General features: G+C 39.6%; 47 protein-coding genes and 1 pseudogene (2 of these 48 cut by a window edge). 22 read left to right on the top strand and 26 right to left on the bottom strand.

Features of this window, described 5'->3' with window-relative positions; genetic code table 11:
- The 3 genes in view from AAEY55_RS08375 to AAEY55_RS08365 are tightly spaced (at most 24 nt apart) and all read right to left on the bottom strand, a layout consistent with a single transcriptional unit that may run on beyond the window.
- On the bottom strand, window positions 1–350 hold the 5' portion of the coding sequence (locus AAEY55_RS08375; protein ID WP_089369195.1) for a flavin reductase family protein. The gene continues 259 nt to the left of window position 1, outside the view; the window shows 350 of its 609 coding nt (coding positions 1–350); the start codon lies at window positions 348–350; its stop codon lies beyond the left edge, outside the window.
- 24 nt (window positions 351–374) lie between these two features.
- Window positions 375–1,109, bottom strand: coding sequence for an SDR family oxidoreductase (locus AAEY55_RS08370; RefSeq protein WP_089369196.1), 735 nt, complete (start codon window positions 1,107–1,109; stop codon window positions 375–377).
- Complete coding sequence (locus AAEY55_RS08365) at window positions 1,106–1,504, bottom strand: thiol-disulfide oxidoreductase DCC family protein (RefSeq protein ID WP_089369197.1); 399 nt, start codon at window positions 1,502–1,504, stop codon at window positions 1,106–1,108. The genes AAEY55_RS08370 and AAEY55_RS08365 overlap by 4 nt, the downstream gene beginning before the upstream one ends.
- Before the next feature lie 120 nt (window positions 1,505–1,624).
- Here AAEY55_RS08365 and ppc point away from each other — a divergent pair, with 120 nt between their 5' ends.
- Together ppc and cdd are read left to right on the top strand one after the other, a co-directional pair.
- Complete coding sequence (gene ppc, locus AAEY55_RS08360) at window positions 1,625–4,270, top strand: phosphoenolpyruvate carboxylase (RefSeq protein WP_089369198.1); 2,646 nt, start codon at window positions 1,625–1,627, stop codon at window positions 4,268–4,270.
- Window positions 4,271–4,390: 120 nt separating this feature from the next.
- A complete protein-coding gene (cdd, locus tag AAEY55_RS08355; RefSeq protein WP_350550826.1) occupies window positions 4,391–5,320 on the top strand; it encodes a cytidine deaminase in 930 nt (309 codons plus the stop codon).
- A gap of 30 nt (window positions 5,321–5,350) precedes the next feature.
- On the opposite strand, the gene udp is transcribed toward cdd, so the two are convergent.
- Window positions 5,351–6,109 carry a uridine phosphorylase gene (gene udp, locus AAEY55_RS08350; RefSeq protein WP_011329945.1) on the bottom strand — a complete coding sequence of 253 codons (759 nt, stop codon included), beginning with the start codon at window positions 6,107–6,109 and terminating at the stop codon, window positions 5,351–5,353.
- Between the two features lie 417 nt (window positions 6,110–6,526).
- Here udp and AAEY55_RS08345 point away from each other — a divergent pair, with 417 nt between their 5' ends.
- The 6 genes and pseudogenes from AAEY55_RS08345 to AAEY55_RS08320 all read left to right on the top strand — a co-directional run bounded on the left by AAEY55_RS08345 (window position 6,527) and on the right by AAEY55_RS08320 (window position 16,456).
- A complete protein-coding gene (locus AAEY55_RS08345) occupies window positions 6,527–7,636 on the top strand; it encodes an arginase family protein (RefSeq protein ID WP_089369200.1) in 1,110 nt (369 codons plus the stop codon).
- Between the two features lie 142 nt (window positions 7,637–7,778).
- Window positions 7,779–9,080, top strand: a pseudogene (locus tag AAEY55_RS08340) (hemolysin family protein).
- Window positions 9,081–9,949: 869 nt separating this feature from the next.
- A complete protein-coding gene (locus AAEY55_RS08335; RefSeq protein ID WP_350550823.1) occupies window positions 9,950–11,113 on the top strand; it encodes an efflux RND transporter periplasmic adaptor subunit in 1,164 nt (387 codons plus the stop codon).
- 12 nt (window positions 11,114–11,125) lie between these two features.
- On the top strand, window positions 11,126–14,257 hold the full coding sequence (locus AAEY55_RS08330) for an efflux RND transporter permease subunit (protein WP_089369203.1): 3,132 nt from the start codon (window positions 11,126–11,128) through the stop codon (window positions 14,255–14,257).
- A complete protein-coding gene (locus tag AAEY55_RS08325; protein WP_350550820.1) occupies window positions 14,257–15,669 on the top strand; it encodes an efflux transporter outer membrane subunit in 1,413 nt (470 codons plus the stop codon). The genes AAEY55_RS08330 and AAEY55_RS08325 overlap by 1 nt, the downstream gene beginning before the upstream one ends.
- A gap of 151 nt (window positions 15,670–15,820) precedes the next feature.
- Window positions 15,821–16,456 carry a helix-turn-helix domain-containing protein gene (locus AAEY55_RS08320; protein WP_350550818.1) on the top strand — a complete coding sequence of 212 codons (636 nt, stop codon included), beginning with the start codon at window positions 15,821–15,823 and terminating at the stop codon, window positions 16,454–16,456.
- Between the two features lie 70 nt (window positions 16,457–16,526).
- On the opposite strand, the gene AAEY55_RS08315 is transcribed toward AAEY55_RS08320, so the two are convergent.
- From AAEY55_RS08315 to AAEY55_RS08290, 6 genes are all read right to left on the bottom strand, one after another.
- Window positions 16,527–17,630: a HupE/UreJ family protein gene (locus tag AAEY55_RS08315; RefSeq protein ID WP_350550816.1), complete on the bottom strand. Its 1,104-nt coding sequence runs from the start codon at window positions 17,628–17,630 to the stop codon at window positions 16,527–16,529.
- Window positions 17,627–18,652 carry a M48 family metallopeptidase gene (locus AAEY55_RS08310; RefSeq protein WP_089369204.1) on the bottom strand — a complete coding sequence of 342 codons (1,026 nt, stop codon included), beginning with the start codon at window positions 18,650–18,652 and terminating at the stop codon, window positions 17,627–17,629. Before AAEY55_RS08310 ends, AAEY55_RS08315 begins: the two co-directional genes overlap by 4 nt.
- Before the next feature lie 59 nt (window positions 18,653–18,711).
- Window positions 18,712–19,218, bottom strand: coding sequence for an Ig-like domain-containing protein (locus tag AAEY55_RS08305; RefSeq protein ID WP_089369205.1), 507 nt, complete (start codon window positions 19,216–19,218; stop codon window positions 18,712–18,714).
- 11 nt (window positions 19,219–19,229) lie between these two features.
- Window positions 19,230–20,822, bottom strand: coding sequence for a DUF4331 domain-containing protein (locus AAEY55_RS08300; RefSeq protein WP_089369206.1), 1,593 nt, complete (start codon window positions 20,820–20,822; stop codon window positions 19,230–19,232).
- Window positions 20,823–20,992: 170 nt separating this feature from the next.
- Window positions 20,993–21,676 (bottom strand): anti-sigma factor domain-containing protein, encoded by a 684-nt coding sequence (locus tag AAEY55_RS08295; RefSeq protein ID WP_350550811.1) that lies wholly within the window; start codon window positions 21,674–21,676, stop codon window positions 20,993–20,995.
- Complete coding sequence (locus tag AAEY55_RS08290; protein WP_011329961.1) at window positions 21,673–22,197, bottom strand: sigma-70 family RNA polymerase sigma factor; 525 nt, start codon at window positions 22,195–22,197, stop codon at window positions 21,673–21,675. Before AAEY55_RS08290 ends, AAEY55_RS08295 begins: the two co-directional genes overlap by 4 nt.
- A gap of 354 nt (window positions 22,198–22,551) precedes the next feature.
- On the opposite strand from AAEY55_RS08290, the gene AAEY55_RS08285 reads away from it, so the two are divergent.
- Entirely contained in the window at window positions 22,552–24,180 is a 1,629-nt protein-coding gene (locus AAEY55_RS08285) for a diacylglycerol kinase family protein (protein ID WP_350550808.1), read from the top strand.
- A gap of 41 nt (window positions 24,181–24,221) precedes the next feature.
- Here AAEY55_RS08285 and AAEY55_RS08280 read toward each other — a convergent pair whose 3' ends face one another.
- Together AAEY55_RS08280 and AAEY55_RS08275 are read right to left on the bottom strand one after the other, a co-directional pair.
- Window positions 24,222–24,530: a VF530 family DNA-binding protein gene (locus tag AAEY55_RS08280; protein ID WP_011329963.1), complete on the bottom strand. Its 309-nt coding sequence runs from the start codon at window positions 24,528–24,530 to the stop codon at window positions 24,222–24,224.
- Window positions 24,531–24,584: 54 nt separating this feature from the next.
- Entirely contained in the window at window positions 24,585–24,887 is a 303-nt protein-coding gene (locus AAEY55_RS08275) for a YnjH family protein (RefSeq protein WP_011329964.1), read from the bottom strand.
- Between the two features lie 206 nt (window positions 24,888–25,093).
- On the opposite strand from AAEY55_RS08275, the gene AAEY55_RS08270 reads away from it, so the two are divergent.
- The gene (locus AAEY55_RS08270) at window positions 25,094–25,327 is read left to right on the top strand and encodes a TIGR02647 family protein (RefSeq protein WP_011329965.1); all 234 of its coding nucleotides are present in this window, start codon (window positions 25,094–25,096) and stop codon (window positions 25,325–25,327) included.
- 35 nt (window positions 25,328–25,362) lie between these two features.
- Here AAEY55_RS08270 and maiA read toward each other — a convergent pair whose 3' ends face one another.
- Window positions 25,363–25,995: a maleylacetoacetate isomerase gene (gene maiA, locus AAEY55_RS08265; RefSeq protein WP_182683660.1), complete on the bottom strand. Its 633-nt coding sequence runs from the start codon at window positions 25,993–25,995 to the stop codon at window positions 25,363–25,365.
- Between the two features lie 6 nt (window positions 25,996–26,001).
- Window positions 26,002–27,303 carry a homogentisate 1,2-dioxygenase gene (hmgA, locus tag AAEY55_RS08260; RefSeq protein WP_350550805.1) on the bottom strand — a complete coding sequence of 434 codons (1,302 nt, stop codon included), beginning with the start codon at window positions 27,301–27,303 and terminating at the stop codon, window positions 26,002–26,004.
- 128 nt (window positions 27,304–27,431) lie between these two features.
- Between hmgA and AAEY55_RS08255 the strand changes: the two genes are divergently transcribed.
- Complete coding sequence (locus AAEY55_RS08255; protein WP_350550803.1) at window positions 27,432–27,863, top strand: MarR family winged helix-turn-helix transcriptional regulator; 432 nt, start codon at window positions 27,432–27,434, stop codon at window positions 27,861–27,863.
- Between the two features lie 64 nt (window positions 27,864–27,927).
- Here the strand turns inward: AAEY55_RS08255 and AAEY55_RS08250 are convergent, their stop codons facing one another.
- From AAEY55_RS08250 to AAEY55_RS08240, 3 genes are all read right to left on the bottom strand, one after another.
- The gene (locus tag AAEY55_RS08250; protein ID WP_350550800.1) at window positions 27,928–31,050 is read right to left on the bottom strand and encodes a TonB-dependent receptor; all 3,123 of its coding nucleotides are present in this window, start codon (window positions 31,048–31,050) and stop codon (window positions 27,928–27,930) included.
- A 318-nt stretch (window positions 31,051–31,368) separates the two neighbouring features.
- Entirely contained in the window at window positions 31,369–34,575 is a 3,207-nt protein-coding gene (locus AAEY55_RS08245) for a TonB-dependent receptor domain-containing protein (protein ID WP_350550797.1), read from the bottom strand.
- Between the two features lie 28 nt (window positions 34,576–34,603).
- Window positions 34,604–35,470, bottom strand: a complete 867-nt coding sequence (locus AAEY55_RS08240) for a S1/P1 nuclease (RefSeq protein WP_011329971.1) — start codon at window positions 35,468–35,470, stop codon at window positions 34,604–34,606.
- Window positions 35,471–35,682: 212 nt separating this feature from the next.
- On the opposite strand from AAEY55_RS08240, the gene AAEY55_RS08235 reads away from it, so the two are divergent.
- Both AAEY55_RS08235 and AAEY55_RS08230 read left to right on the top strand, forming a co-directional pair.
- The gene (locus AAEY55_RS08235; protein WP_254910731.1) at window positions 35,683–36,573 is read left to right on the top strand and encodes a hypothetical protein; all 891 of its coding nucleotides are present in this window, start codon (window positions 35,683–35,685) and stop codon (window positions 36,571–36,573) included.
- Window positions 36,570–37,517: a hypothetical protein gene (locus tag AAEY55_RS08230; RefSeq protein ID WP_350550794.1), complete on the top strand. Its 948-nt coding sequence runs from the start codon at window positions 36,570–36,572 to the stop codon at window positions 37,515–37,517. The genes AAEY55_RS08235 and AAEY55_RS08230 overlap by 4 nt, the downstream gene beginning before the upstream one ends.
- A 32-nt stretch (window positions 37,518–37,549) precedes the next feature.
- On the opposite strand, the gene ushA is transcribed toward AAEY55_RS08230, so the two are convergent.
- On the bottom strand, window positions 37,550–39,166 hold the full coding sequence (gene ushA, locus AAEY55_RS08225) for a bifunctional UDP-sugar hydrolase/5'-nucleotidase UshA (protein WP_197107590.1): 1,617 nt from the start codon (window positions 39,164–39,166) through the stop codon (window positions 37,550–37,552).
- 82 nt (window positions 39,167–39,248) lie between these two features.
- A complete protein-coding gene (locus AAEY55_RS08220) occupies window positions 39,249–39,428 on the bottom strand; it encodes a hypothetical protein (protein ID WP_041454917.1) in 180 nt (59 codons plus the stop codon).
- Window positions 39,429–39,676: 248 nt separating this feature from the next.
- Here AAEY55_RS08220 and AAEY55_RS08215 point away from each other — a divergent pair, with 248 nt between their 5' ends.
- Complete coding sequence (locus AAEY55_RS08215) at window positions 39,677–40,417, top strand: peptidylprolyl isomerase (protein ID WP_011329976.1); 741 nt, start codon at window positions 39,677–39,679, stop codon at window positions 40,415–40,417.
- A gap of 71 nt (window positions 40,418–40,488) precedes the next feature.
- Here AAEY55_RS08215 and AAEY55_RS08210 read toward each other — a convergent pair whose 3' ends face one another.
- Window positions 40,489–40,908: an MAPEG family protein gene (locus AAEY55_RS08210; protein WP_086995727.1), complete on the bottom strand. Its 420-nt coding sequence runs from the start codon at window positions 40,906–40,908 to the stop codon at window positions 40,489–40,491.
- A gap of 176 nt (window positions 40,909–41,084) precedes the next feature.
- Here AAEY55_RS08210 and AAEY55_RS08205 point away from each other — a divergent pair, with 176 nt between their 5' ends.
- A complete protein-coding gene (locus AAEY55_RS08205; protein WP_350550789.1) occupies window positions 41,085–43,967 on the top strand; it encodes an insulinase family protein in 2,883 nt (960 codons plus the stop codon).
- A 60-nt stretch (window positions 43,968–44,027) separates the two neighbouring features.
- Here AAEY55_RS08205 and AAEY55_RS08200 read toward each other — a convergent pair whose 3' ends face one another.
- A complete protein-coding gene (locus tag AAEY55_RS08200) occupies window positions 44,028–45,410 on the bottom strand; it encodes a Na+/H+ antiporter NhaC family protein (RefSeq protein WP_011329979.1) in 1,383 nt (460 codons plus the stop codon).
- Between the two features lie 334 nt (window positions 45,411–45,744).
- Here AAEY55_RS08200 and AAEY55_RS08195 point away from each other — a divergent pair, with 334 nt between their 5' ends.
- Entirely contained in the window at window positions 45,745–46,251 is a 507-nt protein-coding gene (locus AAEY55_RS08195; RefSeq protein WP_089369217.1) for a GNAT family N-acetyltransferase, read from the top strand.
- A 16-nt stretch (window positions 46,252–46,267) separates the two neighbouring features.
- Here the strand turns inward: AAEY55_RS08195 and AAEY55_RS08190 are convergent, their stop codons facing one another.
- From AAEY55_RS08190 to AAEY55_RS08175, 4 genes are all read right to left on the bottom strand, one after another.
- A complete protein-coding gene (locus tag AAEY55_RS08190; protein WP_350550785.1) occupies window positions 46,268–46,882 on the bottom strand; it encodes a PqiC family protein in 615 nt (204 codons plus the stop codon).
- Window positions 46,882–48,537 carry an intermembrane transport protein PqiB gene (gene pqiB / locus AAEY55_RS08185; protein WP_193038797.1) on the bottom strand — a complete coding sequence of 552 codons (1,656 nt, stop codon included), beginning with the start codon at window positions 48,535–48,537 and terminating at the stop codon, window positions 46,882–46,884. Before pqiB ends, AAEY55_RS08190 begins: the two co-directional genes overlap by 1 nt.
- Window positions 48,534–49,763 (bottom strand): paraquat-inducible protein A, encoded by a 1,230-nt coding sequence (locus AAEY55_RS08180; RefSeq protein ID WP_197182297.1) that lies wholly within the window; start codon window positions 49,761–49,763, stop codon window positions 48,534–48,536. Before AAEY55_RS08180 ends, pqiB begins: the two co-directional genes overlap by 4 nt.
- Before the next feature lie 157 nt (window positions 49,764–49,920).
- Window positions 49,921–50,736 carry a thioesterase family protein gene (locus AAEY55_RS08175; RefSeq protein ID WP_350550781.1) on the bottom strand — a complete coding sequence of 272 codons (816 nt, stop codon included), beginning with the start codon at window positions 50,734–50,736 and terminating at the stop codon, window positions 49,921–49,923.
- Window positions 50,737–50,990: 254 nt separating this feature from the next.
- Between AAEY55_RS08175 and dnaK the strand changes: the two genes are divergently transcribed.
- The 4 genes from dnaK to AAEY55_RS08155 all read left to right on the top strand — a co-directional run bounded on the left by dnaK (window position 50,991) and on the right by AAEY55_RS08155 (window position 55,085).
- Window positions 50,991–52,907 carry a molecular chaperone DnaK gene (dnaK, locus tag AAEY55_RS08170; RefSeq protein WP_011329985.1) on the top strand — a complete coding sequence of 639 codons (1,917 nt, stop codon included), beginning with the start codon at window positions 50,991–50,993 and terminating at the stop codon, window positions 52,905–52,907.
- Between the two features lie 189 nt (window positions 52,908–53,096).
- Entirely contained in the window at window positions 53,097–54,239 is a 1,143-nt protein-coding gene (dnaJ, locus tag AAEY55_RS08165; RefSeq protein ID WP_011329986.1) for a molecular chaperone DnaJ, read from the top strand.
- Window positions 54,240–54,315: 76 nt separating this feature from the next.
- Window positions 54,316–54,777, top strand: a complete 462-nt coding sequence (gene ybaK, locus AAEY55_RS08160; RefSeq protein WP_089369223.1) for a Cys-tRNA(Pro) deacylase — start codon at window positions 54,316–54,318, stop codon at window positions 54,775–54,777.
- A gap of 56 nt (window positions 54,778–54,833) precedes the next feature.
- Window positions 54,834–55,085 (top strand): hypothetical protein, encoded by a 252-nt coding sequence (locus AAEY55_RS08155; protein WP_041454920.1) that lies wholly within the window; start codon window positions 54,834–54,836, stop codon window positions 55,083–55,085.
- A 14-nt stretch (window positions 55,086–55,099) separates the two neighbouring features.
- On the opposite strand, the gene AAEY55_RS08150 is transcribed toward AAEY55_RS08155, so the two are convergent.
- A protein-coding gene (locus AAEY55_RS08150) for an IS3 family transposase (RefSeq protein ID WP_089369332.1) occupies window positions 55,100–56,280 on the bottom strand; the annotation gives its coding sequence in 2 pieces (ribosomal slippage) (window positions 55,100–56,022 and window positions 56,022–56,280; 1,182 coding nt in all).
- Window positions 56,281–56,518: 238 nt separating this feature from the next.
- Between AAEY55_RS08150 and AAEY55_RS08145 the strand changes: the two genes are divergently transcribed.
- The gene (locus tag AAEY55_RS08145) at window positions 56,519–56,782 is read left to right on the top strand and encodes a hypothetical protein (protein WP_041454922.1); all 264 of its coding nucleotides are present in this window, start codon (window positions 56,519–56,521) and stop codon (window positions 56,780–56,782) included.
- A 149-nt stretch (window positions 56,783–56,931) separates the two neighbouring features.
- Window positions 56,932–57,671: the 5' portion of an ATP-binding protein gene (locus tag AAEY55_RS08140; protein WP_011329989.1), read on the top strand. It continues 991 nt past the right edge of the window; only the first 740 of its 1,731 coding nucleotides appear in the window; it begins with the start codon at window positions 56,932–56,934; its stop codon lies beyond the right edge, outside the window.

The raw sequence follows: 57,671 nt of genomic DNA, 5'->3' as shown, positions 1-57,671 counted from the left end.
TCAGCTGTTAAACCAGTGGCAGCAAACTCTGATTCGTTTTTATCATAACGCGCCGAGGTTTGATGTGCTTGCTGATAAATAGCACTATTAACATGATTAATAGTATAAACACCGGTTGCTAAAATATTTTCGAAAGTGTGACGGGGAACGCTATGGGGGCGTATTATCATACCAATTAATGGCGGGTGCGCGCCTAAATGAATAACAGAGCTAACAATCGATAAGTTAGTATTGCCTTGGCTGTCTTGAGTGCCAATTAAGTTAGCGCTTTTAAAGCCTGACAACGAGTTTATAAAGTGGGTACGCGTGTGTTTTTCAAGTGCTGCAATGCGCGCTTTAGTAAAATGCATTAAAAAATCCTTACCATGAAATACCTACCATGAAATAGCAGTGCCTTGCCAATCTAGGTAGGCGGGTTCACCGTTAAGTTCTAAATTAGGGTTGTTGTTAGTCAGTTCAAATAATTGCTGCGCTACAAACGCAGGAGTAAAAAGCGTGTTTGGCGGTACATTTTTTTGAAAAGGCTTAGACAGCTCAGTGTCGGTAGTACCGGGATGAAATAAAATGAGCTTAGTGTTTTTAGCGCGCCTTGCCAGCTCTACGGCAGCAGTTTTAAATAACATATTAAGCGCCGCTTTTGATGCGCGATAGGTATACCAGCCGCCAAGTTTATTGTCGTTTATGCTGCCAACCCGGGCGCTTAATGCGGTAATAGTGCAGTGGGTTTTAGGTGTTAATAATGGTAATACACTTTGCAGGCATAGCAGGGGTGTAAGCGCATTAACTTGCAATAGTTGATTAAAATAATCGCTGTTAATGTCCTCTAGTTTTTTTTCTGGCATGTGTTGCTGATTATGTAAAAGGCCATTAAAAATAATTACCTGATGTAAATCAGCCTGCTGGTTTTGTAGTGTAGTGGTAACATTGTTTAAGCTTTGTTTTGAATAATCGCTTTGCAGTTGCGTTATATTATTTAGGTTATTGTACTGTGCATTGCGCGAGCCCGCGCTTACGCAAACAATATGGTACTGGGTTACTTGGTTATTTAAATGCGCTATATAAGCTTGTGCAATTGCGCTACTTGCGCCAAATAAAACAATAGTTTTCATTTATCACCTGCACTTTTGGTTTTACATTGATTATTTTTACACTGTGAGTTTGGCATTAAAAAACGACTTATAGGCTGGCGATACTTAGCAAAAAAAGTGTATGCGCAATCGGCAAAAAAACGAATTATGGGCAAGCGAATAATCTTCAACCAAGGATATTTATCTACTGTTTTCCATGCTTGGTAGGTTACATCAAGGCCATAGATCATTATTCCAGATGGCATTCTTGCGTGTAATAACGCCATAGCTATACTTTTATCTACATTAGGAAAACGCGTATTAAAGTCAGTGGCATTAAGGTCCTCTAATATTATTTTATTATTAATGTCAGCACGCTTTAAATGTTGCATTTCGGCGTTACACAATGGGCAGTTAGCATCGTAAAAAATGATCATGTTATTGCTTTGTAATTATTTTACATATGCTTTTTTACGACACGCCATTGCAAATGGATCTATTAAATAACCGCGCATAGTGATATTAATAGTGCTCCATGAAACAAAGGAGACTGAGAAATGAGTGAACAATATGCCGCCTTGCGAGGCAATGTAAATTTACTAGGCCAATTATTAGGGCAAACAATTAAAGATGCCCAAGGCCAAGCAATTTTAGATAAAGTAGAAGAAATAAGGGCTTTATCAAAGTCATCTCGCAGTGGCAACGAAAACGACCGTAAAACACTAATAAAAGTATTACATGCGCTCAGCGATGAAGAGCTGTTACCGGTTGCCCGTTCATTTAATCATTTTTTAAACCTTGCCAATGTTGCCGAGCAGTTTCATACCGTTTCGCGTTTTAATGATGTTGGTTTTTGCCAGCTAAATCCTCTCACTCAAACATTAAAAACGTTAGCAACAAAAGCAAATAATGGCCAACTTAATCACAATCATTTGGCCGACACACTCTCAAAACTCCACATAAACTTGGTGCTAACCGCGCACCCTACAGAAGTAACACGCCGCACAATTATTAATAAGCACGTTGAGTTAAGTGATTGCTTAGCTTCATTGGAGCGAACTGATAACTTAGCACAAGAGCGCGAGGCTATTTTAAATCGTATTGCGCAGTTAATTAGCCAAGCATGGCACACCGACGATATTCGTCGCTCGCGACCTACCCCTGTTGATGAAGCAAAGTGGGGCTACGCGGTGATTGAAAATAGCTTGTGGCATGCGGTGCCGCGTTTTTTACGTGAGTTTAGTCAGCATGTAAAAGAGCATTTAAGCTTAGAGTTACCAACAAACTACAGCCCAATAGAGTTTACCTCGTGGATGGGCGGAGATCGTGACGGTAACCCTTATGTAACCGCACAAGTAACCAAAGAGGTGCTTGATCATGGTCGTTGGATGGCACTGGACTTATATGGCCGCGATTTAGAAACGCTAAGTACAGAGCTGTCGATGTCTGATGCTAGTGATGAGCTGATAGCCCTTGCGGGGCAAGAATTTGAACCCTACCGCTGCGTGATTAAAACACTCAAAAACCAAGTGTTAGAAACCGTGATGCATTTAGGGGCAAAAATAAAAAATCAGCGCAGCGAAGCCCAAGACTTAATTACCGATATAAACCAAATAAAACATCCAATTGAGGTGTGCTATCGCTCGCTATTAAAATGCAATATGAAAGTAGTTGCTGATGGCCTATTACTGGATGTATTACATCGTATTAATAGTTTTGGTTTGCGGTTAGCTAAATTAGATGTACGCCAAGATTCATCGCGCCATGGTGATGTGTTTTCAGAGCTTACGCGTTACTTAGGTTTGGGCGATTACAACCAATGGCAAGAGCAAGACAAACAAGCCTTTTTACTCACTGAGCTTAACTCGCGCAGGCCGCTAATACCTAAGCGTTGGCAGCCAAGCCCAGAGGTACAAGAAGTACTCGACACCTTTGACGTGATTGCACAGCAAGACGAGCAAACATTTGGCTTATATATTATTTCGATGGCGCGCACAGCCTCCGATATTTTAGCGGTACAATTGCTGTTAAAAGAAAGTGGTTGTAGCTTTAAACTACCGGTTGCGCCGTTATTTGAAACCTTAGATGATTTAAATGATGGCCACAATGTTATTACTACTTTGTTGGATAATGACTGGTACAGAGGCCAAATTAACAATACCCAAAACGTCATGATAGGTTACTCAGACTCAGCAAAAGACGCCGGTATGATGGCAGCTGGTTGGGCGCAGTACGAAGCAATGGATAAGCTAGTGCAATTGGCCGACAAACGCGGCATAGAGCTGGTGTTATTTCATGGCCGTGGCGGTACGGTAGGGCGAGGTGGCGCACCTGCTGCACAAGCCCTACATTCACAACCACCGGGGTCATTAAAAGGTGGTTTGCGAGTAACTGAGCAAGGCGAGATGATCCGCTTTAAATTTGGTTTACCCGATGTTGCGCTACAAAGCTTAAATATTTACGCCGGCGCTGTACTGCAAAGTAATTTATTACCACCGCCAGAGCCTAAACCACAATGGCGCGAAGTAATGGCTTTGATCAGCGAAGAGTCGTGTGAGCATTATCGTAACGTGGTACGCCACGATGAAAACTTTGTACCTTATTTTAGAATGGCAACCCCAGAGCTTGAGCTTTCTAAACTGCCGCTTGGCTCGCGCCCTGCAAAACGAAACCCTACAGGTGGGGTCGAAAGTTTGCGGGCAATACCATGGATTTTTGCATGGAGCCAAAATCGTTTAATGTTACCTGCGTGGTTAGGCGCATTAACAGGATTACAAGCGGCCTTGGCAAAATACGGCGTTGAAACCTTGCAAGAAATGAGCTTACAATGGCCATTTTTTAGATCGCGCCTAGAAATGCTCGAAATGGTATTTAGTAAGGCCGACAGCTGGTTAAGTGAGCATTACGATAACGCGCTGGTGGAAGATATGTACAAACCACTTGGTGTTACCTTGCGCAAAGAGCTCGCTGAAGCGATTAGTTTAGTACAGTCGCTTAGCCCGCAAAAAAGCTTATTGGCCGATCAGCCATGGATCAAAGAGTCAATTGCGCTGCGTAACCCTTATACCGATCCGCTTAATGTGTTGCAGGTAGAGTTACTTCGCCGTGCGCGCTCAAGCGACAACGGCAGTGAAGGCGATATAGATAACGCGTTAATGATCACCATGACCGGCATAGCAGCAGGTATGCGCAATACTGGTTAATGGCTAAATAAAAATAAGGGGATTGCGCAGCGCCGTAATCCCTTATTTTATGCATATGCGCTGGCATTTTATGCGCTAACCTTTTAAACTACTTAGCCATTGAATAACAAAAATTATATTATGGCTTCTGCAACCTTTTTAGTACAAGCAAACACCGCACTAAGTAATACCCACATCTCTTTAAGCGTAGCGCAAACACAGGCTTTACGTAGCCAATTAAAAACCCAGCGCGGTATTTTAAACGCAAATAATATTAACCAACTATGCGCGCAACTTAATGTAACAAACGACGCCTTATTACAAGGTTTAGTGCCTTTAGCGTCTGAGTTTGCGGTAGCACCCGTATCGAACTTTCATGTAGGTGCAATCGTTAAAGCACTCGATGAAAGCGGCGAGGTTAATTTTTACTTTGGTGCTAATGCCGAGTTTAACCGCCAAGCACTTAGTTTAGTGGTGCACGCAGAGCAGTCTGCAATTAATAATGCTTGGTTAAATGGCGCGAAAAAAATACTAAAAATAGCGATTAGTGACGCACCTTGTGGTTATTGCCGCCAATTTATGAACGAATTAGCTGATGCGCGTGAATTTGATATTTTACTGCCCGATCAGCAATTTAAACTTGCAGACTTGTTACCGCATTCGTTTGGCCCCACCGATTTAGGCAATCAGTACAGCTTATTTAATCCAGCCCCGCAGGCTCGCTCATTTAATAATACAGAAGTAGAGCAACAGCTGGCAGCCTATGCGTTAGCAGCTTATGTACCGTATAGCAAAAACTACAGCGCAGTAAAAATCACTACGTTTAACAACGGTGACTTTTATGGCAGTTACGCAGAAAACGCTGCATACAGCCCTAGCTTATCGCCATTGCAAAGTGCATTAAGTCAGTTGTTTTTAGCTGGTTTGAGTTTTGATCAACATACCGTAAAGGGAATAACACTGTTAGAAACCGCTGGTCATGAAAACCAAGCAGGAGTGGCTCAAGCAGTGTTAGCAAGCTTTGTAAACTTGCCACCACTTGAGCTAATTAGTGCGCCATTAAGTGAGTAACTTGGCAAACTGACACACTAAAAAGTACTGTTACTTAGCGAGCAGTACTTTAGCGGCTTCTAATACTACCGCAACTGATTTTCTTTCAATTTCGCCGTGGTCAACATTAGGAATTTCTTGGCGAGTACGATTAACTAATACACCGGCTACGCACGCTGCTTGTAAACCAAGTGCCGCACACATAGTAAATAAGGTTGCCGATTCCATTTCGTAGTTCATCACCCCCAATTTTTGCCACTCTTCGCAGCTGCCTTGTAACGACTTTGGCACATAACCAGAGTGTGTATCGTAACGCTCTTGCCCTGGGTAAAATGTGTCGCTTGATGCAGTAATACCAATATGAAAATCGATATTAAGGTTTTCACAGGCTTTAACCATAGCTTGGGTAGCAAAAAAGTCAGATACCGCAGGGTAGCTAAGCGGCGCAAAATGCTGGCTTGCACCATCTAAACGCACAGAGGCTTGGCTAATTAAAATATCGCCTTCGTTAATGTGTGGTTGAATTGCGCCAGTAGTACCAATACGCAAAAAGCTGTGCACGCCAAGTTGGGCTAATTCTTCAACGGCAATCGACGTCGATGGACCGCCAATACCGGTAGAGCATATAACCACAGAATGGCCATTAAGCTCACCTAAATAAACATGAAATTCACGCGTTTTAGCCAGGCAAGTTGGGTTATCTAAAAATTGCGAAATACGTGCAGCACGATCCGGATCGCCCGGAACAATAGCCAGTTTTGCACCTTTAAGATCGTCAATACATAACCCTAAGTGAAATACCTTTTCCATAACTAAGCCTTTATAAAATTACTATCAATTTAGCATCATTACTATAATTGTTTGTTTAGTACAGGACGTATGTCCGTGTTGATTTGTTTTGATTTATTCACCCACATTGAATATTCAAGCATATATTAAAATTACCCGTAAAATGAGGCGGTTGACTTGTATAGGCAGACATTATATTGATCGTCTAAAGTAATCAGTAAATTATCATAAACAACAGGCACATTTACACTAAGTTGTTTTTATTCATATGGTTAGTTGTTATTTTTTGGATGGTATATACATTAGTGAAGCAAGGCTAATTTAACGTTAGTTTGCTTTTAGCAAGCAGTACTAATGTTATTGTTAGTATTTAAATATTAGCAATTTTGCATAACTAATCAGTACCACACAAAACATATAGATTTATAAGGGTTTACCATGAGCACCGAATTTCAGGAATTTAAAAGCAAAATTGAGCATTGTTTGTGCGCACCAGGTGATGGTGTATATACAGTTAACACTGCAAAAGAGCGCAAAGCTGCATTAAGAAATAAGCTTTATGGGCAAACCGAAAACATTGGCCCATTATGGCGTGAGTCGCTTAACGAGTTACCCAATTCGCCGCATAAAGCGGTTATGCTAGGTATTAGCTCAGATTGTGGCGGCGGTATTTTACGTGGCGCAAACTGGGGGCCGTTATTTTTACGCTCAGCATTACTTGATCAGCAACCTCAGTGCCGCTCATTCGATTTAGGCGACGTACGCGTTATTCCTCATTTATTACATGATAAATACTTAAACAAAGCCACTATAACCAATTGCCAAAAAGCATTATACGGCAACGAAAATAACGACTATTACGTTAGCCCACTGTCGATCACTGAAGATGTGTGCGACAGCTTTTATGCAACATTTGAAAATAAAGGCATTTTTGGTATTGGCGGCGATCATTCAATTAGTTACCCATTAACAAAAGCGTATTTAAAAGCTAAGCGCACACAAGGCAAGCGTACCGCAATTATTCATTTTGATGCCCATACCGACTTATTGGTTGAGCGCTTAGGCATTGATTTATGTTTTGGCTCTTGGTGTACGCATATTTTAGAGTTTTTACCTGCGCCGCATCATTTAATTCAATTTGGTATTCGTTCAAGCGGTAAACCGAAAGAGCATTGGGAAAGCACTTTTGGTGTTAAACAACACTGGGCGCATGAAATTATAGAGCGCGGTGCAGCAGCCGTTGCCGCAGATGCCATTGCCCAGCTTAAAGCCGACAACGTTGACGAAGTGTATGTTAGCTTTGATATTGACGCCCTTGATGAAAAATTTGCCTCTGCAACAGGCACACCAGAGGCAAACGGCTTAACGCCACAGCACGCACTGGATATTTTATCAGCCATAGCCGATGAATTTCCGATCACCGGTGCCGATATGATGGAAATTGCGCCTTTTACCGACAGCTCGCTAGTAGGGCAGTCAAGTTCAGAAACCACCTTACGAGAAGGCGCTAAAATTTCGGCGTTTTTGATTAGTGCGATGAACAAGTAATCTTAAAGCAGGTCGAAAGGCCTGCTTATTGTATTGATAATAAAAGCCTTTTAATAAATATTAAATTTAAATTGCCCCGTTTAAAAAAGCGACTATAATCCAGCTGCTTTTGCTATAAAAGCGTATTTTATTGGAGCTATAAATGGGTGATTTAGTCGGGATTGGCTTATTAATCTTGATCAGTGCGTTGTTTGCAATGTCGGAAATTGCGATTGCAGCATCGCGTAAAATAAAGTTAAGAGTGATGGCTGATGAGGGCAATGTTCAAGCAGCTGCAGTATTAAAGCTACAAGAACAACCTGGGGCATTTTTTGCCATGATCCAAATAACCCTTAATGCTATTGCTATATTAGGCGGCATTGTGGGTGAGCAAGCACTTTCGCCTTATGTGCAAAATGTTTTGCAGTTTTTTTATCAAGGCCCATTACTGGCACAAATTAGTTTTTTACTGTCGTTTTTAACCATTACTTCACTGTTTATTTTATTTGCAGATTTACTACCTAAACGTTTGGCAATGATTTTGCCAGAGGCCGTTGCTGTGCGCGTGGTAACAATAATGCGCTGGGTTACCTATGCCTTAACGCCCTTGGTATTATTTTTTAATGGTTTAACAAATATTATTTTGCGTATTTTTAAAGTACCAAGCGAGCGCGAAGATATTGTAACCACAGAAGACATTGTTGCCATGATGGATGCAGGTGCAGAATACGGTAGCCTACAGCAACAAGAATACGATTTAATCGGTAACGTATTTGACCTAGAAGCGCGCTTTATATCGAGTGTGATGTCGCCGCGCGACCAAATAGTTTATTTTGATATTAATGAGTCGAGCCATGATATTGCTAACAAAATAATAGAGCATCCACATAATCACTTTTTAGTGTGTAACGATAATTTAGATAAATTAATCGGCTCTGTAGAATCAAAAGATATTTTACGCCAAGTACTTAAAGGCGATGCAGCGAATATTAATAGCGAAATGCTCGAAAAAGATATTTTTTATCTACCCGAAACCCTTAGTTTATCAGAGGCATTAAATGCGTTTAAAACAGCCGTACAGCCTTTTGCTGTAGTAGTTAACGAATACGCATTAGTGGTAGGCATAGTAACAGTAAAAGATTTAATGAAAGGCTTTATGGGCGACTTAATTACTCACAGCGATGATTAGTTAATTGTTGAGCGCGACCAAAACTCCTGGCTAGTTGATGGCTTAACCCCCATAGTTGAGCTGGCTAAAGTACTTGATATTGATGAGTTTCCTCATCAAAGTCATTACGAAACCGTGGCCGGATATTTAATTTATACCATGAAACGCATTCCAAAACGTGCAGAGTATATTCAATACGCCGGCTTTAAATTTGAAGTGGTCGATGTTGAAGGCATTCGGGTTGAGCAGTTACTGGTATCAAAAATAGTACCCACGCCCGAGCCACCGCAAAGCTAAGTACAAACTAAGTTAGCAAGTAAAAAGTAGCAAGTAAACAGTCAAAATCACAAAGTAAAAACACCTTATTTTATTATTTTAAGGTGTTACTACGTAGGTTGGTTTGAGCGCAGAGAAGCCCAACGAAAAAAGGCAGCCTCAATTAACATTAGCGTTTTGTATTATCGATTACCTAAAAGTACCGAATGTAGGTCGGATAAGCAAAGCGCCATCCGACACAGTAAAATACCTTTCCAATTATTATCAGCATTTTATATTGTCAAATTGCTAGAAAATGCCATGAACGGGCCTTCAAGGCGTGAATCTGAAACTTTGTTGGGTGGCGCCTTCGGCTTAACCAACCTACCTTTTGACGTTGATTGAGGTAGGTTGGTTTGAGCGCAGCGAAGCCCAACGAAAAAAGCAGCCTCAATTAACATTAGCGTTTTGTATTATCGATTACCTAAGGAAGCACCGAATGTAGGTCGGATAAGCGAAGCGCCATCCGACACAGTAAAATATCTTGCCAATTATTATTATCATTATGTTATCGAATGGCTTGAAAGAGAATCGAAGGGGTCAAATCTTGACTTCATACATCACAATTCTTGACTGACCGTTTATCGTTCTATGCAGCTCAACTAAATGTCTATACCAATCACCATTCAAAGCATAACCACGCTGAATTCAGCCCTATTTGGGCTTTACCCAATGCCCTCGGGGAGTTTTGACTGTAAGCAAATAGTCGCTTTAGTCAACCAAATTTACATATGTTTACAGTATTAAATCTAGTTAAAAATAATTCTTAATTAGCATTGGAAAGTGCATGTAAATAATTTAGAATGAACGTTCATTCTAAAGTTTAAATTCAAGTTAAAAGGTAATTTAATATGCAGCGTTCCCGCATCGCGCTATTGGTATTTTCGGCCCTCGTTGGTTCTGTCGTTTTAACTGGTTGTGATCAGGCTGCTGAGCAACCTAAAGCTACTGCTTCTCAAGGCACTCCAGTAGGTGTAGTTACGATAAAAAGCCAAACACTTACACTTAAACAAGAATTACCAGGGCGTGTAAGTGCATATCAAATAGCAGAAATTCGTCCTCAAGTTAGCGGTATTGTGCAATCTCGTTTGTTTACAGAAGGTACGCAAGTAGAAAAAGGCCAAGCGCTATATCAAATAAATCCAGCCATTTTTGAAGCTGAGCTTGCAGCAAGTGAAGCAGCTGTAGCCCGTGCTGAGGCGAGTATTGCCAGCAGTAAATCAAAAGCTGCGCGTTATAAAGAGTTATTGGCAATTAAAGCTGTAAGTCAGCAAGACTTTGACGAAGCAGATGCAACTGCTAAGCAGGCAAAGGCTGAGTTACTTACTGCGAAAGCGCAATTACAGGCTGCACAAATTAATTTAGATTACAGCCATGTAGCATCGCCTATTGGTGGTCAAATTAGTAAATCGAGTGTGACTGTTGGTGCTTTGGTAAGTGCTAATCAAGCAATGGCATTGGCAACAGTCACGCAGCTTGATCCAATTTATGTTGATTTAACACAATCGAGTAATGAGTTAACCAAGCTTAAAAAAGCGTTGTCGTCGGGCTCGTTAAGTGTTGATGCAGATATTCAAACCGAGGTTGAACTTTATATGGAAGACGGTTCGGTTTATCCGCATAAGGGCACCTTACAGTTTTCAGAAGTAACGGTTAATCCAAGTACGGGTTCGGTAACATTGCGAGCTAAATTTTCTAACCCTGAGAAACTACTTTTACCGGGTATGTATGCCCGTGCATCTATTGTTGAAGGGGTTCAAGAAAATGCTGTTTTGGTTCCGCAGCGTGGTGTAACGCGTAATTCCAAAGGCCAGCCAACAGCTATGGTGGTAAGTGAAAATAATACAGTAGAGAGCCGAGTACTAGAAGTTGATAGAACAATAGGTTCGAACTGGTTAGTGACTAAAGGTTTATCTGCTGGTGATAAGTTAATTGTTGAAGGCTTACAAAAAATTCGTCCTGGCGCGCCAGTGATTGTCACTGAAGCAACACCTTTAGCCACTCAAGCGCAATAACGGAGAGTTTAAATGTCACGATATTTTATCGATAAACCGATATTTGCTTGGGTACTCGCTATTATTGTTATGTTAGCGGGTATTTTAGCAGTTAAAAGTTTACCTATTGCACAGTATCCTTCTATTGCACCGCCTGCGATTAGTATTACTGCAAATTACCCAGGTGCATCAGCGCAAACCTTAGAAGACTCTGTAACTCAAGTTATTGAGCAAAAAATGAAAGGGCTAGACGGCTTGTTATATATGTCGTCAACGTCAGAGTCGAGTGGCTCAGCAACGCTTACATTAACGTTTAATGCTGATACCGACCCTGATATTGCTCAGGTTCAAGTACAAAACAAATTAGCAACCGCAACGCCGTTGTTACCAGAGGAAGTACAACGCCAAGGTGTTGTAGTAGCCAAAGCGGCGCGTAACTTTTTATTAGTATTAGGTTTTGTGTCTAAAGATGGCAGCATGACTAATATTGATATTGGTGATTATGTAGCCTCAAACGTGCAAGATATTGTTTCTCGTGTTGATGGTGTAGGTGAAGCGCAGTTATTTGGCTCGCAGTACGCTATGCGTATTTGGTTAGATCCAGCAAAATTACAAAACTTTAAGTTAACGCCAAACGATATTGGCGCGGCAATTACTGCACAAAATGCGCAGGTTTCTGCCGGCCAACTCGGTGGTATGCCTGCGATTGCAGGGCAGCAGTTAAATGCGACAATAACGGCACAAAGCCGTTTGCAAACACCTGATCAGTTTGAAAACATTTTAGTTAAAACCAATAGTGATGGCTCAGTAGTACGTCTAAAAGATGTAGCGAGAGTAGAGCTAGGCGGTGAAAACTATGGTGTAGTCGCACGTTTTAATGGAAAACCCGCATCGGGCTTAGGGATAAAACTGGCCAGTGGTGCGAATGCGCTAGATACGGCAAATGGTGTTAAAAAAGCCCTTGAAGAGCTTAAACCGTTTTTCCCTCAGGGCTTAGAAAGTGTTATTCCTTACGACACCACACCATTTGTATCTTTGTCGATAGAAAAAGTAGTACACACGTTAATTGAAGCTGTGATACTTGTGTTTGTTGTAATGTATTTGTTTTTACAAAACTTTCGTGCGACGTTAATTCCGACTATTGCAGTACCTGTTGTATTACTGGGTACGTTTGCAATTTTGTATACCTTTGGTTATTCAATCAATACGTTAACTATGTTTGCTATGGTACTTGCCATTGGCCTGTTGGTTGATGATGCGATTGTTGTAGTAGAAAACGTAGAGCGTTTAATGACTGAAGAAAAACTCTCGGCATTAGATGCAACACGTAAATCAATGGACGAAATTAAAGGCGCATTGGTAGGTATTGCTATGGTGCTGTCGGCAGTATTTATTCCGATGGCGTTTTTTAGTGGCTCTACCGGTGTTATTTACCGTCAGTTCTCTATTACTATTGTGTCGGCAATGGGCTTGTCGGTATTAGTGGCACTTATTTTAACGCCTGCATTATGTGCAACCTTACTTAAGCCAAGCCATGTACACGATAAAACATCATTTATTGGACGTTTTTTCTCTGGCTTTAACCGTGGTTTTGATAAAACAAACCGCGGTGCACAAGGTATTGTTGGGCGTATGATCAGCCAATCAAAGCGCTACTTACTTATTTATGGTGTGCTTGTGGGTGGTATGGTATATGTGTTTTCAAGCTTACCAACTGCTTTTTTACCAGACGAAGACCAAGGTATATTATTTAACCAAGTAATGTTGCCTGCAGGCTCTACCATTGAGCAAACGTTAGGTGTAGTGGAAAAAGTAGAAAACCATTATTTGAATGATCAAGCCGAAGCGGTAAGTTCTATCTTTACGGTAACAGGCTTTAGTTTTGCAGGTTCTGGACAAAACTCAGCAATTGGTTTTGTGAGCTTAAAGCATTGGGATGAGCGCCAACGTGACGACCTATCGGTAAATGCAGTAGCAGGTAAAGGAATGGGGTATTTTTCAACCATAAAAGAAGCGTTTGTATTTGCTTTCCCACCACCGGCAATTGTAGAACTTGGTACAGCTAATGGCTTTAATATGTTTTTACAAGACCGCGTTGGCTTAGGCCATGACGAGCTATTAAATGCACGTAATATGTTGTTGGGTATGGCAAGCAAAAGCCCTGTTTTAGCGGGTGTGCGTCCAAATGGCCAAGAAGACATGCCAGAGCTGCAACTTGATATTGACCTTGCAAAAGCAGAAGCATTGGGTGTTACTCAAACCGATATAAATAGTACTTTGTCTACCGCATGGGGTAGCCGCTATGTTAATGACTTTATTGACCGCGGCCGCGTGAAAAAAGTATACATGCAAGGCGAAGCTGATTCGCGCATGGTGCCAGAGGACTTAAATAAGTGGTACGTGCGTAATAATACTGGCGAGATGGTGCCGTTTGCAGCATTTGCTAGTTCGCACTGGTCTTATGGCTCACCACGCTTGGAGCGCTACAATGGTTTTTCTGCGATGGAAATACAAGGTAGTGCAGCACCTGGCTATAGTACAGGGCAGGCTATGGATGAAATGGAGCGTTTAGTTAAGCAATTACCAAACGGTATTGCCTCTGAGTGGTCGGGTATATCTTATCAAGAACGCTCAAGTGGTGGGCAAGCGCCTTTACTGTATGGTTTATCGCTGCTATTTGTATTTTTATGTTTAGCTGCGTTATACGAAAGCTGGTCGGTACCATTTGCGGTAATGATTATTGTGCCACTGGGTATATTTGGTGCCATTATGGCGGCATTAATTGGTAACTTATCAAACGATATTTACTTACAAGTAGGCTTGTTAACCACCATAGGTTTAGCTTCTAAAAACGCGATATTAATAGTTGAATTTGCTATTCATAAAATGGAAGAAGGCCTGAGCTTAGTGGATGCTGCAATAGCTGCTGTTAAACTGCGTTTACGCCCAGTATTAATGACCTCGCTGGCCTTTATTTGTGGTGTTGTACCTTTGGCTATTGCGTCGAGCGCAGGGTCGGGTGCACAAAATGCGCTGGGTATCTCTATTATTGGTGGTACATTAGCTGCCTCTACCTTAGTGGTGTTATTTGTGCCTTTGTTTTTTGTTTTAGTACGTAAAACATTCTCAAGTAAATCGGCAGTAGCAACGAAGGAGAGCGAATAATGAACTTAAAAACATTAGGTTTAAACGCACTTACTTTAGCTGTATTAACGGGGTGCCAACTTGCCCCAGAGCAACAAGAAATAGCTTTACCTGTGCCTGATGCGTATGCATCGGGTGCAGAGCAAGCGCAAGCTACGCAGCTAAATTGGCAACAGTTTTTTAACGATGAAAAACTGCAAGCGTTAATTGCACAGAGCCTTGAGCATAATAAAGACTTACAAATTGCTGCATTAAATGTGCAGCGCGTGCGTGGCTTATATCAAATAGAAGACTCGGCATTATTTCCATCGCTTGATATAAATGGCTCTGGATCGCGTCAGCGCTTGCCGGGTGATTTATCGAGTACTGGTGAGCCGCGTATTAATTCGCAGTACAGTGCTACCGTAGGTATTACCTCGTATGAGCTTGATATATGGGGCAAGGTGCGCAATCAGTCAGCGCAAGCACTGCAAACCTTATACTCTACGCAGCTGAGCCAATACAGTATGCAAGTGTCGCTTATTGCTGAGCTTGCTAATGCCTGGCTTAACTATGCAACCGACCAGCAGCTATTAGCACTGGCCGAGGAAACCCTAACGTCGCAACAGTCGTCGTTATCACTTACTCAACAAAGTTTTGATTTAGGTGCTGCATCAGCAATTACCCTAGAGCAACTTAAAAGTACGGTTGCTACAGCTAAAGTTGATATAGCAAAGTATAAGCGTTTATTAAAACGCGATAAAAATGCGCTTGATTTACTAGTAGGTAATAGCGTTGCCAGTGATTTACTGCCAAATGCGTCACTTAATCATTTACTCGACTTACCAGAAGTACCAGTTGGTTTACCGTCTGATTTACTCACGCAACGCCCTGATATTAAAGCGGTTGAGCATCAGTTGTTAGCGGCTAATGCAAATATTGGTATTGCGCGTGCTGCGTTTTACCCAAGTATTAGTTTAACCGCTAATGCGGGTACTGCATCAAGCGACTTAAGTGGTTTATTTGATGGTGGCTCGGGTACGTGGAGTTTTGTACCTACTATTAATTTGCCTATTTTTAATATGGGCCGTAACCAAGCTAATTTAGATGTTGCTAAAGCGGCGCAACAAATAGCGCTTACCACCTATCAGCAAAAAATTCAGCAAGCGTTTCGTGAAGTTGCTGACGTACTTGCAGATAGAGAAGGTTATAACGCCCAGCTAAGCGCACTTGAGCAGTTAGTGCAAAGCCGTCAAGCAACCTTTGATATTTCGCAAGCGCGTTACGACAAAGGTGCCGACAGTTACTTGCAAGTTCTTGATTCACAAAGAACTTGGTACAGTGCCCAACAGCAGTTAATTACGGGTAAGCAAGCATTACTTGCCAGTAAAATTAACTTATACAAAGCAGTTGGCGGCGGCTGGCAAATTACCTCACCAGCGGTGCAAGATTAAGTAGTCTATATGGTCTATAGCTTTTGCTATAGGCCATCACTAGAATGTTAAATTTATAATACTTCTAATTTAACAGCGCTTTATTTGCTGTAACTAAATATTTAGATGCAATTGGTTTTTATAATAGACAGGTTAAATAGTGGAGTTGTAAGTGACCCATAAAAGTAAAAGACATGCAGATCCTGCATTAGTCGAAGCACGGCGCACACAAGTACTAGATGCTGCAGCAGACTGCTTTCGTCGCAAAGGCTATCATGGGGCAGGCATGGCTGAAATTGCAAGAACTGCGGGTATGAGTGCCGGCCATATCTATAACTACTTTGAAAGTAAAGAAGCAATAATAGAGAGTATTATTGAGCAAGATATGCAAGAAATGTTTTCTATATTTCAAGAATTTGAAGAGCAGCCTGGCGATTTCCTCACAATACTTTTAGGCAGTTTGCACAAAGGAGTGCAAAGGCATATGGATACCGGGGCGTGTGTAATCGATTTAGACATGATGGCAGAAGCGGCCAGAAACAATAAAGTGGCTACGTTACTACACGAGGCTGATACCCAAGCGCGCGATAGAATGCGACAGTTATTAATTAGCGACAGAAGCTTGTTAAAATCACACTCAGAGCAAGAACTCGATAGCCGTATTAATGTTATTTTTTCGATGATGGCGGGCTTATTTCTTCGAAAAATGCTCTACCCAGAACTCACCGAAGAAACAGTATTAATAGCACTTCGCCCAGCGATGAAAACGCTACTCATGCCTTTTGAAGTGCATGACGAAGTACTGTAAAAAGTACTGTAAAAAGCACTGTAAAAGCACTATAAAAAGTACTCTAAATTGGTATTAGAGCGGTTACAGGTTAAAACCGCTCGATTGACCATTGTAATGCAATCAGTGCTATGGCAAATGAGCCCACCGGCATTAACCATTTTTTATACCACTGATAGCCTCTTATGCTGATTAACACCGGTAATGCTACGAGTAAAATACTGAGCTGACCAATTTCTACCCCTAAGTTAAATGCCACAATACTCAATAGCTGATAATCGCTCGACAACCCCAACTCACCCAATACACTGGCAAACCCCATGCCGTGCAATAAACCAAAGGCAAATGTTACCCAACCTAAACGTAATACCAGTGGCCATACATTATTAAGTGCAGCAAAAAGTACTGACAGGGCAATACCTAGCTCTACCCAGCGGCTATTAGGCGATACTAAATTCATAGCGGTTGCAGTAAGCGTAATTGAATGGGCTAGGGTAAAGGCGGTAACTATCCACGCGGTGTGTTTAATAATTTGTTTTTTTGAGCTAATACCTTGCCATTGTTTTTCGGTGCGGGTAAGTACGCAGGTAAGTAATAAGGCGATTAAAAATAAAATATGATCAATACCAATCCAAATATGCAATATTCCTTGATATACATATTGATTAAAGGTGCTTAAGTAGCTTGATTGGCTAAAATTAAATGTTTGTTTTGCGTTAGCTGCGCTAAACACTCGCGATAAATTATTAATATTTACAATGGCTTTGTGGTTACCATCGGTATTAAAAAAGGCGCTGTAATGTAAGCTAGTTTCAGTTTGATCAGCGCAGCTAAACAGCAGCGGTATTACTAAATAGGGTTGATTAAAGTGACTATCTAATTGATACGCCCCTTGGGTAGAGAGCGTGCATGCCTGTTGTTGCTGAATTAGCTGTAAATTAGCATACACAAAACTATTAATAGAGCTGCGTTTGGCTTTTATTTCAGCCCAGGTTATTTGTTTATCGTTATTAATATCGAACGCCACGACTTGCTCTAAATCGGTTATATTTACTTGCCACTGACCACTATACTGATTTTGGCTAGCAGCGGTATTATTTAAAGTTATATAGCCGGTACTTAACTGATGAGCAAAGCTATTAGTGGCCACTAAACTCGTTGCTAAAGTGAGAATAAATACACAAAATGTTTTCATAGTGTTGCTCGCTGCATGGCTTTGGCTTGTATTAATAATTGCTTATCGGTGCTCATTTTAGCTTGTTGCCAATTTATATTGGCCCAGTACAGAGCTTTATCACTATTTGGCGCTACTGCAATATAATAGTGGGCCAGATCACTGGCATGAAAGGTATCTTGACGCAGCTCGCGCAGCGCCACACGGCTTTTCATCATTGTTTGCCACTTTGTACTAACCGCATTAGTATTTTTTTCAGCAATAGCCAACCTGAGTAGAATAGCATCTTCTAAATTACTGTTATCTGTTAGCAAACCAGCTAAAGTATTGAGCACTTGCTGCGTGTTATTAAGTGCTAATTGAGTATCGGCCCACAGTACAATAAGGCTCACCGGCGCAGACTGTAAATCGACATGGCTAATGTAGCTCAGCGCAGTTTGGTAATTATTTAATCGATAGCTCATTTCACTTAGTACATGGGCAGTGGCTAAGCTAATATTTTTATTATGGGTAATCTTTTTTAATGCATTATAACTTTGTATTAGTTGCTCTTGCTGGCTTTGTACATCTAACACGCAAGTACTTACGGTAATAAGGCTTACTTGCCCAATTAATGCCGTACAATGCCCTTTGGCAGCAGTAAATTCACCTTTGGTCATGTAAATATTAGCCAGTAATAAATGACTATTACTGTGATTTGGCTCAGCAACTAATACTTCAGTGGCAATTTTAATTGCAGCATCAAATCGGTGCTCTTTTTGTAGTACTCGTGCATATAAATAACCAATTAGTGGAGTGGGGTTTTGGTTATACAAAGTTGCTAAATGTGTTTTTAACACACCTTGCAAACGTTCAGTTTGCCCAGCATATTGGCTATTTATAACTAGTTCGTTTATTTCAGCAACAGACAGTTGAGCTACTATATTTGAGTTGCTAGGGGCAATAATTGCATTATCGGCGGGGGTAAAAGCGCTGGCAAATACATTGCTTGAAAATAACATACCCATAAGTAGCAAAATTAATTTAGTGTAAGGTAATTGCATTTTATAGTCCTTTTGAAAAAGCCATCCGTGGCCTGTCAGCTTTGATTATGACTTACTGATTAATTACCTGTTGCAGGGTGGAGGCCACCGACATCTGTTTCGGTGTTGGTAAATACCCGGCCGTTAATAGACAGTGGCTCAGCGTTAGCAGGTTGATTAAATGCATCGGTTGCAAACTGAGCAAAGTCGACTTGCAACGCTTCAATAGTAATACTTATCGTTGCTGTTACTTGGTTGTTAACCCCATCAGACACACCAAACATAAAGCTATCTGACCCTGTTTGTTCTTTATTGGGCGTGTAGGTGTATGTGCCATCGGTATTTACAACTACGCTGCCGAGTGTGGGCTGTGTTGTTATGCTGTAGGCAAGTGTGTCGCCATCGGCATCTGCTGCGTCAAGCATGTCGTTAATAGCCACCTCAGTTTGCGTGGTAACCATGGCATCGCTTGCTGTGGGAGCAACATTAACAGCCACTGTTGGCTCGTTGTCATTATCGCTACCACAGCCGCTCATTGCTAAAACACTTATAAGCAAATATGCCTGTGTATATTTTAAATTACGCATTGTTTTACTCCTTATTTAGAACCCGCAAGTGGGGTAGTAAGGTAGGGAAAGCTTGCATCCATCATAGTGGCATTTATTGGTGCGCCATCGGTAAATTGCACAGTACCTACTTCAGCATCCTCTGGTTTACAAAGCCCTAAATCAGTGTCTACGCCTGCTACAGGGATAGGATGACATAAACGACCCATAACAACTCTTAGTGCTATATCAACAACGTCATCACCTGGGCGACGGCCATTTGGGAATCCGGCTAAATCATTACCTGCTACCCCAAATGTTGATTGTTCAGCTTGTGCTGTTGCTGCAATTTTAGTGTTTAAACGCAGCATTTCTGATGGCGTTACTGTTGTTTGCTGGTTAACACCGGCAAAACCAGTTAAAAATGCGGTTATAAGGTCATTACGTGGAAAGTTTGTAGGTGCAAGCGTTGCAAAATTTGTCCCTAGGGTGGTATTAACCGCATCTTTAAATAAAATATTTAATAGTTCAGGCAGTGAAGGATGCGACACATAATCTAAAAATTGGCCATCATCTTTAGGATGCGCAGTAGAGAAGGTGTCTTTATCTTTAATACCAATTACTAGCTCATTAACCAGTGGGTTACCTAAACGCGAAACTTGCGTTAATGCGCCGCCGTTAACTGCGTTATTTGCAAACTTAGCATTAGGATTTAAAATACGCGCTTGCGGTAAGCTTGCTGTTGTCCACGAACCAATTACGCCATTACTTGAGCCAACCACACAGCTTTTAGGTACTTCAATTGCTATAGAGGTAATGTTTTTATCAGCTAAATCATCGTTATCTGCCGATTGTGTTATGCCACCAGGAAAGCCCGAGCCATCACCAGCACCCGCAGCACTGTCGCCTTCAACGGGTACGTAGTTTACTAAATCAAAGGTTTTGCCTAGGTTAACTACAAAAGGGTCTTTACGTTGACCAACGAACACTTTAGCCATGCCATCACAGTTCGCAATAGCGACTTGATACATAAATTGGTCGGCATACATTTGGTAATCTTGCTTTGAGGTAAAGGTTTTATTACCTACATAATCAAGCGGTTTATTAAAAGTAGTTGAGCTAGTAGTAGTGTTACTAAGCTGTACGCTAGTGCCTGTTTTTTGCGGGCCGCTGATCATTCTTACGGTGTAAGATTCACTAAAGTTAGCAGCACTATCATTACCTGCCGTAATACCGCCGACATTTTTTAGTGGTACAGATACAGTACGCTGATTACCCTCAGGGCCTACGGTTAATTGGACACCTTGATTATTATTAGGCAACATACTTTTAAAGTTAAACGCAAAAGTAATATCTTCAACAGCGTCACCATCGTTATCAATGTGAATGCTGTAAGTAGCATCAGGATCCATGGCAAAGTAATTAGGACCACCGTAGGCATCTTGCAATGGAATGTAATTAGCAATCAAGGTAACAAAGTCACCACGACCTTGCTCATAACTATTAAAAACATAAAAGTCGGTAGAGTCTAATGTTGGAAAGCGACTAATATTAGGCGCTTCTCTGTGGCTTGATGCTTCACTTGGTGCACTTACAAAAGTAGCACATATAACAACTGCGAGTATTGATGGAGTAAAAGCTTTCATGACTTTGTCCTTTAGTTTTTGATTGAAGTCATTAGTAATACGAGGCAGGGTTTAAATTGGACGCAGGGAAGTTAATTTATTTTTAATTAATGTGATTTATTTGTTAATTCACGCTATTTAGCTCTAATACCTTATTACTGAGAAAAGATAAAAGAGCTGTTTTTAGTAATTTATAAAAGTAGTAATTCAGTAGTATAGAGTACTTCGCTTGGCTCGCCGTTTGGCGAGCCGCCAATAGGTTCTAAACTTACAGCCAATAGAGCAACATTACTGGCTTTAAAGCGGCTGTTTTTAGCTAGCGTTTTGCTACCTGTTTTAGGGAGTAAGCCCAGCGATATTGGTGCGTCTTGGTCTTTTAGTATCATCCACAGCTCATAGTCTTTATCTGTTTTAGCCACAAGCTGACTACTTGCCTTAATTGATAAAGCCTGCTCATTAACATCAATAAACCATAACGGTTGCTGCGCTTTATTTTGCACTAATGCAATTTGCTGAATATTGCTAACATTAGTGGCCGGTTGCATTACTAAAAAGGCTAATACAATTGAAGCTGCTGTAGCAACAAGCGACCAAGTGCGCCAAATTGAAGGTTGTGTACGAATTATTGTTTTCGTTGGTTGGGGCTGGTTTTCAATTTGTTGTAATATTTTTGGCCATAAGTCGTCACTTGGTGCTAGTGGCGTAATAGCGCTGGCTAAATTATTTAAATTTTGCTCCCACATTGTTGTGGCCTCACGTGCTTTGCTGGAGTTGAGGAGTAATCGCTGAAAACGCTTACGGGTTGAGCTTGATAGGGTACCAAGTTCATATTGCCCTGCAAGTGCATTTAATACCTCGGGTTTATTATAATTCATAGGGTTAAACACCTTTGTAGCTGAACTAGTCCACGGCGGATCCAACTTTTTACCGTACCTAAAGGCGTGTCGATATGTTCAACTAATTCACTGTGGCTTAAGCCTTTGTAATAGGCCAAGTGAATCGCTTGTTTTTGCTGTGGCTCTAATTGCTCTATACAGCTTACGAGTTTGGTGTTTTCGGCATAACTTACCTCAATATCGTGCTCGTTTATATCGTCGTCGCCTAGTGATTGCTCCTTGCGCACTTTGTTGTAGCGCAGCGCATCAAGGCTTCGGTATCTAACAATGCTGATCATCCAGCTAATAACCGTTCCCTTAGATGAATTATACTCAGATGCGTTATGCCAAATTTTAATAAAAGCTTCTTGCAATACTTCTTCCGCATGCGCTCTGTTTGTTAACATATTTAAAGTTATAGCAAATAATTTTCCGCTGGTTTGCTGATAAAGATTAGCGAATGCGTGTTTATCGCCTTGAGCGGTTGAACACAAAAGGGGGAGTAAATCGTCGTTTTCCATGATTACCTTAATATTTTTATTATTAGTTAAATAAACGTGTGAGAGTTGTTTGTGGATGCAAAAACATGCTTAGATGTGCTTATAGATTAGCTGTAATACAGCTCAATACAAGTAAACAAAGAGTATTGCTGTTACTTTATACCAGTGTGAACAATTGACCTACTATAGTGTAAAAATAGCTACGGTTTATAAGTGGGCTAAAAAAAGGCTTAATAAATAAAAGTTAAAATGTTAATTATCAATAATATAACTAACGAGGAATAAGTGAATGCTGGCGTGAAATTTGCTCTTACAATATCAAGGCATGATTAATAAATATAACAACAACGAGCATATATTATAAAAGGAGAACATATGTGGGCTGCAATTAGTTACTTACTATTGGCATTTATACTCATATTTATTGGCTGGGAAGTTAACTCAATTTACTTTTCAATTGTATTTTATTGGAGTGCATTGTCACTACTTTTAGTGGGGGGCGCTTATATATTCGATATAGCAAAAGTGTTTAGAAAACGAGAAAACGGCGTTATCCCTTTTTATATTCGCTGGGCGTTTATTCCTTTTTTATTTGGCGCACAATTATACAATGCGTGGGCTCGTAAGCACGATAAAGTGCCGCCTATTCAAAAGATTAATGAACATTTGTTTTTGGCATGTCGATTATTCCCCTCTGACATAGATACACTAAAAGAAAACGGTATTACCGCAATACTTGATGTAACGTGCGAGTTTGACGGTTTAGAGTGGAGCTCTACGCAAGAAAACATTAATTATTTAAACATTCCGGTACTCGATCATAGCGTTCCTACGCATTCGCAGTTAAACCAAGCAATTAATTGGATCCATCATCATGTACAAAAAGATCGCCGTGTGGTGGTGCATTGTGCTTTAGGGCGCGGGCGCTCTGTGTTTGTAATGGCGGCCTACTTGCTTAGCCAAAATAAAGATGCCGATGTGCATCAAATACTGGCACAAATAAAAGAAACTCGCGAGACAGCTAATCTTAATAAACGCCAATTACATCACTTAGCTAAGCGTCATAAAAAAGGTGAGTTAGTAATTAAAAACAAAGCATTTTTGATTGCAAATCCGGTGTCGGGCACAAAAATGTGGCAAGACAAACAACACCTAATTATTGCTAGTTTATCGGCTTATTACGACTTAACCGTATTAACAACCTCAAAAGAAGTTAACGGCGTAGCGCTTGCTAAACAGGCAATAAAAGAGCAGCCAGATATTATTATTGCTTGTGGTGGTGACGGCACAGTGACAGAAGTGGCCAGTGTATTAGTGCACACTAAATGCAGGTTGGGTATTATTCCGCTGGGCACGGCTAACGCATTAGCGCATGTGTTAATGGGCATAAAATCAAAAATTATTCCTGTTGAACAAGCCTGTGATTTAATTATTGATGGGCAAACAAGTTTAATCGACACAGCTTATTGTAACGACGAGCTAATGTTACTACTGGCAGGAATTGGCTTTGAACACTCCATGATTGAAAAAGCCGACCGTGAAGCTAAAAACAAATCTGGGCAACTGGCCTATTTAAATGGTTTTTTACAAGCTTTTGGTGAACAAAAAGCACAAGTATTAACGATAAAGCTTGATGATAACGAACCAACGCAAGTAAGTACCAATAGTTTTATTGTTGCTAATGCCGCACCCTTTACTACTTTGCTAGCTCAAGGTGGCGGGCAGCCTGATCATAGTGACGGGCTTCTTGATGTGAATTGGTTAATACCCAATAAAGAAAATGGCACTACAGTACTGAGTATTGCCGAGCTTATGTTTAGCAGCATTACACAAACACATTTAGCTATTAATTCGCATCATACAAATGCTAAAAGAGTGGAAGTAAGTGCAGAGCAAGAGATTAAATACGTAGTAGATGGAGAGGTGAAAACTTCTAACAAATTAGTTATTACAATCTCACCTGGATCATTAAACGTTATTTGCAAAGAACAGCTAGATAAATAATACACGGTATAAAACGGCGTTATTACACGCCGTTTTATTATTTATTTTTTGATCGAAGGCCAAACAAAGCCCGATGTATCAGGTGCTCTATCGGAAGTGGGCCTTGGTGCACTTTTGGGTCTACGAATTGGCTTGTTATTTATGGTATGAATATAAAGCGCTTCTACTTTATCTCGTGCCCATGGGGTTTTACGCAAAAATTTTAAGCTCGATTTAATGCTTGGTGCATCAGTAAAGCATTTAATTTTAACCTGTTCACCCAAAGTTCTCCAGCCAAGTCGCTGCTCTAACTCAACAAGTATTTGTTCTAACGTTACCCCATGTAAAGGGTTTTTAGGTTGATTATCCATAGCTACACTACTTATTTAAACTGCGCATAGTGTAACTTAATTCACTCGTAGAGGCTAATTCACTGTAATTGTAGCGGGCTTAGTAGGGTAAATTGCATTGCCTTGTTTATCGAGTTTAAGCCAAATTAGTTGGCTGTTGTTATGTTGTACAAATTTAGCCCCGCAAATAAGTGTAAATGAGTGTATTTGTATTAACGCTCCTTCGCTGTAGCGTTTATTGTCGTACCAACAACTTGTGTCGGTATTTACAAACTGATTAGCATCGATAACAGAGTGGGTTTTAATTGTATTAGCATGGCTGAGTAGCGAATAGCTTAAGCAGCTAATATAAAAACATAAGATTAATAAATGGCGCATTTTAGTCTCAAATTGTCGAGGGTTTAAAAATAATACACTAAGCTAAAAAACATGCTAGGGTAAGGTATACACAAACACCATAAAAATGCGTAATTGGGTATTTTATAGCACCTTAACATTAGACAGCTGCTTATAAAAAAGGCGCTTTCTTGATTTGGGTATATTTATATTTAGTAAAACACAGAACAATAAATAGGTGAAAATATATGCAATTTAACCAAACAATGATCGATGAATTTACACTATTAGCTAAATTTCCGCGTGAAAGTAAAATGCAGGGAATTAAACTTCATTCAGACGCAGAGCCTAGCTTGTTAAGCGCCGCACAACGTTTATTTGATAAAGGAATTATAGATAGCCCAGATGGCGGTTATTTAACTGATCTGGGCTTAGAATTAATTGACCATGTAACTGTGGTGCACAGTGCCTTACAAGGCTAATTTTCTGGGTTAATTACCTAGGCTAATTATTTAGACTAGGTTGCATCAGGTTGATTTTGTGGTGCGGCATCAATAAATGCATCGAGCTTATTACAACGCTCATAAATGGCTGCTATTTTAGGATATGCGGCCATATTTACATTAAAACGAATAGCATTAAATACCTGCGGTACTAAGCACACATCGGCAAGGCTTGGTTGCTCACCCACACAAAAAGCGTTATTACGATCAAGTAGATGCTCTACTTTTTCAAACCCTACTTCTACCCAGTGGCGATACCAAGTGTTTTTAGCCTCATCGTCTACCCCTAGTTCGTTACTTAAATACTTGAGTACGCGTAAATTATCTAACGGATGAATGTCGCAGGCTATGGCGTAACTTAAATTACGGATTTGTGCTTTTTGCCACGCGTTACCAAATAATAATGGCGTTGTGTTTGGATGGCTTTCTTCAAGATACTCTAAAATAGCCAGAGATTGCCCAAGTACACCGTCAGCTGTTTCAAGTGCAGGGAGTAAGCCTTGTGGATTTTTATCTAAGTAGGCTGCACCTAACTGTTCAGACTTTAGTAAATTAACACCAACCAATTCGTGATCAATGTTTTTTAAGTTAAGCGCAATACGCACCCGATAAGCGGCTGATGAGCGAAAATAACTATAAAGTTTCATGTTTTATTATCCTTGTGATCCAGTAAATTGCTTTTTAATTGTGCGCCAACAATCAGTGTAATTAGCTTGGCGCTCTTTGCCTTCAAGAGCGTATTTAGTAGGGGATATGACATAACGTGATTCAAACATAAATGCTAGCGTATTCTCATAACGTTGCGGCTCAAGCTGGGCATTAGAGGCTTTGTCGAACACGTCGGCTTCAGGTCCATGGGGCGACATACAATTGTGTAGACTCATACCCCCGGGAACAAAGCCATGCTCTTTAGCATCGTAAACGCCTTCTATTAAGCCCATAAATTCACTCATTATATTGCGATGAAAGTAAGGAGGGCGAAAGGTGTTTTCGGCCACCATCCAACGTGGAGGGAAAATAGCAAAATCAATATTAGCTACACCTTCGGTGCCTGATGGCGATGTAAGTACGGTAAAAATAGACGGATCTGGGTGATCAAAGCTCACTGTATTCATTACATTAAAACGTGATAAATCATATTTATACGGCGCACTGTTACCGGTCCAAGCAACTACATCTAGAGGAGAGTGGCCGATATCACAACGAAACATATTGCCGTTAAATTTGGCAACTAATTCAAACTCACCTTCTATATCTTCAAAAGCAGCCACTGGGTATTGAAAGTCACGATCGTTGGCAAAGCCGTTAGAGCCGACCGGGCCACGCTCAGCTAAAACATATTGATGACCATAGTTTTCACAAATATAACCGCGTGCAGTTGCTGTTAATAGCTGTACCTGAAACTTTATACCGCGGGGAATAACCGCTATTTCGCCCGCTTTTATGGTTAAATTACCACACTCAGTTTTAAGTAATAATTCACCTTGCTGCGGTACAAACAACATTTCGCCATCGGCATTATAAAAATAACGCCCGTCCATCGATTTATTAGCAACATAAACATGAATACCAATACCGGTTTGGCCATTTGCACTACCATTAGCGGCCATAGTAATTAAGCCATCAATAAAGTCAGTTGGTTGCTGTGGAATGTCGATAGGGTTCCAGCGTAGCATAGTCGGTGGAGTTACTACTTCGGTAATAGGCGCAGTGCGAATTAAGCCATTATCCATTGCGATATAATCGCCTTGAATAACAGAGGGGCGAATACGGTACAGCCAACTACGACGGTTTTGTGCACGCGGCGCAGTAAACGCGGTTGTACTAAATTGCTCTGCATATAAATCGTACTTTACTTTTTGCGGACTAAATTGTCCGATAGGCAATGCACCTGGCAAGGCTTCAGTTTCAAACTCATTGCCAAATCCTGTCATGTATTGTAATTCGCTGGTCATCACTCGACTCCTTATCGTTTTACTGTAAGATACTCTCAAGTGAGAGTAAATTCAAACATCATGCTTTTTGTCACTGTACATATTTATGAACACTTAAACATGATTGTAAATTAAGAGGACATAGCACAATGGCACTCGATTTAGAGACATTTTTACCTTATCGACTAGCAAATTTAGCCAGTAAAATGAGTGAGGAGTTTGCGCCCGTGTATCAACAACAAAGTGATTTAACTATTCCTCAGTGGCGCATTTTATTTAATTTAGCCCAGTTTGGGCAAAGCCATGCAAAAGCACTGTGTGTGCAAGCAGCAATGGATAAATCCACTGTATCACGGGCAATAAAAGCGCTGAACGATAAGCACTATGTGGTGAGTTTAGTTAACCCAGATGACAAGCGCGCTAGCTTATTAGCGTTGAGTGGGCAAGGGTGGCGCTTGTATCAGCAGTTAGCACCAGCAGCTTTAGCGTGGGAAAAGAATCTATTGGGTATTTTAGCTCAAGCTGAGTATCAAACTTTACTTAGTTGTTTAGATAAGTTAACTAGTAAATTAGATGAATAAAACAAAAAGCCCATCAAAAGATGGGCTTTAAAATTACTTTAATTTGTTAAGTTACCTTAGCAAATTAGAAAGTGTAACGAACACCGATACGCATTTCCCAAAGTGAGGCATCACGTTGTACATAAGTACCAACATTGCCTGAGTTGAAACTTTCGTAAACGTAACGACCTTGATCATCACGAGATGTTTTTACAACCGGGTTACCCACAAAGTTTCCTTTTTCAAGTTTACCCCAATCATCGTTTAGGAGGTTGGTTAAATTATCAATAACAAAGTAGGCTTCACCTTTATGACCTTCCATAAAACCTGGTAGCTCTTGAGTTACTTTGAAGTCGAATTTAATAAACCAAGGCGCGTATTCACTATTACGACCAGTGATACTACCGCGTTTTAAATTTTCATCATTAACAAAGGCATTGAATGCATCAATATCAAAGTCATCTCCATAAACTACATTTGGATCATTGACTTGTGGGACATAAAGTAATTGACGGTTTTTATCAGCAAATGACGGTGACCATAAATTATCTGAGTCAGCAAAGGTATAGCTATATGGCATACCTTTTGATGCTTGGCCAAATAAATTGAAGCGTGTTGCATAGCCATCAAAGAACTCATGCGCGTAACCTAGTTTCAGAGTAAAGCGATGTGGTACTTCATAATCTGATGTTGCGATACCTGGATTGTTAGGATTTACAGTTGCTAAGTTATGATAATTTGAATCCGCTACTGAACTGGTCATTGGATTGATATCTTTAGCATCGGTATATGAATACGCAAGCGTAAAGTCAATACCATTTTCATAACGTTTGCTAAGTGCCGTTGAAAGTACCAATGCATCGCCACCATTATCAGCATTGGTTAGCATAAACTCACCATTACGACCTTCAGGTGCTGTGTAGATTGGGCGTCCATCTACTGGCTCATAGCCATTTTGCGCTACCCCTAAATCAGTTAGTACTGCGGCATCATTTTTACGTGAATAAAGCGCATCAGCAGAAATAACATAATCGTTATCAGTAGTAAATGTAGCACCTAAGGCATATTTCCATTCTGAAGGCATTTTAAAGTTTGGATCAATTACATTTGCAATACTATCACCTAAACGAATGTTAGTATTGGCAACTTCATCGAACATTTCTTGTGGTACATCGTAACCTGGCGTACCACCATCAAAATTAGTCATTGCAGTATTAAATAGATCAACATTATTACGGCGAGTATAGATATTTGTTACACCATCATTTGAGTAAGCATTAGATACCCACACATTTGGATTACCACCAGTGTATAAGCCAACCCCTGCACGCACTTCTAAGGCATCAGTGGCATACCAATTAAAGCCTACACGAGGTTGGATAAGATCCATACCGTCTAAGTTTTGTTGGTTTGAAAACCCGTAACGATTAGTAAAGTTTTCGTTAAAGTTTGGTACATCACTGCTGTCATAACGGTCATAGCGCAAACCAAAAGTTAAACTGGCATCAATGTTGTCGAAGTTATATTCATCTTGCAAATACAAAGTGTGTTGTTTATAAGAAAATTCTGCTGCAGCATCAGCAGGATTATTAGTACCAGCAGCATTATTATATTCAATTCGTGAAGCTAAACCATTTTCAAAATCTTCAATTGAATTAAAGCGAAACTCACCTTGTGTGTGTTGTACAAACATATTAAATACATTTAACTTCTCATATTCATAGCCAGCACTAATTGTATGTTTATCAAGATAGTACTTACCAGCTAATTTAAATGTAGTTGTGTCATATTTCAGCTTATTGGAATGACGAGAATCATCTGGGCCTATGTAAACCGTTGCACCACCTGCAGTCTTAACTTGAAATTCACCAAAACCTGATGCTGCATCAAGTGATTGTACGCGTGCATCTACTTCAGATTTTCCAAAACGAAGCTCGGTTGAAAAATCATCGTTCCAATCCGAATAAAGAGAACTAACAAAAGAGGTAAACTTGGCGCCTTGTTCATAATAATGGCTATCTAATGATAAACGACTTGACCCAGTGTCTGATTGAGAAATAGTAAAAGCATCATTGTAGTTATAAATGAAATTTGCACGATGGTTATCATTTATAGTCCAGTCAAGTTTAACTAAGATTTTTTCATCTTCAACTGGCATGCTGCCAGGCATAGTACCTGCGTTGTAGTTATATTTTTCTTGGGCAATACGTTGAATATTCGCAATATCGCCTGCTGTAACACTTGGATCATCACCTTGGGCTGCGCCATAGTTGAATTGTGCGATGCCTTCTTGCTTTTCATAAGTTCCGAAGAAAAATAGCTGATCTTTAATTAGTGGTAAACCTAAGTTAAAACCATAACGTTTATCAGTATAGTTACCATTATCGGCTTTCACACCTTCAACTTTATCACCTTTATAACTGTCGCTGGTGAAATCAAAGAACACACCACCGTGCAGCTCGTTAGTACCAGATTTGGTTACAGCATTAATATTACACGCGGTGAAACCGCCGTATTGTACATCAAATGGGGCAAGCTCAACGGCAACTTGATCGATTGAATCAAATGAGAAAGGAGCGCCGATAGTCGGATAACCGTTTGAGCTTAAACCGAAGTTATCGTTCATGCGGATGCCGTCAACTGTTAAGCTATTATAGCGAGGATTATTACCACCACACTGAATTGCACCACGGCTTTCATCAACGTAGACACGTGGATCCGCGCGAACAATATCTCTCAGATCACGGTTAATAGCAGGGGCATTTTCAAGGTCTTCTAGTGTAAATGTTGAAGATGGTCCTGTACCACCGGACATTGCACTAATAGGGCGACCAGTAACAACAATTTGTTCAATATTTGAAGCCGGCTTTAGTTGTACGCTAACTGGATAATCAGAGCCTAGAGTTAGGAAAATATTTTCAACGAGTTGATCTTCATATTTATCTGAGTCAACTATAATGTCGTATGGTCCGCCAACACGAAGGCCGCTAGCACTAAAATAGCCAGCATCATTCACGTAAGTTACCTTAGAAGAGCCGGAAGGTACGTGAATAATAGTTACTTCAGTACCTGTAGCAGGGTTACCGTTAGGGCCAACAATTTGACCTTTGACACCCGATGCAGTTGTATTTGCTACTGCAGCGCCACTTACACCAACACAGGCTGCGATAGCGAGTGATAGTGCTGTTTTGCGAAGTTGAATTTTCATTTTGTTTTCCCATGTGGTTTATTAAACTTTTTATATTTATAAAGTATTTGCACTAAACAAACGAACCAAATTCATGCAGTACTAAATCTATACATATTATACTTTAGTTTATGTTTACAAATAAGCTACAAGTGTAATGTTTTTTATGTTTATAGATTAATGCTACGGATTATTAATGTTAATAATGAAATGTTCGTGTTGTAAAAGAGAGTAAATACTATTTATGACAAATAGATGAAAAAGGGAGTTTAAATGAAAAAACCCATTACAAAGTTGTAATGGGTTTAACTAATATAAAGCGTAATGTTTTATTAGGTATTAAAACTTATAGCTCACACCAATTTTAGCTTGCCATGCAGATGATGACGTAGAAATTTGGCTATAATTGCGTACATCAGCACCGTTATGACGATTGTTGATAATGTATCGGCCTTCATCATCTATTCCAGCTAGGTCATATACAGCTTGATCAGAGTAGCCTAAACGCTTTTCAACACCCCAGTCGCTATTAAGTAAGTTAGCAAAGTTATCAATCATAAAGTAAACCTCACCTTTATGGCCTTCAGCAAAACCTGGGATCTCTTGTTTAACACTAATATCCATAGTAGTAACCCAAGGTTGAGTTCCTGTATTACGGTTTAGAATTTGGCCACGCTCAGAAATACCAGCACGGTTAAGTAGCGTTTCAAGTTCGCTCCACGACAAACCAGATTCATCCCAGTTTACATTTGCATCATCAGCACCCGTTGGGATGTATGCAAGGTAAGCCGAGTTTGAATAAAAGTCACGTGTATCGCCTAAATCATCTTTTTCAAAAAGACCCATTGTATAGCTAAATGGGCGGCCAGAGCGACGCTCAAAGTACATGTTAAACTTGGTTTGGTAGCCAGAAAAAAGCTCAGTATTATAGCTCACATTAACCTTAAAGCTATGCTCCACTTCGTAAGCACCACGCTGTGCTAAATCAACATTACGGCTTTGTGTTATTGTATGTTTATAATTACTTTGTGCTTGTGATGATGAACCACCTGAAGCTTCTGTAATATCTTGATGTGCATAACTGGTAGATATATATAGGCCGTTATCCCACTCTTTAGCAAGTGCAGTAGAGAAGATTACCGAGCGCCCATCTTCAGCTGAGTTGGTCATTGCTATATCAAAGTTATCTTTTAAGTCACCTTCGTAGATACCTTCATAAATAATACGATCGCCATCAGCGGTTGTTCCAACAGGTTTGATTGCTGTGTTATGCCATACAGCCTCATTTTCTTTTTTATGGTAGGCAATTTCTGCTTGCCATTTAAAGCCATTACCTAAAAATTCTGAGTCAAATTCATAATCAAAACCAACTTGCGCACGGATGCTTGAAGGTAATTTAAAGTTAGGATCAATATAGTTAGTGCTACCCGCACCTTGTACTAATGAACCTTTTATTTCGTCTGGAACTTGAGTGAAATCGACGTTATTATTTGCATAGTAACCATCAATTACGCTTTGTGGTGCGTCAACAAAAGTAAGACCGTCTTTTTGGAATGAGTTGTTATACCAAACGTTAGGAATACCGCCTTGGAAACGACCTACGCCACCATTGATAGTAAGAGCCTCTGTTGCATAATATTTGAAACCAACACGAGGCAAAATAATATCTACACCATCAAGGTTTTCTTGGTTAGTAAAACCATAGGTTTCTAAAAACTTTTCATTCAATGTTGGTTTATCGTCAGATGCCAAACGCTCATAACGTACACCCGCAGTTACTTCTAAATCATCAGTAGCATAAAACGTATCTTCTACGTAAAGAGCAAACTGACTGCGCGTTGCATCGTAAGCAGTATCTGCTGAGTTGTTGGTATAGGCATTACTGTAAGTAAAGTCATGTTTACCTTTGTAATTACCTACTTCGCGGTTTTCGAAACCAGCAAAGTTATCAAACTCCCATGAGCCTAAAGAGTTGGCTGCAAATAAATTATATAAATTTAAAGATTCATACTTAGCACCAAACTTAATTTGGTGTTCGTCTAATAAGTATGTGCCATCAAAAGTTAGTGTTAAATTTTCAGTCGCTGCTTTATTGGCATGACGGTATTCATCAGTACCAAACTGATAAGCTGGTCCACGGAAATATTCTTCAACTTTAACACTACCAATTTTAGAATTAGTGATGCTGTCAGATGTTACATCTTTATAAGCAATACCAATTTCAGTAGAGAAGTCTTCATTCCAATCTGAGTAAAGCTTGGTAGCAAAGTTGTTGAATTTAGTCGCGTAAGTGTAACGATTTGAAGCAAGTGAAACGGTACTGCCACCAGTACCAAAATTACGCTCGTCTTTATCGTCTTGCCATTGGTATGTAAAGTCTAAACGATGGTCATCGTTGATGTTCCAGCTTAACTTAACCAATAATGACTCATTGGTGTCTTTAGGGTCGCCACCAAGAGAATCTTGCATACCGTACACGTTATCTAATATAGATAAAAACTGATCAAAGCTTTCTTTAGTTACATCGTATTCATTAGCAGCACCAGAGCCTTCAAAACCATAGTCTAAATCTAACTCGCTCTTCCATGCATTGTAGTTTACAAAGTAAAAAAGCTTATCCTCTAGTATTGGTCCGCCAAAGTTAAAGCCGTAACGCGCTTCTGTTTGGATTGGCTTTACTTGTTCAGTAACAAATGTTCTGTGGCCATCTTCATCTAAAGCTGGTCTGCCATTTGCGTATACTTGTGAAATACTGTCTACATCACCCGCCATATCTGGGGTTGATGTTTCGTAAAAACCAGAGAACTTAAACTCGTTAGTACCTGATTTTGTTACTGCATTTATAGTACCGCCACCAAAGTTACCTTTAGCTGCTGAAAAAGGAGATACGTCTACAGAAATTTGTTCAATTGCATCAAGTGCAACAGGTGGTTGCGAAGTAGGGTAACCGCCGAAGCTCAAGCCAAAATCGTCGTTTTGACCAATACCATCAACAGTTAAGCTATTACTACGTGGATTATTACCAGCAAAGGTTAGCTCTCCATTACCGTTAATATTTGCAAGAGGATTTAAGCGAGCAATATCTTTAATATCGCGGTTAAAACTTGGCATGTTTTGAATTGTATCTTCGCCAAAAGAGCTGCTAGAACCACCTGATTGTTGTACTGTTTTATAGCCAGAAACTTCAATTTTTTCCATGTTTAATGGTCTAAGCTGAGAGTTTAAGCGATAAGTATCACCTAATTCTAGGTAGATGTTTTCAAGCGTAGTGTCGTTAAAAGTATCAGAGTCGATTATTACTGTATATGGACCCCCAACACGTAAACCATTAGCTATAAAAGTACCACTTGAATTGGTTGTAAGTTCACTTACAGTTCCAGTAGGACCATGAATAACTTTAATTTTTACATTTGCAGCACTTTCACCAGATGGAGTAGTGATTTTACCGCGCATTGCAGATGACGTGTCAGCAGCCATAGCACTTGCAGAAACACCAAGAGCTAAAATAATTGCTCCGGTTAATTTCGAAAGGCGAAGTTTATTCATTATGTTGTTTTCCCGTATTAAAAGTTACTTAGTTAGTTGTTTTTTCGCTAGTTTGCATCTTAAGTGCACTGACTAACGGTGTTGCTGATTCATCAAATAAACTATTTAATAAACCGGCGAGTCTTATTCCGCCTTGTTGCAGCCGAGTTTTAATTATTGGCATATGGTCGAAAATGTAGCTGTAGCTAATATTTGTTTCATTTTTATTATAAATTGATTCTGCTAAGTTGTTTGATTCTACTAACCAACTAGTAGGGGTACTGGTTAGGTACTCACTAATTAAAGTTTGATTATTAGTATTGATAAAGTCAGCAAATTCAGTGTATGAGAGGTTTTCGCCTTCAATTAACTTACTGTCCCACAAACTGTGTAGGTTGGTTTCTTGACCAAAGTGCTTCACTTTAATATTGTTACCACCACGGTCATCTGCACGCCCAGCATGAAAAGGCTGATGGCTGTCGCCTACCAGATGCACTAAAAAGCGTAAGCTAAACTGCTTAGCATCTAATGAACTTTGCTCGTCTTGAAGTACTTTAATTGAGTAATGAATACCTTCAAGAATGTTGGTAACAGATTCTTTATTTTTTGTATGAGAATGATTGAGTGAAATAGGTTTGTTTGCAGATGTATTAATATAATGCCAGCGTGATGATTTTCTTTGCCAAAACTCACCAGGAGCAGAGCGCATTTCATCTGGCCAAGTAGACACTTGCGCTAAAGATTCATTATTTAATAACGGCAAAAGTTTTGTTTTTGTTGTTTCACTAAGGTGAGACTCTGCAATTTTAGCTATGATCCTGTGTCCATTTTGACCCCATGCATGAGCATTAGTACAAACAAGTACAGCGCTGACGACCAGCGTTGCTTTAACTGAGGACATTAAGTTGTTACGCATTTGGTTTCCTTCAAATTATTATAGGGTCAAAATCACTAATCCGGTCAATTGTCCTTGTTTATTTGGAGGATAGGAAGGCGTTAAGAATATTCATATTAACTTGTAGGTAAATTAATTAAATCAGATGCTTATAGTTAATAGGTAAAATTACTTATTGCAATAAGTAATTAAAATTGTTCAAATAGACTAATAATAATATTAGGATGTTTTGTTTGAACATTAAATGCGTCATTTACAATAAAATGCTGTTAATTGTATTTTTATATTTGTTAATTATTTTGGTGTGGGTGTGTGGTCAACTAAGTGTTGATAGCAGTGAGTTACGCTTTGTAAAATTAATAGAAACATCAATTGAATGCCAAACATCTGCAATTAAAAATGAAAACCAGTTAATCATTTTTGCACCATCAAAAAAAATAGCAGGTACATTAGCACATAGCTTATGTACAGATGATGTGGTAGCTAAGCAGTACGGGGCGGTTGTAAGTTACTGGCGCTATAACACGACGGAAAGCTTTGAATTTGTAGGAAAAGGCATTGCAGATCTTATTTTAACTAAAAACAATATTATGGAAGCATTTAAAGCCGAGACTACCTATAACTACCAGCCTGTAGTTGGGTTTTCTGATTACACTGCATTTTTTATTTCGGCTAAAGAAAAACCTAAAATAACAAAAGAGTACTTTTTGGGTAAGCGTATTGGATTATTAGATTACCCAACCAGTCGCTCAGGGCATATATTGCCCAAGCAAGTATTTAAAGAGTTGGATATTAACCTCGAAAACTTAAATATTATTTATGCTAGCTCTCACGATGCCTTACGTGATTTATTGGCTAACGGAAAAGTAGATATTATAGCTTCGTTTTGGCAAGAAAGTGATGCAAAACGCTTTTCAAAAAACTATATTACACCGCTAAAAAATAATATTGCAGGCACGCGTTGGTATTTAAAAATGCCACATAATAATACCGATTTATTGTGCTCGGTACAGGCGCATTTATTAGCCATGTCGCAAGAGCAATCTCTTCATTACTATAAAGGTGCGCAGTCATTTTGGCAGTGTGATAATGACGTTGTAACTTATAAGCGAGATGAAATATGAGTAAGCAGTTATTTTCATTTATTACGCTATTCATTTTTTTATTACTTTGTAGCGTATTTTATTACTCAGTAAGCTATAAACAACAGCAAGTGCAAAAGCTTAATATAGCCACGATAGAAAAACAGGTAGCGTTGGATTTACCTTTACTCGACTTATCTAATGAACTGCTTAAGTACTCCAGTAATATAGATAATATAAATAGTTATTTAGAGCAGTTAAATTCGCAACTAATCGGCACTAATTTATTATTGTTAAATATTGTCGCTGAAAAAAAGCTATCAACCACATTAACCGGAGCGCAGTTTTTTACGCGTTTAACGACCAGTATTGGCCCTGTTTTTTTAGTTTTTGATATAAAACCACAGCCATGGCCGTGGCGTTATATTTATTATTATGTCGCTATTTTTATGTTAAGTGCTTTTGTTAGCCACTGGCTGAAAACGGTTATTACAATAGAGCAAAAAAGTAAGCAGTTAGCTACGCTGCAGCCTGAACCTGTTGAGGAAAGTAAATCACCCGTGTTAGTTATTAATCTAAATACTAAAACGGTGTCAGTTAATATTAATCCGCAATACCAAGTATGTTTAGCAAATAAACCACTTAGCTTTTATTTAGCGCTTATTGAATTTTGTAACAGTAATAGCGATGTTGTGCTCAGCCATAATAAAGATGTACCTGATGAGCTAATTGAATTAGCTAATAAATATTTTTATCGATTAGTAGAGCTGGGACACACGATCCGCAAGCGCCCTAACTTTAATAATAGCCTTGAAAAAACATTGAGCGAAATACGCGCGGCGTTAGATGAAGTGTTGAGTGAATACCCGCAACAAAAAGAAATTTTTTATCCGCCTAAGGCATTTGGAGAGGGGTCTCGTTCGCGGCTACACAGTTACGGGTTAGTTAATATTGCTAAAGGCGATTTAGAAATAGTAGGCAAGTAATATACTCGTTCCTACTATCTCCAAAATATAGATTATTTAGGGGCAAACTGGGCCGCATCTATTGGGCTGTGCTCTGCAAAAAAACGCTTTAATGCGTTAGAGTCTGTTTCATCAGTAACTACAAAACCTTTTGCTGTGGTTAGTGCAGGGTAGCCATCACCACCTGAGGCGTTAAAGTTATTAATGCTCATACGGTAAGTTTTACTTTTATCTAATGCTTGCCCATTTATTAATACCTTTACTAAGGTGTTGTTTTTATGCTCAAACGATAATTTGTGGTACTGCATGTAAGCGCCTGAATCAGGTGGGAAACGCGTTACAACTTCTAAATATTGCCATAAATCTTCTCCTGCAATATCGATATAAGCCACTCGATTTTGAAACGGTTGGGCTTTTAAAATATCTTTATAACTTACTTCGCCTGCAGCAATACTGTCGCGTACACCGCCGCCACTCATAATACCAAAGTCAGCATCGGTACTGTTCATTTGCGCTTGAATAATAACGCGAGCTAAATTTGTTTGTTGGTAGCGTACTTTATTACGATCGCCCTCAAGTCTGGCATTTACATAACCAATTTTACCTTCAATTTGTTTAGCGCCTTTTTCCTGATACTCGGCTAAAAATGCGTTTAACTGTGGGTTAGGTGTAATGTACTCGTTAGCTAATACACTCGACGTTGTGCCATCCGGGTGTTGTTTATCAACATATAAATTAACGGGTAGGAGTTTATAATTTAAGAGGGTTAGCTGGCCATTTTCAAGTTTAAATTCGGCTTTACCAACATATTTACCCCATTCGTGGGCTTGCATTATCCAAGTGCCATTTTGTTGATCGGGCGTGCAGGCTAGGCCGGGTTTAAAGTTATCGTCATTTACGTTTTTAGCCGCCATACATACAGGCTCTTGAGAGTGACCACCGATGATCATATCTAAGGTGTTAGTTGGCAGTGAGCGCGCAAGTGTTACATCTCCAGGCGCATTAATTGCGTGGCTGGCATCCACATAATGCCCCATATGAGTGAGCGCAATAGTAATGTCGGGGTTATATTGTGCTTTAATTTTTTGTGCTAATTGTGCCGTGATTTCGATTGGATCTTTAAACTCTAATTGGCGAATATATTCGGGATTACCTATTTTGGCTGTATCAGTGGTGGTTAAACCTATAACAGCAATACTCAGCCCATTTTTATTAAATACTTTATAGCTATCAAATACATTTTTACCGGTCGATTTTTCAAATATATTTGCCGATAAAAAAGGAAAGTTAGCCCATTGCTGTTGCTTTTTAAGCACGCTCATCGGGTTATCAAATTCATGATTTCCAAGGGCCATCGCATCATAACCAATTAACGACATGCCTTTAAAGTCAGGCTCAGCGTATTGTAAATCTGACTCTGGAATGCCGGTATTTATATCGCCACCAGAAAGCAGCAGTACTGCATGTCCCTGCGCGATTGCTTTATTGCGTAGCGAGTCAATCAGGGTTTTACGGGCAGCCATGCCATACTCACCTTTTTCATTGTGCCAAAAGCGACCATGATTATCGTTAGTATGCAGTACGGTTAAATATTGTGGGGTGGGGCTAGTGAGTGTAGTACTACACCCAAGTACACTAAAAGCAATGACAAACAAAAAAATTATGCGCATAAAACACCTATTGATTAAAAGCACTTACGTTTATTGGCGCATAGTTTAACTAGTTTGCTACAAAAACACACTTTTACATTCTTTAATCACACTTTAATTTTTTAGTAGCAGCTAACTCTCTACGTTTTAGCTCTTCGCTGGCATATCTGGCTTTTTGATGATTAATACCTACCATCCAGATTAAAAAACTAGCAGGTAAGCGTGTGTAGGGCTCTCCCTTATGTAAACCAAAATCACAAATTTGGTTGTTTTTTTCTGACATTACAATTCTCCATTTACGAATTTGCAGAGGAATCATAACAAAAATAAAACAATTTATAAGTGCATTTTCATTAAACAGCGTTTTTACAAGGATAAGTTCAGTAGGAAGGTGATGAAATGTAATTAAGTTGTAACCGACTTGGTTTGAATTGTATCAGGGGCTATTTTGCAGTCGATTTTTAGTCTTACTCGCATTACTCTAAGTATCACTAAACTTTACACTAAATAAAATAATAATAGGGAAAAACGATGAAAAAGCTTTTATTAGCCTCGTTACTTAGCGCAGTAAGCTTTGCCAGTTCAGCAACCATTGTAGAAGTAAGTACCAGCCAAGGTGTTATTAAAATTAATTTATTTGATCAAAAAACACCAAAAACTGTAGAAAACTTTATGAGTTATTTAGATGATGCAGCGTATAACCAAACAGTGATTCATCGCTCAGTCAAAGATTTCATAATCCAAGGTGGCGGTTTTACCTACTCAGATGATTTTGATCGAATTACAACCAAGCCAGCAGTCATTAACGAACCTATTTACTCTAATGTTAAAGGCACGATTGCCATGGCTAAACTAGGTGGAAACCCAAACAGTGCAACTAGCCAGTGGTTTTTTAACTTAAAAGATAATAGTGCCAACTTGGATGTGCAAAACAGTGGTTTTACTGTGTTTGGACAGATTACGGATGATAGCCAAGCGACTTTAGATAAAATAGCTGCTTTAGTACATTGTGGTGAAATACCGGTAGTTGGTATCACTACAGAGCAGTGCTTAAAAAGTGATGTAACCATTAGTAATGCTAATTTAGTGACTATTCAAAGCGTATTAGTTATAGATGACGATCCTAATTCAGCGCAGAACCTTACACCGGCTAAAAACACTTTAATTAGCCAAGTAGTGCCACCTTCGCAAAAAGAAGATTCAAGCGGTAGTATGGCTTGGTTACTAGGGGCTTTATTATTAGTGTTACCACGTTTAAAGCGCGCTAAATAACAAATACTCAAAATAAAGAAACCCCGCTATGGGTGTTAAATAGCGGGGTTTTTAGTTGTTTAATGTAAGAGTTAAAACAGTAATACCCGCCAAATTATTACCAGCCATAACGCAAATACACTGCCACAGCCTATTAAGAATAGATTAAAGCGTATTCTTATTTTATTACTGCCTAAGTGAACAACGCTATGTAAAATACGCGAAATCACAAACAGCCAAGCTAAAACAGCCACCAGAATGCTTGCACTATTGAGTTGCATTGCAAGTAAGCACCCAGCATAAAACAACACGGGTATTTCAAATTGATTGGTAAAGTTTCTATCAGCAACACGCACATTGTCACCTGCATTATCTAAACGCATAGTGGCAAAGTCGGTTAAATTTATGTGTTTATTTTTAGCTGCGGCAAAACGTCTTTTACCCATAATAATCATTACAATGAGTGAGAGTAAAACTTGGGCGAACATAGCTAAAATGATCAACTTTTCCATGGTTTTTCCTTATTATTATTTGAATTAGTTGCAGTATGCAGGTGTTTTTCACAATGTGTTACACAATTAACGGATAAATTGTGGCAAAACATTAATCTAAAATGTTAATTTAGGCTGTAAATAGCTTTTTAAATAAGCGTAGATCGCAGTTGCGACATACTTTTAATGGAAATAAAATGAAAAAAATTATTGGCTTTAGTGCCATTGCACTTGCTGTACTAAGCGGTTGTTCAAATACATCATCTGTATCTCAAGCACCTCAAACTGTTTTATTATCAGACTCGCTCGTTGTAAGCCCTAATGATAATCGCGAATATAAAACGCTTAAATTAGCTAACGACATTGAAGTTATTTTAGTATCAGACCCCAGTGCTGAAAAATCAGCCGCGGCATTAAGTGTTGGAGTGGGTTTATTACATGACCCAATGAGCCAACAAGGCATGGCCCATTATTTAGAGCATATGCTGTTTTTAGGCACAGAGCGCTACCCAGATACTAAAGGGTACTCTGACTTTATGACCAAAAATGGTGGCGCACACAACGCCTATACTTGGCTCGATATTACCAACTATATGTTTAAAATTAACAACGATGCGTTTGATGAAGGGTTAGATCGTTTTGCTGATTTTTTTAAAGCACCCAAGTTATACCCTGAATACACAGACAAAGAAAAAAATGCAGTAAATGCAGAGTGGTCAATGCGCCGCGAAATGGACTTTTTTGGGCAGTTTAAACTAGCGCGTAAAATGATGGGTGACCACCCAGCTAACCGTTTTTTAATTGGCAACCTAGAAACCTTAGGTGACAAAGAAGGCAGCTCATTACACAAAGAAACAGTTGATTTTTATAATAAATACTACTCTTCAAATATTATGAAAGTAGCGCTTATTTCTAATTTGCCAATTGCGGCAATGGAGCAAAAAGCACAAAAATACTTTGCTGATATTAAAAATAAAAACATCGAAAAACCAACAGTAACCGCCAAGCTTAACTTTGATAATGCCGGTGGTAAGCGCGTGTTTTATGCCCCTAATGAAGATGTAAAACAGTTACAACTTGATTTTACCATTAGCAATAACAATAACGAATTTGCACTCAAGCCTAATCGCTTTGTGGCCTACTTATTAAGTAATGAAATGCCTGGCAGTCCAGCGCAAATATTACGTGATAAGGGGTGGGTATCGCAATTGTCAGCATCGGCAGTGCCAACCCACTATGGCAACTACGGGTCGTTAAACGTTAACGTAGAGCTTACCGATACAGGCATGCAAAATCGTGAAACGATAGTGGCGACTATAATGCAGTATATTGAATTGATTAAAAAAGAGGGCGTTGATAGTAAATACTTTAACGAAATTCGTACCTCGTTAAATAATCAATTTAAGTTTTTAGAAAAAGGTGATGAGTTTAACTATGTAAGTACATTGACTCAAAGCATGCAAGACTACCCGTTAAATCATGCCATTAATGCGCCTTATTATTACGCTAAGTTTGATGCAGACTCAGTAAATAAAGTGCTTAAACAATTAAATGCCGACACTTTACGCATTTGGTATGTATCGCAGCAAGAAGAAACCGACTCACAGCTTCACTTTTACGACGGTAAATACCGCATTAGTGACATAAGCGCACAGGAAGTTGCAAGTTGGAACAAAAAAAGCCAGTTTAATTTAGCGCTACCGAGCGTAAATAACTTATTACCAGAAAATTTTGCTATTAAAACCCAAGCATTTAAACAGCAAAAATCCCCAGAGCTTGCTTATGATAAAAATGGCGTGAAAATATGGCGTCAGGCAAGTCAAAAATTTGCCGAGCAACCAAAGGGACTTGTTGAAGTTTATATAAATACCCAGCCGGGGCTAAACGATGTAAAAGCGGAGGTTTTATACTCTGTTTGGGCCGATCTGTACAACATACAGCAAAGCCAACTAAGCACTGAGGCTGCTATTGCAGGTATGAGCGTAAACCTTGCACCCAGTAATGGTTTAGTTTTGTCTATGAGTGGCTTTACAGATAAGCAAAATGTACTGCTTAAACAAGCATTAAGTGGGTTAAACAGTGATATTAGTGGGCAAGCATTTAACCAAGCTGTAGATCGTTTTAAACGTAATTTACTTAACCAGCAAAAACAATTTCCTTACGCGCAAGCATTTGCTGAATATACAAAATTAAGCCGTACCGGTAGCTTTGATACTGATACTTTAATTAGCACAGCCAACACTTTAACTTTAGCTGATTTTAATGCTTTAAAACAAAACACCTTTGCTAATAACGATTTACGCGTATTTAGTTATGGTAACTATAACCAGCAAGACATAGCAGCAATAGCATCCGAGCTGAGTGCTATTTTGCCAAGTAACTATAAACACACTGAGTTTGCGCGAAGTGAAGCATGGTTACCACAACCAGGTGAAACCATAGTGTTACAAAAAGATATAGATGTAGCCGATGTAGCCGTGGTTGATATGACAGTTCATCCAACACCGGGTTACAAACAAAAAGCACAAGCTGCCGTGCTACAAGGGCATTTTAGAACCATTGCATTTGATAAAATGCGTACCGAGGAGCAACTTGCGTATGCCGTTGGTGCGTTAGCTCGCCCCATTGAGGATTACTCAGCGATTGGTTTGTTTATTCAAACACCAGTAAAAGGGCCAAAAGAAATACAAACGCGTTTTGATCTGTTTAAAAAAGAGTATGCAATTGAGCTCGACAACATGAGTGAGGAGACGTTTGCACAGCTTAAAAATGCCACGTTAGTATCGCTTAAAGAGCAACCTAAAAACTTAAGTGACGAAATGAGCCCACTATTAAATGATTGGTATCGTGAAAACTTTAATTTTGATTCAAAGCAACAGTTAATAAATGAAGTTGAGAAAGTAACGCTTAGCGATATTAAAGACTATTACCAACAAACAATGCTTAACCCTAATGCGGCACGTTTAAATGTGCAATTACGCGGGACTAAGTTTATAGAAAGTGACTTCGCCGATTTACCAAATCAAACAAAAATCACCACGCTAGATGCCTATTACAATGGTATTAAACTACAAAAATAAGCTTTATTTATACAGCTAAAAATAAACCCCAATGTATTGCTACATTGGGGTTTTTTTAATTTAAGCCATTAATAAAAAGCCTATCACCGCAAGTGCTGCAGCAATAAGCGTATAAGGCAATTGTGTAACAGCGTGGCTCATTAAGTTACAGCCAGCGCCTTGGGCTGCTAATACCGTTGAGTCTGAATAAAAACATGCTTGGCTGCCAAACGATGATGCTGATAATAACGCGCCAATGACTAATGGAATATTAGCATCTACCGCCGTTGCCAGCGGCATAACAATAGGAATAGACACAGCAAATATTCCCCAGCTTGAGCCCGTTGCAAATGCTAAAACAGACATTGCAATAAATACCACTGCAGGCAAGTAACCCGCGGTCATGTATGGGCTTAAACTATTAATAACATATTGCGGCAAGCCAATTAAATCGCACACATCTTTAAATATAAACGCGGCTATAACCGTGCCTATAGCCGGTATCATGCTTTTAAATCCATCGAGCATACGTTCAATCATTTCACTAAACGACATTAATTTTTGTAACGCATAAAATGGCAAAATTATAGCCATAGTGGCCAGTAAACCTTTATAAACGTCTATCTCAAAGTAAACGGTAAAGCCGACTAATAAAATAATAGGCAATAAAAAGTTATGTAATTTACCTTTAGGATCAGCATCTTCAAAATTTTCTTCTACTGCTTTTACCGCGTACTCGTCTGCTGTTTGTACTTCACTGTATTGCGCCGGATCGACTTGTGCTTGCTCAATTTGTGCCATCTGTTCTGCTTTTTTCATTGGGCCAAAAGCAGGGATCACTCCAAGTACCACTAACAGCACAACGAGTACCGCAAACCATGCGTAAAACATATACGGAATAGCCTGAATATAAACAGCAATGCCTTTACCTTCTTCAGCAATACCGTTATCTACAAGTAAACCACCAAAAAATACCGCCCACGTAGATAGGGGCACAAGTACGCAAATTGGTGCCGCAGTTGAGTCGACAACGTAGGCTAGCATTTCGCGGCTTACTTTAAATTTATCGGTAATGCGTTTCATGGTTTCACCCACAGTAAGCGCATTTAAATAGTCATCAATAAAAATAACTAATCCAAGGCAAAAGGTCATAAATAATGAAGAGCGTTTGCCCTTAGTGTATTTAAGTGCCAACTTACCAAATGCAGAAGCACCACCGGTACGGACTAATAAGGCGATTAACGCACCAAAACCACCACACACTAATATTAGCCAGCCAATGGTTTCGTCACTCATTACTTTAAGTGAGGTGCTGGCAAAATTAGCCAATACCTGCGAGGGATCAGCCATTATGAGCCCAACAAGGGCACCAATTAATAAAGATAAAATAGGGCGGCGTAGTACTACAGCCAAAATAACTACCACTAAAGGCGGCAGTAAGCTTAACGCAGAAGGTTCAAGCATTTAAGTATTCACAAAATTAAAAGCATATTTAAAAATTTAAACTGCTTAACAAAAACAAAGAAGATGATAAGTTAGTTGTCTTATCACTTTCCAAGTCACTGCTTTTGCACGCGATATCACTAGGGAACTGTTATTTTAAATTAATAATCAGCAGTAATATGCGTTGGCTTGGCGCCAGACGGTGCAAGGAGTGCAACCGCTTTTGTTATGCCTATAAAAACATCGGCGCAAAAGTAATCTGCTTTACATCTTCAGTCAACAAATAAATGCTTTAATTGACTCATTTTTATAATTTAGGTGACTATAGCGCTACAAACCAAAAGGATAACAATACATGCGAAGGCAATTTAATACCGAGCGATTAATTATTCGCCATGCTGTTGAAGCAGATGCTGGCGATTTATTAAAGTTAGTAAATCAAAAAAGTTTTATAAAATACATTGGGGATAAAAAAATTTATACCCTTGAGGATGCTATAACCTATATTAAGCAAGCTTTTAGTGAGGCGCACCAATCGCAAGGGTTTGGCCCTTATGTGATCACTTTAAAAAATCAGCAGTTAGTGGGGGTTGTTGGTTTTTATAGCCGTGCAATGTTGCAGCACCCCGATATAGGGTTTGCGTTATTAACAGCGTTTGAAAAACAAGGGTATATTTACGAAGCTGCAAAAGCGTTAGTTGAAAATAAAAGTATATATGGCATTAATAAATTATGCGCCATTACCTCAATAGATAATAGCGCATCACAAAATGTGTTAATTAAGCTTGGCTTTAAGCCACAAGGGCAAGTAATAATAGATAAAGAAAGCCGCAGCGTTGTTTCTTTATTTTTATATCATTAAATAATTTTAGTAATGATTATTTAAACCGCGTTTGTTCAATTTGCTTGGCTACTGCTAGGTTGATTTCTTGCCAGGTTTTTTCAAGCGTTGCTACTAGCGCATCATAGCCGTCACCGTCGAGTTGCGTTACATTAGCAAAATTGTGCAAACTTAATAAGCGTCGGCCTGTTTCGGGATGGGTATAATATAAACGCCATAGCCCAGATATATCTGCGTTGCCTTGTAGGTCGCCATTAAAATGATGAATTTCATATTCTAATTCATAAAAAGTTTGTTGATCTAGCTCGGTGATCACCGGTAAACCTTTTATTACCATCCAGTTAGGTAGGGCATTAAAGAGTGTTTGTTGGGCACTTACGGTGAGCATCGAATCAGGTGACTCACCCCATAAGTGATAGTTTGCTGCATGAATTTGATTGTGATCTATTCTCATAGCAATGCCGCGATTATTTAAGGCACCTCTCAGTACAACTGTTTGTACTCTTAATTGCGCATCAGTTGCACTTACATCTCTAGAGGAGGCAACAATAGGTTGTTCAAACTGATAATACGCGATGGCAGTTTGAATTGATGAACTACAACCGCTAAGCAGTAAAACGAGTAAAATAACAAAAAAAGATGATTTAACCATTATTGCTTCCTTGGTTTTGGGTCTGCGGGTAATGCTTTATCAAATATAAACATATTAGGCTGCTCATTTAGGCCTTTAGTTAGCGGCTGTAGCTGCTCACTTAAACGTTTAAACTCTTGTAAGGTTTGCTGTAGCTGATTATTAAACTGCGAACCTGCTTGATAGCTGGCCATGGTTTTATCAAATTGGCGCATAGTGACTTCAAATTGTTCCATACTCTTAGTCATTTTTTTGAAATTTTGATTAAAGTCACCCGGTAAATTTTGTGTGTCTTTTTGGTTTAGCAAATCGCGCATGTCGTTGGCCAACCCTTGGTAGTCGCTAAAAGTGGCTTGCATTTGTGCTAAGCTATCTTCGATTTTTAACTCGTTTACCTTATTAAGTACATCAGAAACCTGATCGGCTAATACAGTAATACCGCTAGATATACTTGGAAAAACATCATATTGAGCCAGTTTTTCTAGTTTTGCATCAGGCGCATCGGTATAAATGTCAAAGTCGACATACACAGCACCGGTAAGTAAATTACCTGGTTTAAGCGAAGCGCGCATACCATTGCTTACCCAGCCATTTAAACTCGTTTGCCAATACTCTTTAGCTAAATCGTTATCGTGGTACAGGCGCCCATATTCTATTTTAATAAGCACAGGTACAGCCGTATTTTGGTTTTTAAAGTGAGCTGGTTTGCCGTTAATAATCACATTGGCAGGGGCTTCTACTACTGTACCAATTCGAGTTCCTCGGTATTCAACCGGAGCGCCAGCGCGCAGGCCGCGAATTGATTGCTCAAACTCAATAAGATAGTAGTCAAAGTCGTAAAAGCGCTCTTCTAGTGCTTCTTTATAGCTTTGACTAAGCGAAAAGCTATGCTCATTTTGGGCAATATCGCCAGGTGCTTGTTGATCGGGTAAGCCCACCGATATACCGCCTTTTAAAAGTTTACTAAGCGATCCGGTATTAATGTTTATGCCATCAGCAGAAAGGTCAATTTCTATACCTGAGTTAACCCAAAAAATAGAATTTAAGGTGATCAGGTTTTCGTAGGGTGCTTTAATAAAAATACCGTACTTCATGGCTTGGTTTTTCCAATCAAATGTCGCGGTTTCTATTTGCCCAATTTTATAGTTTTTGAAAAATATACCGGTACTTACTTCAAGTACCTCAGCGTTGTAGCTCAATAACTTAAAGCGTCCGCCTTTAACATCTTTACCGATTAAGGCCGGCTCGTCTTGTAGTTCAAACTTTTCTTTTTTCTTTTTACTTTCTCCAGGCGAAAACTCTAAATATACACCTGATAAAAGCGTACTCATGCCACTAATGCCGGTTTCATCTATACGCGGTTTTACCACCCAAATTTTGGCATCTTCGGTGAGTAAGTTATCGTAGTTTTTATCTATTTGAGCGCGGGCAATAACACTGTCTTGCGAGTCGGATAAACGCACATGATCTATTTGGCCAATTTTAACACTGCGTACTTTAATTTCGGTTTTTCCCGCAACTATCCCCTCCGCTTGTGGCATGGTTATATAAATAGTGGGGCCTAAATTAGTTTGGTATTGATAAAGCATCCAAACACCCACAAACAGGGCAATAACGGGAATAATCCAAATTGCAGAAATTTTTGATTTTTGTGTAATATTAGCGGTTTCGGTCATGCATTATTCTCTGCGTTATTATTTTTAGGTGAATCCCATAGCAAACGTGGGTCAAAGGCGTGAGCTGCCATCATTTGACATAGTACCATAACAGTAAAAAAGGCAACGCCTAAGCCGGGCGTTACCGACATTAAGTTACCCAATTGTACCAAAGCAACTAAAATGGCCACAACAAACACATCAATCATAGACCATTTCCCAATAAATTCAGTTAGTTGATAAATACGTGTATACCCTATGGTGTGATCATTTGCGGGTTTGGCAACCATAAAGCACAAAAAGCTCAATACTAAAGCCTTTGCAAGTGGGACTACAACACTGGCAATAAATATAATCATGGCAATAGGGTATGAGCCATTTTGCCACAGTGCAATAACACCAGCAATTAAGGTTGAAGGGCTTTCATCACCTAAACTGGTGGTATACATAATGGGTAAAACATTGGCTGGAATATAGCAAATAATAGAGGTAATTAACCAAGCCGTAGCTTTTTGTACACTGTTGGGGTTTCTAAGATAGGTTTTACTATGGCAACGATTACAAACACTTTGCGTGCATAGTTGATGGCACACATGGCAAGCTTTAATATCGTTATCAATGGCGCGATGAGTAAGGTTTATATTTTCAAGTTTTTCTACTGGGCCAATTTGTGCCCACAAGCGGGGGCGGTTTAAATGTGTTAACGCACTAATATATAAAATAACAAAGCCCACATAAGCCCAAAAGCTCACCCCAAAACTAATATCGGCGAGAGACATTATTTTAACCATACTAACAAGTACGCCAATGAGAAAAATCTCCGACATAATCCAAGGTTCAAGCGCTAGGGTAAATTTTAATAATCGTCGAGCAATACCTTGAGGTAGCGCTCTAAGCGCACCTAAGTGTAATGGTATTAGTATAATAAGTAAGCTCATAGGCAAGGCTATAATACTTAAATCAATAAACAGCCCTAATAAGTTACTATCATAATTAAATAAAATACGCGCGGCATCGGGCAAGGTTATAGTTTGCGTAATACCACTGCTGCTAAACGAAATAAAAGGATAAAACATGCTGCTGAGTAGCATTAGCAAGGCACTAAAGCTCAGCGCTACAACTCGGCTGTCGTGATCTGTATCTGAGTCAGAAACCTTATGCCCGCAATGGGGGCACGTTGCGACATTTTTAGCCTCAACCAGGGGGACCTCAATAATATAGTCGCAACAAGGACACGCTATTTGCAAAGTGTTCGCTTAGAATTAAACAAAGAGTTAAATTTTGCTATAATTATCGCCTAAATACAAATGTTATAACTGTTGTTGAGCGTAATTAATTATTAGTTAAGAGTGCATTGCAGTGGCACTCGCTACATTATATATAGCTAATACCACTGCTTATACATCAATCAAATAATGCCACTGTTTGGCGAGTAAGGGCAATCAGCTCACCCGATTGCGACCAAATACAGCCGTCTTCTAAGCCGTAACCACCTTTTGCATGATGGGTAATTGCTTCAAAGCCCAACCATTGACCAGGAGTTAAGTTAGGCTCTTGCACAAACTCTAAATACCACGACATACTACTAGCAGGCGCTGGTTGTTTAAACATTTGTAATAAGGTAGGAGGCCATGCATCGGTTAGCGCTATAACATGTGCTTCTGTAATGGCCGCTGGAGTTTCTTTAAAGCGCATCCACCCACCTAAATGGGAGGTTTCTGCACTGCTAAAAGGCATAGCACCTTGTTGTGGGCATAAATCAACATGTTGAAAAAACTCCGGCATTTGCCCTTGTATAAATGGCAATGTATGGCGCTCATTAACTTCCTGTAAGCCTAACGACTTTGCAACGGGTACATTAATAGCTGAGTTGCGGTTACTAGCAAAGCAGGCTTGTACAATTACACACACTTGTTCATTTTGAATTGCTTTGGCCAGTACTTGAGTACTACTTTTGCCTTCACGCAGTATTTCTACAGATAAAGAAAATGGCGTATCGGCAAGCAGCGGGCCAACAAAGTTAGTACTTAAAGATAATAACCGGCGCACACTATTTACTTGAGCTCTCATTGCTTGATATAAAAGTGCTGCAGATAACCCACCAAAAGCGGTGCGCCCTTGGCACCAATTAGCTTCAAACTGCATGGTGTTTGCCACATTATTAGTGTCGTCTTGATTATTAATATTAGCGGCTTGTTGCAGTAAATGATCGAAATTCATTAGTTAGCGTGTCCTTAAAAGTACGAATTACTAAATATATAACACAGCCGAACTTGTCAGACCAGCAATTAAAGTTCAATACAAACGGCGTAAAAACCAGCGTTGCTAGCAAATATTGCACTTTATTTAGCTTATTTTGTAAAAAAATCAAAAAAAATGATATTTTTTTCATTTTTACAGTTGAATTAAGTTTGCAGCATCCCTATTAACTAGTCATCGAACGTATTAACGAATATTGAAGTTGGAGAAATTTCATGGGTAGAATTATTGGAATAGACTTAGGTACTACAAACTCTTGTGTTGCAGTACTTGATGGTGGCAAAGCACGTGTTATTGAAAACGCGGAAGGCGATCGCACAACCCCGTCTGTTATTGCTTATACGCAAGACGGTGAAACTTTAGTTGGTCAGCCAGCTAAACGTCAAGCGGTTACTAACCCAACAAACACAGTATTTGCTATTAAGCGTTTAATTGGTCGTCGTTTTGAAGACGAAGAAGTACAACGCGATATCGGCATCATGCCATTTAAAATAGTTAAAGCCGATAACGGTGATGCATGGGTTGAAGCGGGCGGCGAAAAACGCGCTGCACCACAAATCTCTGCTGAAATCCTGAAAAAAATGAAAAAAACGGCTGAAGACTTCTTAGGTGAAGCAGTAACTGAAGCGGTTATCACAGTACCGGCATACTTTAACGATTCACAGCGTCAAGCTACAAAAGATGCGGGTCGTATTGCTGGCCTTGAAGTTAAACGTATCATCAACGAGCCAACTGCTGCAGCACTTGCTTACGGCATGGACAAAAACCGTGGTGAAAACATTGTTGCAGTATACGACTTAGGTGGCGGTACTTTCGATTTATCAATTATTGAAATTGATGAAGTTGAAGGCGAGCACACGTTTGAAGTACTTGCTACAAATGGTGACACGCACTTAGGTGGTGAAGATTTCGATAACCGCGTAATCAACTACCTAGTAGCTGAATTTAAGAAAGACCAAGGTCTAGACTTAAAAACTGACCCACTTGCAATGCAACGTGTTAAAGAAGCTGCTGAAAAAGCGAAGATTGAACTATCTTCTGCACAATCTACAGAAGTAAACCTTCCGTATGTAACTGCAGATGCAACAGGTCCTAAGCACATGAACGTGAAACTAACACGTGCTAAGCTTGAGTCACTTGTTGAAGACTTAGTAACTAAGTCAATTGAACCATTAAAACGTGCACTTGCTGATGCTGATTTATCAGTAAGCGACATCAACGACATTATTCTTGTTGGTGGCCAAACACGTATGCCTTTAGTACAAAAAACAGTTGCTGAGTTCTTTGGTAAAGAGCCACGTAAAGATGTTAACCCTGATGAAGCTGTTGCAGTAGGCGCGGCAATTCAAGGTGGTGTACTAGCTGGTGACGTTAAAGACGTACTATTACTAGACGTTTCTCCATTATCTCTAGGTATTGAGACAATGGGCTCGGTAATGACAGCACTTATTGAGAAGAACACCACGATTCCTACTAAGAAATCGCAAACTTTCTCAACAGCTGAAGATAATCAGTCTGCAGTAACAATTCATGTACTGCAAGGTGAGCGTAAGCGTTCAAGCGACAACAAATCTCTAGGTCAATTTAACCTAGAAGGTATTCGTCCAGCACAACGTGGTACACCACAAATCGAAGTAACATTCGATGTGGATGCCGATGGTATCTTACATGTATCTGCTAAAGATAAAGATACAGGTAAAGAGCAAAAAATTACGATTCAAGCATCTTCAGGCTTAAGTGATGAAGAAGTTGAACAAATGATTCGTGATGCTGAAGCGCATGCTGAAGATGACAAAAAATTCGAAGAGCTAGTAGCGACTCGTAACCAAGCAGATGCAATGGTTCACGGTACACGCAAGCAAATTGAAGAAGCTGGCGATGCACTTCCAAGTGAAGACAAAGAAGCGATTGAAGCGGCTGTAGTTGACCTTGAAACTGCTATTAAGAGTGACAAGAAAGACGAAATTGAAGCTAAAACTCAAGCGCTTGCTGAAAAGTCTCAAAAGCTTATGGAAATTGCACAAGCTAAAGCTCAACAAGGTTCAGCTGACGCAGGCGAGCAACAACAATCTGCTAAGCAAGATGACGACGTAGTTGATGCAGAGTTTGAAGAAGTTAAAGACGACAAGTAATTGTTGCTTACGCTTCTAGCTAACACAAAGCACTGTAACTTAGTTAAGTGTTTAAGTTAGAATGAACGATTGAGGCGCGCAGGCAATAGCTTGACGCGCCTTTTGCATGAGAATTAGGTGGTAAATCGATACGATTTATCGGTTTATCAAGCAGCCTAGCTGCAAATAGAAAAGAGTAGTGTGGTAGATATGTCAAAACGCGATTATTACGAAGTCCTCGGCGTAAGCAAAGATGCGAGTGAGCGAGACATTAAAAAAGCGTATAAACGCTTAGCGATGAAATATCATCCAGATCGTACTTCAGGCGACAAAGAGCTTGAAACAAAGTTTAAAGAAGTAAAAGAAGCTTACGAGATATTAACTGACGCGCAAAAACGTCAAACTTACGACCAATACGGCCATGCAGCTTTTGAGCAAGGTGGCGGCGGTGGTGGTCATGGTGGTTTTGGCGGCGGTCATGGCGACTTTGGCGATGTTTTTGGTGATGTTTTTGGCGATATTTTTGGTGGCGGCGGTGGCCGACGTCAATCTCGTCAGCAACGTGGATCTGATTTGCGTTACAACATGGACTTAAGCTTAGAAGAAGCGGTTCGTGGTAAAGAAGTCGAAATTAAAATACCAACTTGGGTAGGTTGTGATCCATGTGATGGCAGCGGTGCAAAAGCCGGATCCAAGCCTAAAACATGTACTACGTGTCATGGTGCTGGGCAAGTACAAATGCGCCAAGGCTTTTTTGCTGTTCAGCAAACGTGTCCTACGTGTCAGGGGCAAGGTCAGATTATATCTAACCCTTGTGACAGCTGTCATGGACAAGGCCGCGTAGAAAAAACGAAAACCTTATCGGTTAAAATTCCTGCGGGTGTAGATACCGGCGATCGTATTCGCTTAACGGGTGAAGGCGAAGCGGGAATGCATGGTGCGCCTTCTGGCGACTTGTACGTGCAAGTATCTGTTCGTGAACACCGTATTTTTGTACGTGACGCAAATAACTTACATTGTGAAGTTCCTATTAGCTTCACTACAGCGGGTCTTGGTGGCGAAATTGAAGTGCCAACACTTGATGGTCGCGCTAAGCTTAAAATTCCTTCTGAAACACAAACGGGCAAAATGTTCCGTATGCGTGGCAAAGGCGTTAAATCTGTTCGCAGTGGTGCAATTGGCGACTTAATTTGTAAAGTGGTTATTGAAACACCAATAAACCTGAACGAACGTCAGCGTGAATTATTAGAAGAATTAGAAGAAAGCATGGGCAAAGATAGCTCAAAAAACCGTCCTAAAGAGCAAGGCTTTTTTGACGGTGTTAAAAAGTTTTTTGATGATTTAACTAAATAATTAATGTGTTTTATAATATTAAACGGCGCTCTTTAGAACGTCGTTTTTTTTGCTTAAAATAATAGCGTAGCAACATATGACACCAGCAATAGAGTTACTGAAAAAACAAAAAATTGGTTTTGAATTATTAAGCTATGAGCACGATCCAAACACCACTAACTTTGGCCTTGAAGCAGCCCAAAAGCTAAACCTTAATAGGGATCAGGTTTTTAAAACCATAGTGCTGGAAAACCAAGATGGACAGCTCATAGTCGCCATTACACCTGTTTCTCAGCAAGTTAACTTAAAGCTGCTTGCCTCATTGTGTGGCGCTAAAAAGGTAGCTATGGCTGCGGCAAAAAAAGTGCAAGCAAGCACAGGTTATGTATTAGGAGGCGTGAGCCCACTGGGACAAAAAAAATGTCTTGCCACTTTTTTGCACAGCAGTGCTGCACAATTTGCATGTATTTATGTAAGTGCAGGTAAACGAGGCTTAGACATTGCAATTAACCCCCATGAGTTAGCCAAATTAACAGCAGCAGTGTTGGGGGAATTTTAATCAGCATTGATTTTATAACACTTAGTTAATTAAATTACTGCAAAAATGGAGGACAAATGGCAAAGCCAAATAAAAAAGGGCCAACCAAAACGGTCGATATATTTTGCTCAAGCTGCAGGGCACCTCTATTTAAGTATCGTAAAGGGGGAAAAGGTGCGTTAGTTAAATGTTTTATTGAGCGCATTAGCCAAGACTATACTAAGCAGCCTTGTATTTGCCCAAAATGCGAACGCCCATTTGCGCGGCCTGCAATTATTAAAGGCACAGCTGCATATAAAATGATTGGTGGAAAAGTTACTTTTAAATAAGGCATCTGTAGTGGTCAATAAAATTTGGCCACAGTTTTAGAATCTTTGTATCTGATCTCAGACTCATTTGGCGCTAAACCAGCATTATAATGATGCGGCCTAACGTTGTTATAATATCCGTTGATATAATCACTTACACTATATTTAGCTTCTTTAAAGTTTTCATATCCAACCTTTGGCATCCATTCCGTTTTAAAGCTTCTAAAAAACCGCTCCATTGGCGCATTATCCCAACAATTTCCGCGTCGACTCATGCTTTGTGTAATTTTATAGCGCCACAAACGTTGGCGGTACTTCAAACTCGTATAATGGCTACCTTGGTCTGAGTGAAACATCAATCCACTTGGCCTGCCTCTGCTTTCATAAGCCAACTCAAGCGCTTTTAGCGTTAAGTTAGTATCTGGCGACAACGACATTGCCCAGCCAACGACTTTGCGCGCAAATAAATCAATAACGACTGCTAAATAAGCCCAGCGATTACCTGTCCAAATATACGTCACATCACCGCACCACACAGTATTCGGTTCAACAACATCAAACTGCCTATCTAGCAAATTTGGGATTTCAAAATGCTCATTACCACCACGTTTATATTGATGTTGTGGTACTTGGCAGCTCTCTAGTTTTAGTTTAACCATCAGCTTAGCGGCACGATAACGGCTTAATTCAAAATCGTTATTTGTTGCTATTGCTGCTATTGTTCGCGCCCCTGCTGAACCACCGCTCATCGTATGTATTGCTTTAACTTCAGCTTCTAACCTTACTTGCTCAGGTGTTGGCGTTGTATCCCGTATAGCCCAATATCTATAGCTGCTACGATGCACATTGAATACGCTACACAGCAGACTAATTGGATAACGCTCTCGTTGATTTAACTTCTCGATTAACGAGAATTGTTCAGGGAGTCGGACATCAAGAGAGCGGTAGCCTTTTTTAATATATCCTTTTCTAATTCAATGCTTTGTATTTGCTTTTTAAGTTCACGGATTTCAATTTGTTCGGGCGTCATTGGTGAAGCAGCTGGTGACTGACCATTACGTTCTTGTTTTAATTGAGTAACCCAGTTACTTACGGTTGATTTACCAACCCCCATAGCTTTGGCTGCTTCTTCTTGTGTATAGCCTTGGTCAACTACAAGCTGAGCTGTTTCTAATTTGATTGCCGCAGAATATGTTGCACGTTTTAATTTCGTCATTTTTTCACCCAAATTTGTATGCTTATTAGCATAACACTTCTTTCTTAATGGGTGGCCAAAATCACTGTACCACTACAATCTGTTTATTTCAATATTCCGATTAGGGCGGACATAAGCCCTTGATTGAATTTGCTACATTGATAAACTTAACCGGTTTTGCTGTTTCAATGATTGAAAAATACCCTCCCCACGGATCGGGCCAGTCAATTGGGTTTTTAAAATGGAAAAGGATAGACGTGTGATTGCACTTTTATTTGATATTGTAGGTATGACGGGTACTGCTTTAGTAGTGGGTTCATTTTTTTTGTTACAACTAAATAAAGTATCACCAGCGAGTTTGCTTTATAACATGATGAACTTAACCGGCGCTATATTGCTGCTTATTAGTCTTTGTTATAACTTTAATTTAGCCAGTTTTGTAATTGAAATATTTTGGATTGCAGCCTCTTTAATTGGTTTATATAAATATGTTAAAAATAAACCAAAGCTAGGCAAAGCTTAATTATACTTTTATACCGTGAAATTGCCTTATTTCACGGTTTTTATGTTTTTAATACAATTGTTAACAAAAAGTTTATATCTCTCTTTGCATTATGCAGATAAACTATACCCCATTATTAATAGCTAACATTACCCGTTTTATAGGCGTTTATGTTCTTCATTCCTAAAAAAATTATTTTCGCATTTTTATTGCTACTCTTGTTGTTAACAGTCACTTTTTGGTTTGGTCGAATACATGACTTAGAGCAAGCAAAAAAACAAGCCGACCAACAAGTAAGCCAATTAAATAACTACATTGATAATGAGCTTGCTCGATTTGCTGCGATCCCGCAATTACTCACCAATAACAACTTACTCATTCGCTTTACTAATAATGAAGAAGAGCATTATAGCGCTATTAACAACTACTTAGCGGATATACAAAAAGCCAGTGGCGCATCTGATATTTATATACTTAATACTCAGGGCGAGGTTGTTGCGAGCAGCAATTGGCAGGCCGATTATACATTTTTAGGGAGTAACTTTTCATTTCGACCGTATTTTAAACAAGCATTTGCGGGTGAAAAGGTAGCTTATTTTGCGCTTGGTCAGCGTTCAAAAGAGCGTGGATTATATTTTTCGCAGGCTATTTATCATGAAGGTAAAGCAATTGGGGTTGTGGCGCTAAAAGTAAATGTTGCTAAGTTTGAAGACGACAGATCGCTGCTTAATACGGCAGCAGGTAGTCATTTTTATTTACAATTAGCAGATAATGTTATTGCTATGTCGGATGAGCCTAATTGGCGTTTAAACAGCTTTCAAGAGCTGGATATTGCAGCCAGGCGGGAAATAAATCAACGTCGTGCTTATTTAGACTACCAGCCGGGTCTTATTCCTTTACAACAATTTAA

Origin of the sequence: Pseudoalteromonas sp. 120-MNA-CIBAN-0494, assembly GCF_040308885.1 — a bacterium.
GTDB lineage: Bacteria > Pseudomonadota > Gammaproteobacteria > Enterobacterales > Alteromonadaceae > Pseudoalteromonas > Pseudoalteromonas nigrifaciens.
The sequence above is the reverse complement of the archived record's forward strand: the minus strand, read 5'-3'. Positions and strand labels throughout refer to the sequence as shown.

What these genes read in the sequence shown, in the direction of transcription:
- AAEY55_RS08370 (WP_089369196.1), bottom strand. Translation starts at nt 1,109, where the DNA reads ATGAAAACTATTGTTTTATTTGGCGCAAGTAGCGCAATTGCACAAGCT.
- AAEY55_RS08365 (WP_089369197.1), bottom strand. Translation starts at nt 1,504, where the DNA reads ATGATCATTTTTTACGATGCTAACTGCCCATTGTGTAACGCCGAAATG.
- ppc (WP_089369198.1), top strand. Translation starts at nt 1,625, where the DNA reads ATGAGTGAACAATATGCCGCCTTGCGAGGCAATGTAAATTTACTAGGC.
- cdd (WP_350550826.1), top strand. Translation starts at nt 4,391, where the DNA reads ATGGCTTCTGCAACCTTTTTAGTACAAGCAAACACCGCACTAAGTAAT.
- udp (WP_011329945.1), bottom strand. Translation starts at nt 6,109, where the DNA reads ATGGAAAAGGTATTTCACTTAGGGTTATGTATTGACGATCTTAAAGGT.
- AAEY55_RS08345 (WP_089369200.1), top strand. Translation starts at nt 6,527, where the DNA reads ATGAGCACCGAATTTCAGGAATTTAAAAGCAAAATTGAGCATTGTTTG.
- AAEY55_RS08335 (WP_350550823.1), top strand. Translation starts at nt 9,950, where the DNA reads ATGCAGCGTTCCCGCATCGCGCTATTGGTATTTTCGGCCCTCGTTGGT.
- AAEY55_RS08330 (WP_089369203.1), top strand. Translation starts at nt 11,126, where the DNA reads ATGTCACGATATTTTATCGATAAACCGATATTTGCTTGGGTACTCGCT.
- AAEY55_RS08325 (WP_350550820.1), top strand. Translation starts at nt 14,257, where the DNA reads ATGAACTTAAAAACATTAGGTTTAAACGCACTTACTTTAGCTGTATTA.
- AAEY55_RS08315 (WP_350550816.1), bottom strand. Translation starts at nt 17,630, where the DNA reads ATGAAAACATTTTGTGTATTTATTCTCACTTTAGCAACGAGTTTAGTG.
- AAEY55_RS08310 (WP_089369204.1), bottom strand. Translation starts at nt 18,652, where the DNA reads ATGCAATTACCTTACACTAAATTAATTTTGCTACTTATGGGTATGTTA.
- AAEY55_RS08305 (WP_089369205.1), bottom strand. Translation starts at nt 19,218, where the DNA reads ATGCGTAATTTAAAATATACACAGGCATATTTGCTTATAAGTGTTTTA.
- AAEY55_RS08300 (WP_089369206.1), bottom strand. Translation starts at nt 20,822, where the DNA reads ATGAAAGCTTTTACTCCATCAATACTCGCAGTTGTTATATGTGCTACT.
- AAEY55_RS08295 (WP_350550811.1), bottom strand. Translation starts at nt 21,676, where the DNA reads ATGAATTATAATAAACCCGAGGTATTAAATGCACTTGCAGGGCAATAT.
- AAEY55_RS08290 (WP_011329961.1), bottom strand. Translation starts at nt 22,197, where the DNA reads ATGGAAAACGACGATTTACTCCCCCTTTTGTGTTCAACCGCTCAAGGC.
- AAEY55_RS08285 (WP_350550808.1), top strand. Translation starts at nt 22,552, where the DNA reads ATGTGGGCTGCAATTAGTTACTTACTATTGGCATTTATACTCATATTT.
- AAEY55_RS08280 (WP_011329963.1), bottom strand. Translation starts at nt 24,530, where the DNA reads ATGGATAATCAACCTAAAAACCCTTTACATGGGGTAACGTTAGAACAA.
- AAEY55_RS08275 (WP_011329964.1), bottom strand. Translation starts at nt 24,887, where the DNA reads ATGCGCCATTTATTAATCTTATGTTTTTATATTAGCTGCTTAAGCTAT.
- AAEY55_RS08270 (WP_011329965.1), top strand. Translation starts at nt 25,094, where the DNA reads ATGCAATTTAACCAAACAATGATCGATGAATTTACACTATTAGCTAAA.
- maiA (WP_182683660.1), bottom strand. Translation starts at nt 25,995, where the DNA reads ATGAAACTTTATAGTTATTTTCGCTCATCAGCCGCTTATCGGGTGCGT.
- hmgA (WP_350550805.1), bottom strand. Translation starts at nt 27,303, where the DNA reads ATGACCAGCGAATTACAATACATGACAGGATTTGGCAATGAGTTTGAA.
- AAEY55_RS08255 (WP_350550803.1), top strand. Translation starts at nt 27,432, where the DNA reads ATGGCACTCGATTTAGAGACATTTTTACCTTATCGACTAGCAAATTTA.
- AAEY55_RS08250 (WP_350550800.1), bottom strand. Translation starts at nt 31,050, where the DNA reads ATGAAAATTCAACTTCGCAAAACAGCACTATCACTCGCTATCGCAGCC.
- AAEY55_RS08245 (WP_350550797.1), bottom strand. Translation starts at nt 34,575, where the DNA reads ATGAATAAACTTCGCCTTTCGAAATTAACCGGAGCAATTATTTTAGCT.
- AAEY55_RS08240 (WP_011329971.1), bottom strand. Translation starts at nt 35,470, where the DNA reads ATGCGTAACAACTTAATGTCCTCAGTTAAAGCAACGCTGGTCGTCAGC.
- AAEY55_RS08230 (WP_350550794.1), top strand. Translation starts at nt 36,570, where the DNA reads ATGAGTAAGCAGTTATTTTCATTTATTACGCTATTCATTTTTTTATTA.
- ushA (WP_197107590.1), bottom strand. Translation starts at nt 39,166, where the DNA reads ATGCGCATAATTTTTTTGTTTGTCATTGCTTTTAGTGTACTTGGGTGT.
- AAEY55_RS08220 (WP_041454917.1), bottom strand. Translation starts at nt 39,428, where the DNA reads ATGTCAGAAAAAAACAACCAAATTTGTGATTTTGGTTTACATAAGGGA.
- AAEY55_RS08215 (WP_011329976.1), top strand. Translation starts at nt 39,677, where the DNA reads ATGAAAAAGCTTTTATTAGCCTCGTTACTTAGCGCAGTAAGCTTTGCC.
- AAEY55_RS08210 (WP_086995727.1), bottom strand. Translation starts at nt 40,908, where the DNA reads ATGGAAAAGTTGATCATTTTAGCTATGTTCGCCCAAGTTTTACTCTCA.
- AAEY55_RS08205 (WP_350550789.1), top strand. Translation starts at nt 41,085, where the DNA reads ATGAAAAAAATTATTGGCTTTAGTGCCATTGCACTTGCTGTACTAAGC.
- AAEY55_RS08200 (WP_011329979.1), bottom strand. Translation starts at nt 45,410, where the DNA reads ATGCTTGAACCTTCTGCGTTAAGCTTACTGCCGCCTTTAGTGGTAGTT.
- AAEY55_RS08195 (WP_089369217.1), top strand. Translation starts at nt 45,745, where the DNA reads ATGCGAAGGCAATTTAATACCGAGCGATTAATTATTCGCCATGCTGTT.
- AAEY55_RS08190 (WP_350550785.1), bottom strand. Translation starts at nt 46,882, where the DNA reads ATGGTTAAATCATCTTTTTTTGTTATTTTACTCGTTTTACTGCTTAGC.
- pqiB (WP_193038797.1), bottom strand. Translation starts at nt 48,537, where the DNA reads ATGACCGAAACCGCTAATATTACACAAAAATCAAAAATTTCTGCAATT.
- AAEY55_RS08175 (WP_350550781.1), bottom strand. Translation starts at nt 50,736, where the DNA reads ATGAATTTCGATCATTTACTGCAACAAGCCGCTAATATTAATAATCAA.
- dnaK (WP_011329985.1), top strand. Translation starts at nt 50,991, where the DNA reads ATGGGTAGAATTATTGGAATAGACTTAGGTACTACAAACTCTTGTGTT.
- dnaJ (WP_011329986.1), top strand. Translation starts at nt 53,097, where the DNA reads ATGTCAAAACGCGATTATTACGAAGTCCTCGGCGTAAGCAAAGATGCG.
- ybaK (WP_089369223.1), top strand. Translation starts at nt 54,316, where the DNA reads ATGACACCAGCAATAGAGTTACTGAAAAAACAAAAAATTGGTTTTGAA.
- AAEY55_RS08155 (WP_041454920.1), top strand. Translation starts at nt 54,834, where the DNA reads ATGGCAAAGCCAAATAAAAAAGGGCCAACCAAAACGGTCGATATATTT.